Origin of the sequence: Acetobacterium bakii (assembly GCF_001263355.1) — a bacterium.
GTDB classification, from domain to species: domain Bacteria; phylum Bacillota; class Clostridia; order Eubacteriales; family Eubacteriaceae; genus Acetobacterium; species Acetobacterium bakii.
Genome location: NZ_LGYO01000021.1, coordinates 1 through 57,671, shown reverse-complemented (window position 1 = coordinate 57,671; position 57,671 = coordinate 1). Strand labels below are relative to the sequence as shown.

Sequence of the window (57,671 nt, the reverse complement as noted above, 5' to 3'; positions counted from 1 at the left end):
TCGTCCCAGCCACATTAAAAATTTAGGGATTATGTTTCTCAATACCCTGTCATCGATTAGAATTTGGGCTAGGGAGAAACCGGATTATGTGATTACCACAGGCACGTTGGTGGCTCTGCCCATGGCTTTTTTAGCAAAACTGTTTGGAAAAAAATTGATCTATATTGAGACTTTTGCACGGGTGTACGACGGGTCCAGAGCGGGAAAGCTCATGTATAAATTCGCGGATTTGTTCATTGTTCAGTGGGAGACTTTAAAAAGCATTTATCCCGATGCGGTGTATGGGGGGAGTATCTATTGATTTTCGTATGTGTGGGTTCACGAAAATTCCAGTTTAATCGGCTGATTGAAAAAATTGATGAGTTGGTGGGTGCAGGTTTCATAAAAGATGAGGTGTTTGCCCAAACGGCGGCAACCACCTACATCCCCAAGTATATTGAATCAAAACCCTATTTATCCAGCGATGAATTCAGGCTTTATCAGAGCCGCGCCGATCTGATTATAACCCATGGGGGGACCGGTGCCATGCTGGGAGCCTTAAAACTGGGAAAACAGGTGATTGCGGTGCCCCGTTTGTTTAAATACGGAGAGCACAGCGACGATCATCAAACCCAGGTGGCCGGGGTGCTGGAAAATCAGGGCTACCTGCGCTGCGTTTTGGATGTGGATGAATTGCTTGAAACAATCGAGCGCCTGGAAAAAAATCCGATTGAAAAAAAATACACGAATCCTTCACAGGTGGTTTCGATTATTGAGCAGTTTATTATGAAAGGGTCATAGCGTAAAAATTTCGGACGGTTTGTGAAAAATTAAAAGGAGATGTTAAGCATGAACAGTATTTCAAAAAACAGAATATTAGCGCCAATGAATTTATTATATAAAATTTCACCGCAGTTGAATTTGAAAATATTATTTAAAATAAAATTAGGGTATGCGTTAAATCTGGTCAATCCGGTTACGTATAATGAGAAGCTCCAATGGATTAAGCTGTATGAGAAAAACAAACTGATGCCGATCTGCTGCGATAAATATCTAGTCCGTAAATTTATTGAATCTGCCGGCTGCGGCGAGATATTAAATGAACTGTATTGGGAGGGCTTTGATCCTGCCGAAATTCCCTTTGATACCTTGCCGGATACCTTTGTGATCAAGGTAACCCATGGGTCTACCTTCAATATCATTTGCAAAAATAAGCAGGAACTCAACCGTGAAAAAACCGTGGCAACCTTGAACAGATGGCTCAAAGCCAAGTTTCTGCCCTGCTATGGGGAATGGTTTTACGGTGTTGAAAAACCACGGGTGGTGGTTGAGAAATACCTCATCGATACGAAATTAAATGCGTTGTATGATTATAAGATATTTTGTTTCCATGGTGAACCAAGGGTCATTGGGGTGAAAATAAAAAGAGCCGATGACACTATCTTTAACTTTTATGATCCTTGTTTCAATATCCTTCCGGATGCCAAAATGGTCTATAACAATGATGTGATGATGAGCAATGAAAAACCGGATAATTTTGAGGAAATGCTGGATTATGCAAGAATCCTGTCACAGAATTTTTTGCATGTTCGGGTTGATTTATATGATGTGAATGGGAAAGTGATTTTTGGTGAGTTGACTTTTACCCAGGGTGCGGGGCTTAGCAATATTCCGCGTTCATTTGATATGGAATTGGGAAGCTGGCTTAAATTACCGGATATGACCGAATTCATTAACCGATTGTAAATCATGAATACCCTGACTAAAAATCGCTTATTGGCACCAATGAATGTCTTATATAAAATCTCACCAAAATTGGAACTAAAACTTATGTATAAGATTAGAACAGGGTGTACCTTGAATCTGGATCATCCGGTGAAATATACCGAGAAAATACAGTGGATTAAATTGTACGGAAGAAATGAACTCATGCCTCTATGTTGTGACAAATACTCGGTCCGTGCATATGTCAGTTCCTGTGGCTGCGGGGAATTGCTGAACGAACTTTTGTGGGAAGGCTATAATCCTGGCGATATCCCCTTTGATGCCTTGCCGGACGCCTTTGTTATTAAGGTCAGCCACGGGTCCAGCTTTAATATTATCTGCGAAGATAAGGAAAAACTTAACCGGAATAAAACTGTGGCAACCCTGAATAAATGGCTTAAAACCAAGTTTTTACCTTGCTATGGCGAATGGTTTTATGGTATTGAAAAACCCCGGGTGGTTGTGGAAAAATACCTGATTGATCAACAGACCAATGCTTTGTTTGTTTATGGGTTCTATTGTTTTCATGGCGAGCCTAAAATTATTGGGGTGAAAGTACCAAAAAATAACGGGGCTTTGTTCAATGTCTATGATGTGAATTTCAACATCTTTCGGGATGTCACAATGAGCTATAAGAACGATTTGGAATCGGATATTCCAAAACCCAAACATTTGCCGGAAATGCTGGACTATGCAAGACGGCTATCTAAGTGCTTTATCCATGTCCGGGTCGATTTGTATTATGTGGATGAAAAAATAATTTTCGGAGAATTGACGTTTACCCAAAGTGCCGGGTTCAGTAAAATCCTGCCGCATTCCTTTAATGTGAAAATGGGAAGCTGGCTTTCAACAAAGGATATTGGTGGTGTTAAGACGATCAGAGAATAACTAGGGATTATTTGGAGGAAGGATGAGGATGGATAATTTAACTAAAAATTGGATATTGACACCCATGAACCTATTGTATCGCATTTCACCGAAACTAAATTTGAGAATATTGTACAAATTAAAAACAGGGCATAGCTTAAACCTGGATCAGCCGGTTTCATTTACCGAAAAACTGCAGTGGATCAAGTTATATGAGAAAAATGATCTCATGACAAAATGCTGTGATAAATTTTGGGTTCGTAACTATGTTGAGTCTCGCGGCTGTGGGGAAATATTAAATGAATTGTTATGGGAAGGATTTGATCCGGCAGACATTCCTTTTGATGATTTGCCCAACCAATTTGTCATCAAAATAACCCATGGTTCCGGCTTTAATATTATCTGTAAAAACAAAGAATGTCTGGATCGGGACAAAACCGTGGTTTTGTTAAACAAATGGCTGAAAACTAAATATCTGCCCTGCTATGGGGAATGGTTTTACGGGGTCGAAAAAGCCAGGATTGTTGTGGACAAATACTTGAAAAATGAAGAAACAGATGATTTATTTGATTATAAGTTCCTTTGTTTTCATGGTGAACCGAAGATTATTTGTATCGACTCCTGGAAAGATCCCAAAACAGGGGTTGACCTTTATGATATGGATTTTAATTATATACCAGATGGGAAAATGGGAGGGGGCACTGACTTGCCGGTACGTCTTTCGAAGCCGGAAAAGTTTGAGGAAATGCTCGAATATGCAAGAAAGCTGTCAAAGGATTTTATCCATGTCCGGGTTGATTTTTATTATGTCAACGGAAAAATTATCTTTGGTGAGTTGTCATTTACGGATAGTGCCGGTTTTTGTAAAATTACTCCACATACTTTGGATGTCAAAATGGGAAATTGGCTCACACTGCCGGGGAGGGAGTAATTCGAATCAGGGCATTAATTAAATTAACATATTTAACTCGAGGTATAAGACGATGGATAATATTACTAAGAATTGGATACTGACGCCCATGAATCTATTGTATCGCATTTCCCCGAAACTGGATTTGCGCATACTGTATAAATTAAAAACAGGGCATAAATTAAATCTGGATCAGCCGGTTTCATTCACGGAGAAACTCCAGTGGATCAAATTATATGAGAAAAATGAGCTCATGACAAAATGCTGTGATAAATATATGGTCCGGAATTATGTTCAGTCCTGTGATTGTGGAGAAATACTAAATACATTGTTATGGGAAGGATTTGATCCGGCGGATATTCCCTTTGATGATTTGCCTAACCAATTTGTTATCAAAACAACCCATGGTTCCAGTTTTAATATTATTTGTGAAAACAAATGGAAGCTCAACCGCAATAAAACCAGATTTTTACTGAAAAAGTGGTTAAAAAGCAAATATCTGCCCTGTTATGGGGAATGGTTTTATGGTGTTGAACCGCCCAGAATTATCATCGAAAAGCACTTGAAGAACAGAAACCGCAGTGCTTTATTTGATTATCGATTCTTTTGTTTTCATGGCGAACCAAAGCTTATTTATATTGATACCTGGAAGGATGACAAAACAAGGGTTAATCTGTACGATCCTAATTTTAATTTATTGGCCGATTCGATAGGAGAAGATGATCATGATTTTGAAAGCCAGGTATTCAAACCCGATAGATTGGATGAAATGCTGGAGTATTCCAGAAAACTATCGAAAAACTTTTTGCATGTCCGAGTTGATTTTTATTATGTGAACGGTAATATTATTTTTGGGGAACTGTCCTTTACGGAAAGTGCCGGATTTTGCAAAATCACACCACATGCTCTGGATATTAAAATGGGAAATTGGCTTACACTGCCAATCTAAAAAAGTAAAAATAAACGCGTTAATTAACCGGAGGTGTTGTCTGTGGACAATATTGTCAAAAGTAGGATATTGGCCCCAATGAATCTATTGTATAAAATTTCACCGAAGCTGAATTTAAAAATACTGTACAAATTAAAAACCGGTTACACCCTGAGTCTTGAAAATCCTGTGAAATTTACAGAGAAATTACAGTGGATAAAATTGTATGAGAGAAACACCTTAATGACACGATGCAGTGATAAATTCTTAGTCCGGGACTACATCAAATCCCATGGCTGCGGCGCATTGCTAAATGAATTGTACTGGGAAGGATTCGACCCTGAGGAGATTCCCTTTGATGAATTGCCGGATGCCTTTGTCATCAAGGCAACCCATGGTTCAGGTTTTAATATCATTTGCGAAAATAAACGGCTGCTTAATCGGGAAAAAACCATTGCATTACTGAAAAAGTGGTTGAATGCCAAGTTTTTGCTGTGTTATGGGGAATGGTATTACGGTGTTGAAAAGCCCCGAGTCATTGTTGAAAAGTACCTAAAGGATGAGGATCGGGATACCTTGTTTGAGTATATGTTCTTTTGCTTTCATGGGGAACCCCGCTTTATTCATGTCAAAAGGGCAGCGGATAAGGATGCTGCAAATGTCTATGATCTTGATTTTAATTTGATGCCCGATGTTAAAATGGGAGAGGAAGATGATCTTGGCGTAGAACTCCCGAAACCTGAAAATTTGGATGAAATGCTGGAGTGTGCCAGAAAATTATCCAAGGAATTTTTGCATGTCCGGGTTGATTTGTATGAGGTTAATGGAAAAGTGGTTTTTGGTGAATTGTCATTTACCAAAGGTGCCGGTTTTAATAGAATTGCCCCAGCTTCCTTTGATATTTTAATGGGAAGCTGGCTGGAATTGCCAATAAAAGTAGGTGAAAAGTGTTGGATCATAAAGAATTGAGAGTATTAAACATCACCACAACGTATTTCGAACTGGATGGGATTACCAATGTGATTATGAACTACTATCGGGGAATGGACAAATCGGACATGATCATTGATCTTGTGATACCCAATGATATAGGCAAGGCTCTGAGAATGGAACTGGAGTCATCTGGCAGCCGTATTTTTGAACTGAGAGGGAGAACGAAAAAGCCCTTTGCCTACATGAATGAATTATCACAAATTATTAAGGAGAACAACTATGACATTGTCCATGCCCACGGCAACAGCTGCACCCTGGCATTGGAAATGGTCGCCGCGCGAAGAGGCGGCGCAGGAGTGCGCATTCCCCATAGCCACAATACCCGAAATAAACATAAATTGGTGCATCAAATGCTTCGGGGTGTATTCGATGCCAATTACACAAATGCTTTCGCCTGTGGGCAAAAGGCTGGTGAATGGTTGTTTGGGAACAAACCTTTCGAAATTATCAATAATGGGATTGATATCAAAAAATATTCCTATGATATGGAAATACGCCGGCTTTATCGGAATAAATACAATTTAAACGGCAAAAAAGTAATCGGCCATATCGGTTACTTCAGTGAAGTTAAAAATCATGGTTATCTGATTGACATCTTTCATGCCCTCTATCAATTGGATCATACTTATCGGTTAATACTGATTGGGGATGGCGAACGCAGAGCTTTGATGGAGGAAAAGGTCCGGGATCTGGGGCTTGCTGATGCAGTTATTTTCACCGGAAAAACCCTTGCGGTGCCACAGCTGCTCCAGGCCATGGATATGATGGTCATGCCCTCTCTTTTTGAAGGCTTTCCGCTGACTTTGGTTGAGGCCCAGACCGCGTGTCTGCCCTGTTTTGCTTCCGATGCGGTGGCCCGGGAGTCGGCCATTACCGATTTGGTTCAATTCATTCCGTTGGAGAAAACCCCAGCGGAATGGGCAAATATTATTAAGGCCAGCCCTGTGATCAATCGGGCGGAACACAGTCAGGAAACCATCCCGAGAATCATCGATTCAGGCTATAGTATTGGGGATAATGCCAGGTATCTGAAAGAATTATACCAAACATTCATTATGAGTCATGAGAAGGTGGGGGCCACGGAATGAAAGTCGTTTTTATAACACGAAGCATGGAGGCCGGGGGTGCCGAGCGGGTCATTGCGCAATTGGTCAAGTATATGACCGAAAAAAAAACCGAGTGTGCGATTATTACTCTTAATAATGGACCGGCGGCCTATGAGCTCCCGGCGGCAACCGTCCTCCATGCGATTGGTAAAGTATCGCAAAATCGACGGTTGGATAAGATTTTAAAATATGGGGAGGTCCGGCGGCTGGTACAGGCGATCAAACCGGATATTGTGCTGGCCATGCCTGAGGAGATTGGGATCTTTGTGATCCCTGCATTGTGGGGAACGGGGATACCGGTGATTATATCCGAGCGCAACAACCCCAGGGTAATGCCCTGGCGGAAGGGCTCCCGATTGTTTCGCAGGCTGATGTATCCTTTTGCCACCGGTTTTGTTTTCCAGACCGACCAGGCCAGAGACTTTTTCCCGCTGCATATTCGTAACAAGAGTATTGTTTTGCCTAATCCGCTTGATTTGGGACGCCTTCCCAAACCCTTTTGCGGGGCGAAACGAAACGAAATTGTTGGGGTGGGAAGAATGAATAAACAAAAGAATTTCCCGTTGTTAATCCGGGCCTTTGCTTTATTTTATGAAAACCATCCGGATTATGTGTTGACCATTTACGGTGAGGGCGAATTACAGGAAGAACTGGAAAAGTTGGCCCGGGGCCTTTTACCCGAAGCGGCCGTCAGCTTTCCTGGGGTCACCTCGGAACTGCTGGAAAAGATTCGGGGGGCAGCAATGTTTGTGCTTAGCTCTGATTATGAGGGGATGCCCAATGTGGTCATTGAAGCCATGGCAATGGGGGTACCTGTTATTTCAACCGATTGTCCCAGCGGTGGGCCAGGGGCTTTGATTAAGGATGGCAGCAACGGATTGCTTGTTCCGGTGGGGGATGAAATCGCACTGAGTGCTGCTATGGCCAGACTTGCGGATTCCAAAGTGCTTCCCGAGGCTCTTGGCAAAAATGCGTCGAACATTGGGAAAGAACTGGATGTAAAGATTGTCGGAAAAAACTGGATGAGTTATCTAAATCAGCATTGTTTGGATTAGCGAATCAGCAGCATAATTGTATGGGGATGGTGAGAAAATGATAAACAGACAAAAAGTGTTACTTACATTGTATACGAAGTGGGTTTTTGCAGTTCTTGTGCTGAGCCAGCTATTTTTTGATTATACCATCATCAGTCAGGTTGCGATTGTATTGATGTGTATCATGACTGTTTTGGTGTGCATAACCGAGAAACGATTTTGCTTTAGTGTTTACTTTATTTTTGCCCTTTTATTTATAATTCAGAGCTATATCTTTTCTGTTTACGGAATATCCATTAATTCGGAAACCTCTTTAGCCATGACAAAAACCCTGGTCATCAATTTTATTATGGCGTTGGCCATTTACAATTATGTTGTGATTTATGACAACCTCGAAGAAAGCCTGGATGTTTTTGCGGCAATGTCAGTTATCTTGACGATTTTCATTATGATACTGTCATTTCAGAGTATTCTGAGCGTTAGGTTGGGCTCGAATGTGGGTTTTACTGTTTTAGGAAAACCGGTTAGCTTTAGTCCAAACAGTATTGCTTTAATCGCTGGTTTTGCCTATTTAATCTATCTTTATAAATATAACAATACCAAAAATCAGACAACTCTGGTGGCAATGTTCTGGTTGATTTTGGTGGTCCTGTTAACCGGTTCAAAAAAAGGGATTTTGTTAGTGGTGCTGGGAACTCCTCTGATGAACTTTTTATTGGGTTCTGACAAAAAATTTAAAAACATCATCATTTCACTAATCGTTGTATTTGGCCTGTATCAGATCATCATTAATGTCCCTATGTTTTACGACATTATGGGCCAGCGGGTGGAATCCCTGGTGGGTATGGTTATGGGGGGAGAAACAGGGGATGCCTCTTCAAATAGCAGAAGTTCCTACATTGAACTGGGCTGGGATTATTTTTTGCTAAGGCCCTGGACAGGATTCGGATTGGATAACTTTAGGTATTTACCCGATGCCTATCGAACGTATTCTCATAATAATTATATTGAACTCTTATTTTCAGGCGGTATTCCGGCCTTGTTTTTCTTTTATGGTTTTCGGGTTTACATGCTCATCAAGCTGTTTATTAACCGAAACCTTAATAAGATCAATGGATTTTTGTTTGTCAGTTTATTGATTATGATGGTAATGGAGTATGCTTTTGTATCCTATTTTGACAGAATATTTATTATTCTGTTTATATTAATACTAAGTGGCTATGAACTAAATAAAAAGCCAAATATTTCCACGGAAATCGACTATCCCCATGTAGTTAAAGAAATAATTTATTGAGGAAGTGAAACAATGACAGGGAAAAAAAAAATACCAAGGATTAAGGCAAGCTTTTTACACCTATGGCATCTGCCGGCGATTCAGTTTTTTGTACCGGATCGATTTTATCTGAAGCTCCAATACCGACACTACTTTGGGAAAGAGCTGAACTTGGATAATCCCGTAACATTTAACGAAAAACTCCAATGGCTTAAACTGTACGACCGAAAGCCTGAATACACTCAAATGGTTGATAAATATGAAGTGAAGAACTATATTAAGGAAACCATCGGCGCGGATTTTCTGATTCCTCTGCTGGGGGTATACAATAATTTTGATGACATTGATTTTGCTGTGTTGCCCGATCAATTTGTCTTAAAACCGAATCATACCTCAGGAAATGTGTATATCTGCCGGGATAAATCAACAATCGATTATCAGCAGCTCAAGAGTGATGTTGATGGGTGGTTGAAAAGACAGTATTTTTGGGTTCACCGGGAATGGCCCTATAAGAATGTGAAACCCCGGATAATCTGTGAGCAATTTATTTCAGAAAATGATACTGTACCGGATGACTATAAGGTGCTCTGTTTTAATGGAAAAGCAAAATTGATTGAAGTGCATAGTGACCGATTTGGAAATCATCACCAGGATTTTTATAATGGAAAATGGCATAAGATGAAAATATCTCAGGGTTTTAACACCTCTGATCAAAGGCTGGAGAAACCAAGAGCGTTTGATCAGATGATTGCGATGTCTGAAACCTTAGCTCGGGAAATGAATCATGTTCGCATTGACTGGTTTATTGTTCAGGATAAGCTCTATTTTGGGGAAATTACCTTTTTTGACGGGGCTGGGTTTGAACCCTTTGATGATGAGGAAAATGATATGCTCCTGGGAAATTTCATTAACCTGCCGATAAAAAACTGAAATGAGGCTGAGTAATTGTAAGTGGATTTGAATGACCTGATATGGTTAAAGAAAAAAATATTGAGGAGGTGACACAATGATAGAGAAACGAAAGATTCAACAGATTAAGGAAAGCATATCATATCTATGGCACCTGCCAATGGTTCAGGTTTTTGTCCCGGATCGATTATATTTGAAACTCCAATACCGAAACTATTTTGGGAAAGCGTTGAATTTGGATAATCCTGTAACATATAACGAAAAAATCCAATGGTTAAAACTGTACGACCGAAAGCCTGAATACACTCAAATGGTTGATAAGTATGAAGTGAAGAATTATATTAAGAAAACCATCGGCGCGGATTTTCTGATTCCTCTGCTGGGAGTATATAATAATTTTGATGACATTGATTTTGCTGTGTTGCCCGATCAATTTGTCTTAAAACCCAATCATACCTCAGGCGACGTGTATATTTGCCGTGATAAGTCAACAATCGATTATCAGCAGCTTAGGAAAGATGTTAATGGTTGGATGAAAAGGCGGTATTATTGGGTTCATCGGGAATGGCCCTATAAAAATGTGAAACCCCGAATAATCTGCGAAAAATTTATTTCGGAAGAGAATGAAGTACCGGATGACTATAAGGTTCTCTGTTTTAATGGCGTAGCAAAATTGATTGTGGTGCATATGGATCGATTTGGCAATCATCAAAAAGATTTCTATGATAAGGAATGGCATAAAACTGGGATAACCCAGTATTATGAACCCTCTAATTGGACTCATGAAAAACCACATAAATTTGATAAGATGATCGAATTGTCGGAAACGTTAGCCAGGGATATGAGCCATGTTCGCATTGACTGGTTTATTGTACAAGATAAGCTCTATTTTGGGGAAATTACATTTTATCAGGGGTCCGGATTAGAACCGTTTGAGAATGAAAATGATGATATGCTCCTGGGAAATTTCATTAAGCTGCCCTTAAAAACCTGAAAAACGAACTGAAAGCAAAGGATAATTCCAATGACCCAGACAAAGGGGGGACTGAAAATGGAAAACAGCAATTTCAACAATAAGGTTGCGAATGCTACAAAATGGTCATACATTACGGAAATAGCTGCAAAGTTAGTGAGTCCTGTTACCAATATTATTCTAGTCAGAATCCTTGTGCCGGAGGCCTTTGGTGTGGTCGCCACCATCACTATGATCATCAGTTTTGCGGATATGTTTACTGATGCAGGCTTTCAGAAATATCTGGTACAGCACGAATTCAATGATGAGGCTGAAAAGGTCAAAAATGTTAATGTGGCATTCTGGACAAACTTAATATTATCGTTTTTGCTGATGGGCTTAATCATATTATTTTCCGAACAGATCGCAACCCTGGTTGGAAGTCCGAATCTGGGCTTTGTGATTGCCATTTCCAGTGTTCAATTGCCGCTCACCGCTTTTTCAAGTATTCAAATGGCGCTGTACCACCGGGATTTTGACTTTAAGACCCTATTTATGGTGCGAATGGTAGGAATCGCCATTCCTTTTGTTATTACCATTCCACTGGCCTTGATGGGTTTAAGCTATTGGGCACTGATTATTGGATCAGTTATTATCCAGATTTCAAATGCCGTTATTTTAACTTTTAAGTCCAAGTGGAAGCCCGGATTTTTCTATGATCTTAAAATATTAAAAGAGATGCTGTCATTTAGCATCTGGTCGTTGCTTGAAGCCATCTCAATCTGGTTTACAATGTGGGTGGATGCTTTTATTATCGGTAGTGTTTTTAATCAGTATTATCTGGGTCTTTATAAGACTGCCATCATGATGGTGAATTCCTTTATGACACTGATTACCGGCGCTACCATACCCGTTTTGTACTCGGCTTTATCCCGATTGCAAAATGATCACAAAGAATTTATGAATATGTATTTTATTACCCAGAGAATGGTCTCGGTTTTTGTATTCCCTTTGGGTGTCGGTGTGTTTTTGTACAGTGATCTGGTGACGGCAGTACTTCTGGGAGATCAATGGAGTGAAGCAAGTAATGTTATCGGGGTATGGGCGCTTACCAGTGCCATCATGATTGTCTTCGGCTATTTCTGCAGTGAGGTATTCAGGGCCAAAGGGCGACCAAGGCTTTCATTTGTGGTTCAAATTATTCATTTGATCTTTTTGGTGCCGGTGTGTATCATCAGCGCCCAGTACGGTTTTTGGCCACTGGTATATGCCAGATCGTTGATTCGGTTTCAAGCCATTGTGGTGGATCTTATCATTATGAAATATGTCATCGCCATTCCGGTGTTGAAAACTTTCCGAAATGTCATTCCCACAGCAGTGGCATCAATCGCGATGGGATTCGTGGGATTTTTATTAAAGCAAGTGAGTTCCAGTTACTTATGGAGTTTTACCTCGATTTTTATCTGTATTGTTTTTTATTTTGGAATATTATGTCTGTATCCAACTATGCGCAGAGATTTATTTGGGGTGGTGCGCAAGCTGAATATTAACCGCTCATAGCTGGAATGCTATTGAAAAGGGAAGGGGAATTATGCTTAATCTGGCAGTTGCAGGAACAGGATATGTTGGGTTGGTGGCAGGGGTGTGTTTTGCGGAAGTGGGACATCAGGTAACCTGTGTGGACATTGATGAGGCGAAAATAAAGCTGATGAAATCCGGACGTTCGCCTATTTATGAAGAGGGTCTGGAAGCGCTTATGCAGAAAAATTATGAGGCCGGTCGACTGGAGTATACCACGGATTATAGGTTGGCTTATGAAAATGCGGATGCTATTTTTATTGGTGTGGGGACACCGGAACAAGGCAATGGTTCCGCCAATCTCAGTATTATCGCAACCGTGGCCCGCCAAATTGCTGAAAGTGTGCTTAAAGATTGTCTGGTGGTTGTTAAATCCACGGTGCCTATCGGCACTAATGATAAGGTGGAACAATTTATTAAAGATTTTCTGGTCCATGATGTTAAGATAGAGGTTGCCTCAAATCCAGAATTTTTAGCTCAGGGAACTGCGGTTAAAAACACCTTGGAGGCGCCGCGAATCATTATTGGAATTGAAAGTGCGAAGGCCGAGAAACTATTAATGGAGATTTATGAACCTTTTCATCTGCCGGTGGTGGCGGTTAGCCGCCGGAGTGCCGAAATGATCAAATACGCCAGCAATGACTTTCTGGCACTCAAAATATCTTATATGAACGATATTGCAAACCTCTGTGAACTGGTCGGGGCCGACGTTCAGGAGGTAGCTTTGGGGATGAGTTTTGATGACCGTATTGGAAACCGGTTTTTAGATGCCGGCATTGGTTATGGGGGTTCCTGTTTCCCCAAGGACACCAAAGCCCTGGATTATTTAGCCCGGGAAAATGGCTATGAGTTGCGGACGGTGAAAGCGGCCATTGATGTAAATAATGATCAAAAGACCATGCTCTATAAAAAAGCCTGTAAACGGCTGATTACCTTTCACCGGTTAAAGGTGGCAGTTCTGGGACTGAGTTTTAAACCCGGAACCGATGATCTTAGAGAAGCACCGTCGTTGTTGAATATTCCGTTGCTTTTAGAACAGGGCGCCGATATTTTCGCCTACGACCCGGTAGCACAAAATAACTTTAGCGCAAAATTTCCGGAAGGTATTAATGACAATGGCAGCATCACTTACGTGAACAGTATCGAGTTGGCACTTGAAAAGGCGAATGTTTGCTTTTTGTTTACAGAGTGGGATTCGATTAAAAGCATCAAACCCAACGTATATGCTGACCTTATGCGAACGCCTTTGGTATATGACGGACGTAATCTTTACGATCCGAAGGAAATGAAAAAAGAAGGGGTGGAATATTATTCCATCGGTAGAAAATAATTGTTTTTATTCATATTGTTTAGCAGGAAAGAAGAGGGGTAACCATGAGAAATGAAACGAGTACGGTTTATCTTATCACTGGGGCAGCAGGTTTCATTGGATATTTTTTAGCAAAAAAACTATTGGATCAGGAGTGTCAGGTCATCGGAATCGATAATATGAATGATTATTACGATGTGCGGTTAAAGGTTAGCCGTCTTGAACAGCTTGAGGCATTTGAGAAGTTTTCATTTATTAAAGGAGACATAGCTGACAAGACAATGGTTTATGAGGTCTTTCAACAGTTTCATCCTGACATTGTGATCAACCTGGCTGCCCAGGCCGGGGTACGGTATTCCATTGAAAATCCGGATGTGTATATCAAGAGCAACGTTGTTGGTTTTTTCAACATTCTGGAAGCCTGTCGCCATTATCCGGTTGAGCACCTGGTGTACGCATCCTCAAGTTCTGTTTACGGGTTAAACAGTAAGGTGCCCTTTGAAGAAACCGATGTTGTGGATTATCCCATTTCTCTTTATGGTGCCACTAAAAAAGCCAATGAGACAATGGCGTATACCTACAGTCATCTTTATAAGATTCCGGCAACCGGGCTTCGTTTTTTTACGGTCTATGGACCATTGGGCCGCCCTGATATGGCTTATTATCAATTTACCGAACGGTATTTTACCGGGGAAGCCATTGAAATATTCAACAACGGTGATTTTGAACATGATTTATATCGGGATTTCACCTATATTGATGATATTATTGAGGGAATTATCCGGTTGCTGCCTAAACCGCCAACCGGGGAAGTGCCCTACAATCTTTTTAATATCGGAAATAGTCGGCCGGTCAGGCTGATGGTTTTTATTGAGACATTGGAAAAATGTCTGAGTCGCTCAACCGGTCGAGAGGTTGTCTTTAAAAAGAAATTTGAACCTTTAAAACCCGGGGATGTATCGACTACCTATGCATCGACTGAGGCGTTGGAAAAGGCAGTGGGATTCAAACCAAAGATATCCATTGAACAAGGGTTGCAGAAATTTTCGGATTGGTTTGTAAGTTATAATAAACTGAATTGCAAGGAGGCGTCGAGGAAATGATGAACGCAAATAATGGTTTTATAGAGCACCGGTCAAGAACTGGTAAAGAAGAAATTGGCATTGGGGATATTGTTCACGCAATTGCTAAAAAATGGTGGCTGGTTCTTGTTTTTGGTCTGTTAATGGGAGCTGCGGCCTATTTTATTACCCGGATAACCTATGTTCCCCTGTACACCGCCAATGCCAGTATGGCACTTAATACCGAGCGGTCCTATGATGTGAGCATGGTAGATACTTACAGTCCGATTTTGATCAGTGACAATGTTTTGGAAAAGGTGGTTGCGGAAACAAAAAGAACCGTTGATCTTGAGATTTTGAGAGATTATATTGTTATTACGTCGCCCAAAAATTCCGGGATTATTAATATTGCGGTATCAGATTTAAATCCCCAGATTGCCATGGACACCGCTAATGCCATAGTTAAGATAGCTCCGGGTGTTATTGCTGAGACCATGAATCGGGGGACCTTTAACACTTTGGATTTTGCCAAAATGCCGGTGGTTCCGGATCCGCCGGAATATTTGAAAAATACGGCAATAGGAGCCATTCTGGGAATAATGATGGGGGTATTAATTGTCATTGGATTAAGAATTTTGTTTCCTAAAATCAGAGGGGCAAAGGAAATTAATGAAAACCTGCGGCTGAGTGTTCTGGGAGAAATCCCCAGAAATCGGGATTTGGAAGATCGCATGAAAACACAATTGATCACGGATCCTGAGGTTGGGGTGCCCTATGTTGAAGCATTCAAACGGCTGGGAATCCATGTGAAAAATATGAAAGTGAAAACAAATTTTAAAACCTTTTTATTGACCAGTGCTATGGAGGATGACGGAAAAACAACGGTTTCGGTTAATCTTTCATTGGTGCTGGCAAGTGCGGGAGCCACGGTGCTTTTTATGGAAGGGGATACTCCTAAATCCAAGGTGTTCAAGCGTCTGGCGATCAAACAAACATTTACAGATCTGAAAAAAGATGGGATTGTGCAGAAAGACCTCATTGCTAAAATACCGGGGATGGATTTGTATGTGATGCCGTTGAAGCCCGAGGAAAACAGAAGTGGTATCACTATCAATGAAAATGATATCAGTGAAATGATGCCGCTGTTGGAGAATGAGTTTGATTATGTAGTCATCGATTCACCGCCGGCTTTTATTCTCAGTGACGCAGCGATGTGGTCGAAATATGTGGATGGTGTTATGCTTGTAGTACGCCAGGAAGAAAGCGGCCTGGATATGCTCATTAAAACAACCAATATTCTGGAAGGCGTCGGCGCCAATATTGTCGGCTGCATCCTCAGCGACACCAAAAATTATCAGTCATCAAAAAAGTCGAACATCTTCAAGCGCTTTTCTTCCCGGAAAATTAAGGACAATCCCAGAGAAGTAATCAAAAAAGAGGCGTAAGCCTCTGGGGGATATTGATACTACCGTACCGACAAATGTTAATCAGTTGTGTGCTTCAACCACGAGAAATGCGCTCCGCTTTTTTCTCGTGGTTCGCAGGCAGTCGCCAACTACAAGCGAGCTTGTGATTGGCTCGTTGCCATCCGCAATTCGGACAGTCTAGCGACTGTTCGCCTTGATGCACACAACACGATGTAACAATTGTCTGTACTGCGTTAGTTTAAAAAAAAAGAGGCTTGAGAGCCTCTTTTTTTGTGCTACTGGATCTGGTCGACGACACCTTGCATTAGGGTGTTGCTGAAGCCGGCGGGGCAGTAGAGGGAATAGGTGAAGTCGGTGGTGGACCAGGTGGCCAGGCCGGCTTCGCCGGGATTGTATTGGTAGAGGACCGGGATTCCGTTGGCGTTGGGAACGGTGCGGGTTTCGGCAAATTTGTCGTAGACGCCGCTGATGTCAGTGGTGGTCAGCCTGGCTTTACGGGCGGTATAGCCGACGCTGCTCAGGGTGAAATCCGCCTGGGCGGTGGTATCGGCAATGGTGTAAAGTTTGAGGTTGCTGATATTATTTGGCAGGCTATCGAAGGTGAAACCCAAAGCGGTTTGAATCTCGGCCAGGGATGATCGTTCAACCATGGGGTTTTTCATTTCGGTGGAATTTCCACAACCGGACAAGCCGATTGCGGCCAGCAGTACCAGAACAAACAACAACATTTTTTTCGATTTCATAATACACCTCTCATCTTTAAAATAGTAGATAATTGCATTAGTATTGTGAGCATTGCTGTAGCGTGTCGACAAACCACTTTGCGGACATTTATTTATCGTCGTGTGCTGCAATTCGTACAGTCTATCGACTGTTCGCCTTGATGCACACAACATGATAAAATAAAAATCCGCAAAGATGTTTGTCACATTACGTTAATGTTATATGGGGCAATCTTCTTCGCTGGGGAGATGGGTGAAGTGGCTTTTGCCGCTGGCGTAATCGGTGACGCATTGGCCGTGGCCCAGGAGTTTGTATTTGTAGCTCAGCAGTCCGTCCAGTCCCACAGGTCCTCGGGCGTGGAGCTTGGCGGTGCTGATGCCGACTTCGGCGCCGAAGCCGAAACGGAAGCCGTCGCTGAAACGGGTGGAGCAGTTCCAGAAAACTCCGGCGGAATCCACCAGGGTCATAAAGGTTTTGGCTGCTGCTTCGGTAGTCGAAAGGATGACGTCGGTGTGGCCGGAACCATAGGTGTTGATGTGGTCAATGGCGGCGGCTAATGAGGGAACGATGCGAATGGCAAGAATATAATCCAGGTATTCGGTTTTCCAATCCTCATCGGTAGCGGTTTCCGCGGAAATGATGTTGCGCACTGCAGCATCGCCTTTAATCCGCACCTCTTTGTTATCAAGGGCAGCCTTTAGGAGGGGGAGCAGGGTTGCGGCAGCCTGTTCGTTGACCAGCAGGGTTTCCAGGGTATTGCAGGCAGCGACATATTGGGTTTTGGAATCCACGATGATATCAACGGCTTGCTTGAGATCGGCATCTTCATGGACGTAGACATGGCAGATGCCATCGGCATGGCCCATAACCGGAATGTTTGAGTTATTCATAATGTATTTGACAAAGTCGTTGGAGCCTCTGGGGATGATTAAATCGATGTACTGATCCAGGGCCAGCATGGCAGTGACGTCTTCACGGGTTTCCAGGTTTTGGATCCAGCCTTCGGGAATGCCGGCAGTTCTGGTGGCATCCTGGATGGTTTTGCAGAGAATGCGGTTGGTTTCCAGGGCTTCCCGGCCGCCTTTTAAAAGAACACTGTTGCCGCTTTTCAGGCAGAGGGTGGAAATCTGAATAAAGGCATCGGGACGGGATTCGAAAATAACGCCGATGACACCGATGGGACAGGTGACCTTGTAAAGATCCAGGCCTTCATCCAATTGGGTGGCCATTTTGGTGGCGCCCAGAGGATTGTCGAGTTCGATGAGGCTGTGAATGCCCTGAATTACGTCGTTGATTTTATCAGCATCAAAGGTTAGGCGTTTGAGCAGCGGTGCGCCAAGATTTTCGGCCTGACTTCTGGCCATATCGGCATTGTTGGCGGCAATGATGGCAGCAGTGTTTTCCTTTAGTCCTTTGGCAATGGCCAAGAGTCCGGCATTGCGGGTTTCGCCATCGGTGGCGGCCAAAGGAATGCTGGCATCCCTGGCGATTCTTCCTCGTTCTTCCATTTGCATGGGCGGGTCCTCCTTGATTTTTGTTTTTGGGTGATTGCAAAATTGTGGTGAGCTTCGCTGTCTGTTTCTATGAAACAATTTTTCCGTTTTACGGCGGACATTTCTCTGAACAGTTCGCCTAGAACGCTACAACAATTGTTTATAGAAAAAGACAACCAAGCAATGTAGTTTGTTTTCTGAAGAAGTAATTGACTATTTGTGTAAAAAAGTATGATGAGCTTTGATGCATGTTTATATAATCAATTTCGTAACGTCGAGGCGGACATCTCGGAGAGTGTCCGACGTAGAGTGTAGAAATTGCTTTATATAAACCTGTAGTAAAGCACAGGATGTAGTACTTGACAAATAGTTTATTTCTCCAGAAGATTTTCTCGGATTTTTTCGAAATCTTCGGTGGTGAGGTCGGTTTCGCTGAGCAGGTATTCTTCGACAGTGCCAAAGTTTTCTTTTATATAGAGGATAGAAATCTGAAGCCAGGCGGGTTTCACGCCATAGAATTCCCAAAGATGATGGTTCTCAACCCCGAGTTCTTCGGACATGATGTTGCCTAAAAGAAGGTAGCTCTCATCAAAGGTCAGGTTCGTCAGGGTGTAGTCGGAAATAATGGTTTCCTCAGCAACCCCCAGAAGGCTCAGAATTAGGTAAGTCATAAATCCGGTGCGGTCTTTTCCGTTGGTGCAATGATAAAGAATAGGAAATTCAGAGGGCTCGGTTAAAACCTTGAGAACCTCGGCAAAGCATTGGGCCCGGTCTTCGGTTTGAATTTTGTAAATGGCCCGCATGAAGGTGTCCACGGATCCAGGTTGGGTAAAATCCATTTCGCTGATGCCCTGATTAAAGGAATCAAAAATTGGGATGAGGTGATACTCGGTGGACTCCGGTAGCCGATCTACCTGTTGATCGGCCTTTCTTTTATTTCGAAAGTCAAAGGCATGCTTTAAATCGAGATCTTCAAAATAGGCAACATCTTTGTCGGACAGATGGGCCAGCTCTTCGCTACGGATGACTTTGCGCCATTTGACTTTACGCCCTTCATGACCGGTGTATCCACCAATGTCACGGATATTAATGGAATTTTCCAGTTGGATGAGGCGTTTTGCCAATTGGGTTTCATCACAAAAGATAAGGTTTTCCTCGTCTTTAAAATTGTAAAGTGGTGTGCCGGTTGGGGATATGGGTCCAGTTGGGTTTTTAATCGTGGTTTCGGCGATGCCTTTGGCATAGGCTTCCTCAAAATTTTTCCGGTAACGTCGTTTTCGTCCAAGAATAAAAGCTGGGATACCTGCGGCAACGCCAATGATCAGTGCTATTCCTAATTTTTTTTTCATCAATAATTTCCTTTCATCAACGTTTTTTCAGTAATTGTTATGGTATTATTATAACATATTATTAAGAAAAAAAGTCTTTAAAAATGGTCGAGGTGAAAAATGAATCATGATATAAATTCGCTGGGAATTTACTGTCATATTCCCTTTTGTGTGAAAAAATGCGATTACTGTGATTTCCCTTCGTTTGGAAACGCCTGTGATGCCGATATTAAACGCTATTTCAAAGCGCTGCAGAAAGAAATCGAAGGATTTTCAAAGCGCAATAGGGACAGTTCCATTCCGGTGGTGGACACCATTTATTTTGGTGGCGGAACGCCGTCGGCGGTGAATCCGGAATATGTCCGACAAACCCTGGGGCTTCTCCGGGAAGTCTTTTCGGTTTCAGCAATGGTTGAACAAACCATCGAAATCAACCCCGGAACCTTAACCCCTGAAAAAGCCTTGTTGTATAAGGCCATGGGGTTTAATCGAGTGAGTATGGGTTTACAGGCCTGGCAGGATTCTTTACTGAAAAGCCTGGGCCGAATTCACCGGCAGCAGGATTTTATTGACAGCATGGGATATCTAAAGAAAGCTGGTTTTGAAAACATCAGTGTGGATGTGATGTACGGTCTTCCCGGCCAACAGGTCAAAGATGTTATTGAAACAATGGCAGCACTGATGGATTTTGCGCCACCCCATTTGTCCTGTTACAGTTTGATTCTTGAGGAGGGAACCCCGCTGACCCGTCGGGAAGCCCGTGGTGAAATCACGCTGCCATCTGAGGATCAGGAGCGCTTGATGCACTGGACCGTGGATAGCTATTTAAGATCAAAGGGGTATGATCACTACGAGATATCCAGCTATGCCAAACCCGGTTATGAAAGCCGCCATAATCTTAAATACTGGGAGTTGGTGCCTTACTTGGGATTCGGGCTGGGGGCCCATGGTTTTTATCATGGGGCCCGCTATGGGAATGCCACGGATCTTGATGAGTACTGTTCTTTGGTGGAGCAAAACCAGAATCCCGGGGAAGCTGAGCCGGCTTTAACAAAGGAGCAGATCATGGCGGACTGGATGCTGCTGGGGCTGCGAAAACTAGGGGGCATTGATGACCGGATTTTTCAGAAGCGGTTTGAAAAAAGTTTTTTTAGAGTTTATGAAAAGACCATTGAGGGGTTAATTAAGGCAGAATTACTGGTTCGTGAGGAGTCGGTACTCCGACTGACAGATCATGGCCAGGATTTCGGAAATCAGGTGTTTATGGCGTTTTTATGAACCTTAAGAAAACTTTAAAACTCGGAGTGACTATTATAGAAACCTGTTGACAAAGTAGGGACAGGGTGGTATATTTAATTCAGATGTTAGCACTCGATTATCGTGAGTGCTAATAACGAGGTGGAACATGGAACTCAATGCTCGAAAAAAGAAAATATTAGAGGTGATCATCCGTGATTACATCAGCACAGCGGAGCCTGTGGGCTCACGAACCCTTTCAAAAAGATGCAACCTGGGTATCAGCCCGGCGACCATCCGAAATGAAATGGCAGACCTGGAGGATTTAGGTTTCTTAGTGCAGCCGCATACGTCTTCAGGTCGTATTCCGACTCAACAGGCCTATCGGTATTATGTGGATGAGATAATGGAAGTTAAAAAGCTTGAAAAGATAATCCGTACGGATATTCATCGGGGCTTTTTAAATTATACCAGCGAAATGGGAAACACAATGGACCATACCGCCAAGGTTTTATCCCAACTCACTAATTACACAGCTGTGGTTTTGGCACCACGCGTCACAAATTTTAATTGTAAGCATATTCAAATTGTTTCATTAATTAAAAACAGGGTACTAATGATAGTAGTTACCCAAGAAGGCATGGCCAAAAACATTGAAATTACACTAGGTCAGCAGGTCGACTCCATGCTGGCATTGAAACTCACCAATGTGCTTAACAGTTTTCTTAAAAATACTTTTTTAAGGGATATGAGTTCAGAGTTCATTGACCAGATCCAGGAATTAACTGCTGAAGAAACCCATTTGATTCATGAGATTCTTCCTCATTTAAAGAAGGCTTTACTTGAGGATGCATCCGAAATTCATTCCATGGGCCTCACCAATCTTTTTAATTATCCGGAGTTTAGTGATATTGAAAAGATTAAGCGTTTGGTTAATATCGTTCAGGAAAAACAGGTGCTTTCAGACATATTGACAACCAAGGATGGCAATCGCGTGATTCATATAAAAATTGGGAGTGAGAACGACAATGAAAGCTTAAAGGATTTTAGTATTATTACCTCCACCTATGAGTTGGATGGAGAAACGATGGGCGCCTTTGGGGTGATTGGACCCACCCGGATGAATTATGACAATGTATCATCGGTCCTGAATTATATACGCAATGAGTTGAATTTACATATCTCAAATTTATTAATGAAGTAGGTGATTATATGACAAAAAGAAAAAAGAACGATCCCGAAATTTTAGAAGATGACGTTTTGGTGGAAACACCTGTTGCGGAAACTCCTGTAGAGGAAACCACCGAAGCGACCGAAGCCGATGCATCCATTGATGACGAAAACGGCGAGGATTCTCCCGATAAAATTTTAAAGGAGATAGTGAAGGAGGATGAACAAATTTTAAATCGATTAATACGACTTCAGGCAGATTTCGAAAACTTTAAAAAACGAACACAGAAAGAAAAATCCGATATTTATCAGTTTGCATCAGAAAATCTGGCAACAAAGCTGCTTCCGGTCATTGATAATCTGGAACGGGCAGAGGCGTCCATTGAAGGTGCCGATGTTACAGCAGAAAGCTTTTTAAATGGTATTCAAATGGTGTTTAAACAACTCAAAGAGGTTCTTAAAGAAGAAGGCCTTGAAGAAATTGTTTGTGAAGGCGCATTTGATCCCAATTATCACCATGGTGTTGCAGTGGGCGAAGATGACGAAAAAGACGATCAGGACATTATGGAAGTTTTTCAAAAGGGCTACAGCTTTAAGGGTAAGGTCATACGACCCGCCATGGTTAAGGTTTGTAATAAATAAATAATTCAACAAAACAATAAATAAATTTCAGGAGGAAATAGATATGGGAAAAGAAAAAATTATCGGAATTGACTTAGGAACAACCAATTCATGTGTCGCAGTATTAGAAGGCGGTGAAGCTGTTGTAATTCCAAACGCAGAAGGAAATAGAACCACACCATCCGTTGTTGCATTTGCAAAAGACGGCGAACGACTGGTTGGCCAGGTTGCCAAACGACAGGCCGTTACCAATTCAGACCGTACCATTGCTTCCATTAAGAGAGACATGGGTACCGATCGTAAAGTTGTGATTGATGACAAAACTTATACTCCCCAGGAAATCTCAGCCATGATCCTGCAAAAACTGAAAGCGGATGCCGAAGCTTATTTGGGCGAACCGGTTAATAAAGCAGTTATTACGGTTCCCGCATATTTCAGTGATGCTCAACGTCAGGCAACCAAAGATGCCGGACGTATTGCCGGTTTGGAAGTTTTAAGAATTATCAATGAACCAACAGCCGCAGCACTGGCTTACGGACTTGATAAATCAGGAAATCAGAAGATTATGGTTTATGACCTTGGTGGCGGAACCTTTGATGTGTCCGTTCTTGAATTAGGCGATGGTGTCTTTGAAGTTAAGGCAACCAACGGAAACAATCACCTTGGCGGTGATGATTTTGACCAGAAAGTCATTGACTGGATGGCAGCTGAATTTAAGAAAACCCATGGTTTTGATCTTAAAAATGATAAAATGGCGCTTCAGAGACTGAAAGAAGCCGCTGAAAAAGCGAAAATTGAATTATCTACCGTTATTAAAACAGATATTAATTTACCTTTCATCACTGCTACAGCCGAAGGACCACAGCATTTGGAATTATCTTTAACCCGGGCAAAATTTGACGAGTTAACCCAGGATCTTGTAAAAAGCACTGTCGGTCCTGTTGAAAAGGCCATGAAGGATGCTGGAATCGGTAAACATGAAATGGACAAGGTTATTCTTGTTGGTGGGTCTACCAGAACTCCTGCTGTTCAGGAAACTGTTAAAAATCTTACCGGTGAAGATGCTTATAAGGGCATTAACCCGGATGAATGCGTGGCCATCGGTGCTGCTATCCAGGCAGGTGTATTAGCCGGTGAAGTTCATGATGTATTGCTCCTTGATGTGACACCATTGTCACTGGGGATTGAAACCTTAGGTGGCGTATTTACTCGATTAATCGATCGTAATACCACGATCCCGACCAAGAAAAGCCAGACATTCTCAACCGCAGCCGATAACCAAACCGCTGTTGACATCCATGTTTTACAGGGTGAACGTGAAATGTCCAAGGATAATAAAACATTGGGTCGTTTCCAATTAACCGGAATTCCTTCCGCACGACGTGGCATTCCCCAAATCGAAGTAACCTTCGATATTGATGCCAACGGTATTGTGAATGTTTCCGCCAAAGATATGGGAACAGGAACCACCCAAAACGTTGTCATTAAATCAACCACTAACATGAGTGATGACGAAATTGATGCAGCTGTCCGTGAAGCCGAACAACACGCTGAAGAAGATAAAAAATTCAAAGCGCTGATCGAAGCAAAAAATGTTGCGGATTCAACCATTTACCAAACCGAACAATCCTTAAAGGAAATGGAAGGCAAGGTATCTGATGAAGATAAGGCCAAAGTTGAAGATGCTATCGCTAAGTTAAAAACTGCCAGTGAAGGCGAAGATGCTGAGGTTATTACCAAGGCAACCGAAACATTAAATGAAGCTTTCTACCCATTAGCTCAAAAATTGTACGAAGAAGCCGCTGCACAGAAAACGCCTGAAGAGCAAGAAGCTGCTGCCGAAGGTGAAGAAGATGTGGTGGATGCAGAATACGAAGAAGTAAAAGAATAGTCTTGGTGAAAATCAAGCATACAAGTGGCAGCTGAGGCTGCCACTATTTTTGTTTGAAAGGTTGAATTTCAATTGTGAAAAAAAACCTTTCACTCATGGGGTATAAAGGGTATAATTAATAGTTGTTTATAACTACAGAAGGATTCAAAAGAGGTGAGATAATTTATGAGTGAAAAAAGAGATTACTATGAGGTGCTTGGTGTTAATAAAAACGCCAGTGCAGATGAAATAAAAAAAGCCTATCGAAAAAGGGCAATGGAATTTCATCCGGATAAGAATCCGGGAAATGATGCGGCTGAAGAAAAGTTCAAGGAAGCCAATGAAGCCTATGAGATTTTGAGCGATGCGGATAAAAAAGCTGCATATGACCAATATGGTCATGCCGGGGTCAATAACAATGCCGGTGGTGGTGGAGCTGGTGGTTATGGCGGCTTTGGCGGCGGTGGTTTTAGCGGCGGCGGCGGATTTGAGGATATCTTTGGGGATATTTTCAGTGCCTTTGGCGGTGGCGGCGGCTTTGGTGGCGGTGGCCGATCTCGGGCCCGATCAAACCGTGGTTCGGATATGAAAATCAGTTTAAATTTGAGCTTTCATGAGGCCGTTTTTGGTGTTGAAAAGAAGATTAAGATTAAGCGTAAAGAGGAATGCTCGGTTTGTCACGGATCCGGAGCTCAAAAGGGCTCGGATGTTAAAACCTGTGATCAATGCGGTGGTGCCGGCCAGGTTTATGTCAGACAGCAAACGCCATTTGGTACTATTCAGCAGGTTCAGGAATGCGATAAATGTCATGGTGAAGGCAAGGTCATTGATAAACCATGTCCACAGTGTCATGGTTCAGGTGTCGAGGCTAAAGAACGCACCATTAGCATTAAAATTCCAGCCGGTGTGGATAATGGCTCTGTGTTACCACTCCGAGGACAAGGCAACGCTGGGCCGAATCACGGACCAAGCGGTGATCTCTTTGTATATATCAGCGTCAAGGAAGATCTCATCTTTAAACGTAGTGGCGATGATGTGCATTATGAATTGCCCATCACTTATGCTCAGGCAGCTATGGGTGATAACATTGTGGTTCCTACCATTGATACTAAGATTAAGCTGAAAATTCCTGAGGGAACTCAGAATGGCAAGGTCTTCCGATTAAAAGGTAAGGGGATTCCCAATGTCAATGGCCATGGCCGCGGGGATCAGTTTATTACCGTTAAAGTCGAAGTTCCGCGTAAGTTAACCCGTGAACAACGACGTATTTTAGAGGAATATGCTGAAGCCACCGGTATGGATGCCCATCCCGAAGCAAAACGTTTTTGGGCCCGGATTCATGCCGAAGAAAAAGAAAAAGGTCCCAAAAAAGAATCATAAGAACTGAGATTCCGCCCCTACGGGATTAAACTTGCGTTTGCATAAATCATATGTTCTTTTTCGGTTCGTAGGGGCGATTATTAATCGCCCGCAACGTCGAGGTTTATGCATGCGTATTGGTAATCACCGTGACGTTGCGGGCGGGTACTACCCTCCCCTACGGTAGAGCAGGACGGACTAGTAAAAAAAAGAATGCCGGAACAATCCGGCATTCTTTTTTTGCTTAAAGAGAAATCCAGCCAATCAATGACGTTTTGTATTGACAAAGAAAGAAACGAGGTCTATAATAAAATTAGCAATTCATATAGACTTAATATGAATTAACTTTAAAGAAAGAACTGAGGTAATTACATGTCAAAAATAGCAAAAAGCTTAACGGATTTAATTGGCAATACTCCTTTATTGGAATTATCAAATTATGAAAAAAGTTTAAATCTTGGGGCAACGATTTTAGCTAAGCTTGAATATTTTAATCCTCTGTCATCGGTGAAGGACCGGATTGGATTTGCCATGATCGATGCCGGTGAAAAATCCGGAAAGATTAAAGAAGGAACCGTGATTATTGAACCTACCAGTGGAAACACCGGGGTCGGATTGGCTTTTGTTGCAGCGGTCAAAGGGTATCGTCTGGTTTTAACCATGCCGGAAACCATGAGTATGGAACGAAGAAACCTGCTTTCGGCATTGGGTGCAGAACTTGTATTAACTCCAGGTGCAGAGGGCATGAAAGGCTCGATTGCCAGAGCTAACGAGCTGGTTAAAGAAATTCCCAATGCATATATGCCGCAGCAATTCGAAAACCCGGCTAATCCAGAGATTCATCGAACCACAACCGCCATTGAAATTTGGAATGACACCGACGGTGAAGTGGATATGTTTGTTGCCGGGATTGGCACCGGCGGAACCATTACCGGTGTTGGGGAAGCACTTAAAGAGAAAAACCCCGGAGTGAAAATCGTCGCTGTCGAACCCACGGACTCTCCGGTGCTGTCCGGGGGCAAACCGGGACCGCATAAGATTCAGGGGATTGGCGCAGGCTTTATTCCCGGGGTGTTAAACACCCAGGTTTATGATGAAATTATTCAAGTCAGTAATGACGATGCCTTTAGCACTTCTAGAATTGTGGCTAAAAAAGAGGGGCTTTTGGTGGGGATTTCTTCAGGGGCGGCGATTTTTGCGGCCACGGAGCTTGCCAAACGGCCGGAAAATAAGGGAAAAAAAATTGTTGTGCTTTTGCCGGATAGTGGGGAGCGCTATCTTTCCACGGCGCTATATAACTAATGAAAATTTCTACAAAGGGCCGATATGCCCTGCGCCTGATGCTTGACCTGGCACTAAACAATACCGGGGAATACATTCCCATTAAACGGATTGCCGAACGCCAGGAGATTTCAGAAAAATATTTAGAACAGATTATCACCCAGATTTCCCGGGCCGGATACGTCAGAAGTGTCCGTGGGTCCCAGGGTGGGTATCAATTGACCAGACAACCTGAAGAATATACCGTTGGTATGATCCTGCGGCTGATGGAAGGGGAGCTTTCTCCGGTGGCTTGTTTGGATGAACCAGGGAGTTGCAAGCGCGGCGATCGCTGTGTGACGGTTGAGATTTGGCAGGATCTTAAGGAAGCCATTGAAAATGTGGTGGATAATGTAACTCTGGCGGATTTGGTCAAGCGCTATCACGAAAAGGGCAGCTGTGAGTATGTGATCTAGACAGGTGATAAAATCGTCCCGGGGACAATGGTAAATCGTTGTCGGCTGCATGATCGGACAGGCTACGCCTGTGCGCCATGATGCCGACAACTGATGTTACGATTGTCCCCGGGACTTACTTTTAAGTTTGAGTAAAAATCGTCCTGGGGACAATGGTAAATCGTTGTCGGCTGCATGATCGGACAGACTACGTCTGTGCGCCATGATGCCGACAACTGATGTTACGATTGTCCCCAGGACTTACTTTTTGATTTGAGTGAAAAATCGTCCTGAGGGCAATAGTAAATAAATGTCCGCGCCGAGGTTTGACGACGCACAAAAAAAAGAGGCTTGCGCCTCGGGATTTATAGAGATAGTTTTAGTAAAAACTGGGTATACTCACTGATGTTAGTGTAGTTTTTGTGGTTTAAGAGGAGTTCCTCGGCGATGTTCATGCCCAGCAGTGAGGGGATGGCGCGGGCGTCTTCGGGTAGCCGGGAGATGTCGTAGCAGAGGCCTCTGGTGGCTAAACGTGAGGTCATATTAATGCCGGTATAGGATAGTGCGTCCTGGAGCTGGTTGATCAGGTAGGCATCGACATCCAGGATTTTAAGGCTGTAACTTTCGTCCTGGTATTCTTTCACCAATTGGTGAAAGACTTTCTGGAAGGTTGTGTATAATCCGATGATGGTGTCACAGAGATAGGCCTGAAAATCCGACTTTTGCTGTAGGGTTTTGGTGGTGTCGCCGAACCAGGAAATAAAGTTCAGGCTGAAGCTTGCGGTGATGCGGCCAAAATCCTGGGCCAGGGGACCGAAGCCGGCAAACTCGCCGTCAATGATCCGGATATCGGTTTGGCTGACCATGATGTTTGAGCTATGGAGATCCGTATGGATGAGGCATTCTTTATTTTCCAAAAAGTTTGTCTGGAGACGTTTGACTTCAGCTTGAATCAGGGGGTTTTCAATCAGCTCTTTTCTTTTGGTCGCGGTGGCCGGGGCCATGTTGCGATTCCAGGAAACGGCGATGTTATCTTCAAATACCGGTCCGGAAAGGGCAGTGTATTCGGGGTTGGTAAAAAAACGTTCGACTTCCGATTTTTTGTAACGGGTGAGGTGAAGATTGGAGGAAAAGAAAAGATTGCGGGCGAAAAATGTCCCGAGTTTTTCATGAAGCTGGGGATGCTTGACCATGCGGCACAGATCAAACCGCAGTAGGCTGAGGACCATTAAATCCTCCATCACAATGATGCGGTTGGTTTCGTCAAAAACATAAATTTCCGGACAGATCCCGGGGTAAACCGAGTTCCAGAAAATCAGCGAGGCGATTTCGGAACGCATGCGTCCAAGATCCAGGGTCCAATCTCCTTCGCCAACGTTATTGTTTTTTTCTTCTTCAATGCGAAAACGCGGAAATGAAAGCATTTGCTTCAGGATAATGGATTTTCCGGAGCCGTCATAGGCGTGATAAATCAAATTGACAAAACCTTCGATGCTTTCTTTTTCGGCATGCAAATCCACCACCGTGAGATTGGCGTTCTTTGGGAAAATATTTTTTTCCTTAAGATATCCTGCGACCCCTTTGGGGGTCAGGTTTCCATAGCTGTCATTTATCATAGCGCACTTCCTTATTTTAAATTAGGATTCCGAATCGGATCCATGTAGTGGTGGATGGCTTCTTCCAGAGCTTCGATGCCTGCTCCGGTTTCGGAACTGACTTCATAAATGTTTTTAGGCTTAATCCCGGCATAGGCTAAAAAGTTCCGGCTTCTTTTAATGTTGCAGTCTTGATGGTCGATCTTTGTAATCACGCCGATGGCGGGAATATTAAAGGTATGAATAAAATTAGGCGGAATAGAGTTTTGGCTATCAACACAGGAAACCACCATAATCAGCAAACCCGCATCACAGGCGATGTTAATGGCTTGTCTTGAAAAGAAGGGAAGCTCAATGAATTCCCCGGGGGTATCAATAAAATCGTCGAAGTAACTGACCATTTGGGTTTTTGAATATTTCATTTCTTCATTGGAGAGCCGCTGTTTCAAGGTGGTTTTTCCGCTGCTGATTTTTCCGATAAGGGCGACTCTTTTTTTATTGTTGGCCATCTTTAGGAGTAGGTGATTTTAGGAATATCGAAGCCTAAAACTTGCTGCAGGCAATTCAGAATTTCGGATACTGCGGCTTTGACATCACTGACACGTCCGGTAATGACCAGGGAACCGCTAAAGCGGTCTAAAAAACCGATTTCAACTGGTGCCGCTTTGGTTGCAGCATCGGCGGCAATAATAGCGGCTTCGCTGGGAGTAATGGTGAGGATGCCGATGGCATCGCTGGCTTCATCATCCAGGCCTAGTTTTATATAGATATCATTTTTAGGTTTTGCGATAATGTGCGCCAATGTTACCTGTTTGCCGGGAACATATTCTTGTATGGAACGGCTTTTATTTTCAGTTGCCATGGTGGTCACCTTTTCCTTTTAAAATTTAATTTACAGTTAAATTTATTATAGCATTAAATGGAAAGCGGTTATATCACTTAACCATATTTTACAGAAACCAGGCAAAAAATTTCTCTGTATAACAATCAGGGCGATCAGCATAAATATTTTAAAAATCTGAAATTCACTGTTTATTTTATAAGAAAGATAGGGTACAATGGTAAATCGTAAAAGAAAAACGAGTATTTAGTGAGATAATCAAAATACAAATAACAGGAGGTACGGAATGCTTTGGAAAGAAGTTCAAATCACAACAACTTTAGAGGCTGAGGAAGCAGTGGTCAATGCTTTTTATGAAAGTGGAGCGCAGGGGGTGGCAATTCAATCCCTTCAGGATGTGCTCTTGATTCAACAAGATCCAAAAGTTAATTTTGTCGATGCGTCTCTTCTGGAAATTGATCCGGATGCTTCCATTATAACAGGGTATTTTAGTGAGCTTTCCAACACCGATGAAGCTTTGCATTTACTGATTACCCGGGTAAAAGCATTGCCAACCTTTGGCATTGATCCCGGCGATTGTGAAATGATGATTACCGAAATTGAAGAGGATGACTGGGCGAACTCATGGAAGAAGTTTTACAAACCCACCAAAGTGGGAAAGGCCATGGTCATCAAGCCTACCTGGGAAGAATACGAGGCTACAGAAGGGGAAGTAGTTATTAATATTGATCCCGGGATGGCATTCGGTACCGGGACCCATGAAACGACTCAGCTCTGCGCCATTAAACTTGAGGAATATATTAAGCCCGGGGATGTGGTCCTGGACATCGGCTGCGGCACCGGGGTTTTATCTTTGATTGCCGGAAAGCTCAAGGCTAAAAAAGTGGTGGCTGTGGATTTTGACACGCTGGCAGTTAAGATTGCCAAAGAAAATACCGAGCTGAACAATCTGGGTGATATGGTGGAAATCCGGGAGGGAAACCTTCTGGATGTCATTGATGAGGTCGCGGATGTGATTGTCGCCAATATTTTGGCTGAAGCCATTGTCGAGTTGTCATCCATTATTAAGCCCTATCTCAAGGAAAATGGCATTTTTATTTCTTCAGGGATCATTATCGAACGCTTGACGGATGTGTTGGTAGCCCTTGAGAAAGAAAACTTCAAACTGCTCTTCGTTCAGCAAATGGGCGAATGGGTTGGCGTGGTTGCTCAGAAGAGAGCTTAGCATGCATCGGTTTTTTGTAACGGAAGATCAAATCACAGGCACTGGTATTACCATTACCGGCGAGGATTTTAAGCATATTACCAAGGTTTTAAGGCTCGGCAAAGGTGAAACTATCGAGGTTTGCGACGCCGGGGGAACGGATTATCTGGTCGTTCTGGAAGCACCTATGACGAATACCATTACCGGAACCATTACCGAAGCCTACCCCTCCAGGGGGGAAACACCGCTGATGAGCGTCACCTTATTCCAGGGTTTGCCCAAGGGATCGAAAATGGAAGTGATCATTCAAAAGAATGTGGAGCTGGGCGTGGATGTGGTTATTCCGTTTAGCTCCCGGCGGTCCATTGCTCAGATTAAAGATAAGCAGGATAAGAAAATTGAGCGCTGGCAGCGGATTGCCTACGAGGCGGCGAAACAGTCGAAACGGGGCATCATTCCGGTGATTGGTGAACTGATGGATTTAAATAGTATTCTTAAAGAATCCGGTGCTTTTGATTTATTGCTGCTGGCCTATGAGGATGAGAAAAAACTGTCCCTGAAAGATGTGCTGACGGATTTTGGTCGGGAACGTGACACGCCGCTGAAAATTGGGGTGATTATTGGACCGGAAGGCGGCTTTGATCCTCAGGAGGTCGAAGTCTGCCAGTTGGCCGGGGTGAAAAGTGTGACCCTGGGTAATCGGATTTTACGCACGGAAACCGCCGGCATGGTAGTTTTAAGCCAGTTGAATTTCTGGAGAGAAGGAATATGATGCTTGATGTAAATTTTCATAAAAAAAAGGTTGCCTTTATGACTTTGGGGTGTAAGGTGAATACCTATGACAGTGAAGCTATGATGGAAATTTTTGAAGCTGCGGGTTACGAGGTTGTGGCTTTTTCCGAGGTTGCTGATGTATATGTAATCAATACCTGTACCATTACCAATCTGGGCGATCAAAAATCCAGGAAAATGATGCGCAAGGCCAAACGCCTGAATTCTGACGGGATTATCTGCGCGGTGGGATGTTATGTCCAGGCGTCACCTGATGAAGTTGAAAAAATCCAGGAAGTTGACTTAATGATCGGTACCAAAAACAGACATGAAATTCTCAATTATCTCGATGCTCACTTGAAAGATCATAAAAAGCGGGATTTTGTATCGGATATTATGGATGAGAAAATTTTCGAGCCGATGGTGATTTCAGAGGTCAAACGAAAGACCAGGGCTTTTATTAAAATCCAGGAGGGCTGCAATCAATTTTGCACCTATTGCATTGTGCCTTATGCCCGGGGGCCGATTCGGAGCCGCCCTATGTCTGACGTAGTCGCTGAGGTTGTTCGGGTTGTGAACAGCGGCTACCGGGAAGTGATTCTCACGGGCATTCATATTGCATCCTATGGCGTGGATCAGGGCGATTCAGATCTCATTGATTTAATGGAGGAACTGGATAAAATTCCCGGGCTTGAGCGGATTCGCCTGGGATCAATGGAACCTAAATTTGTCACTGAAGATCGATTAAAGCGTTTATTTTTAATTAAAAGCTTTTGTCCGCATTTCCATCTTTCTCTTCAAAGCGGCAGCGATACGGTGCTTAAAAGGATGGCACGGCATTATACCACGGCTGAATACCTCGGGATTGTTAAAAAAATCCGCGCATATTTCCCCCTGGCGGCACTTACCACCGATGTGATGGTGGGTTTTCCCGGGGAAACCGTTGATGAATTCAACCAGACTTTTGCTTTTATTCAGGCAGTGGCGTTTTACCAAATCCATGTTTTTAAATACTCGAAACGACGGGGCACTAAAGCGGCTGACTTTCCTAACCAGGTGGATGACGATACGAAGACAAAACGTGGTCATATTTTATCAGAATTATCCCAGAGCCTGGAAGTTGCCTTTTTGAAAAAGAACCATGGCCAAAAAGCCCGAGTCCTTTTTGAAGCCTATACCAAAGGGGATTCCCATCAGGGTCACACCGAAAACTATATTCCGGTGATGTTTACCAGCGAAGAAAAAATTGATGGTAGAATTATGGAACTTAGGGTATTATATACTCAACGGTATGCAAACAAATTGACTGGAAATATTCTATAGGGGTTTAAAATCACAGTGATCCGTTCTGTTTGTTTAGATAAAATCATTTTTCCGCTTAACGTTTAACACTCTACATTTTAAAGGAGGAAATTATGTCCCAGGATTGTATCTTTTGTAAAATAGTCAGGAAAGAAATTCCCACAGAATTCATTTATGAAGATGACTTGGTTGTAGCTTTTAATGATATTAACCCTCAAGCACCGGTCCACGTTATTATTATTCCCAAAGAACACTACGAATCAATTCTATCTGTTTCTGCCGGAGATGACATTATCGGACACATCCATTTGGTTGCCAATCGGATTGTTTTAAAGCTGGGTATTGCCAAGACCGGATTTCGTCTGGTGAACAATACCGGACGGGATGGAAATCAGACCGTTCCTCATTTACATTACCATTTATTAGGGGGAAGAGAATTATTATGGCCTCCAGGTTGAAAAATAATTGACAGCGACCAAAATTTTACATATAATATAAGTTGACTCATACCATGTCGGTAAATAGTTCCAGAAATCACGAACGGATTAGAGGGGGGGGTTAAAAATGTCAGAAGTAAAAATCAAAGAAAATGAAACACTCGAGAGTGCATTGCGCAGATTTAAAAGAAAAACAGCAATGGCGGGTGTAATGTCTGAAATTCGAAAAAGAGAGCATTACGAAAAGCCAAGCGTAAAGCGTAAAAGAAAATCGGAAGCAGCAAGAAAAAGAAAGATGAAAAAAAGATAGGATGTGACTATTTGGCATTAAAGGATCAACTACAGGCTGATTTAAAGACTGCAATGAAAAACAAGGAAAAAATTCGGAAATCGACCATCACGATGATTCGGGCTGCTGTTTTACAAGTAGAGAAGGATCAAAAGGTTGAGTTGGGTGATGAAGATATCATTGAAATTATTGCAAAACAGCTTAAGCAACGTCGGGATAGCCTGACGGAGTTTGAGAAAGCTCAAAGAGACGATTTAATCCAGCAGGCTCTCACAGAAATTGAAGTAATTGAGAGTTATCTTCCTACACAATTGACCGTAGATCAAATCAGGGTTATTGTAACTGAAACGATTCAAGAAACTGGTGCAGTTAACGCCAAAGACATGGGCAAAATTATGAGTGTCCTGATGCCGAAGGTTAAAGGTCGTGCAGATGGAAAACTTGTTAATCAAGTTGTCAGGGAAAGCCTGATATCATAAAACAAACGCAAGGAGGATTGTCTCAGGACAGTCTTCTTTTTTTTAGGCATAATTTCCCGGCAATAGAATTCATAGGGATAAAAAGAGCAGGATCAATGCTATATGATTATTTAAGATTATGGTGATATAATTCAAAGCAACGAATAGAACTGGAGGGACTCAATGGAAAACAACATCAATCCTGAGTTTGGTTTAACCCAGACACAGGTAGAAGAAAGGGTAGCTGAAGGCAACGTCAATAGTCAACCACAATCTAAAACAAAGACCATTAGTGCGATTGTCAGGGATAACACGCTGACGCTGTTTAATATCCTTAATATTGTTTTGGCGTTGATGGTTATTTTTGTTGAATCCTATCGAAACCTTTTTTTTATAAATATTGTTATTATTAACACCATTATTGGGATTGTCCAGGAAATCAAAGCAAAGAAGACTGTTGATCGGCTTTCTCTGATTTCTCAACCTCATGCCATTGTTTTGCGGGATGGTAATCGACAGAAAATAAATTTCGAGGAAATTGTTCGGGATGATGTGTTGGTTTTAACAACCGGAAGTCAAATCCCGACAGACTCAAAGGTACTAAAAGGCGAAATGGAAGTTAATGAATCTCTGCTCACCGGAGAATCAGAGCCCCTTGTTAAGCAAGAAGGGGCGGCACTGCTGTCGGGAAGCTTTGTGGTTTCTGGGGAAGCTTTTGTTCAAGTGACCCAGGTCGGCATGGATAATTATGCCACGAAACTCGCAGAGGAAGCCCGGTTTATTAAAAAACCAAATTCCGAAATTATGCGGGCCTTAAATTTTATTCTAAAGGTTGTTGGTATTGCTATTGTTCCCATTGGGATTTTGCTTTTGTACCGGCAAATTGTTGTTCAGGGACTGACGGTGGAAGCGGGAGTAGTTGCCACCGTTGGGGCTTTGGTGGGGATGATTCCCGAAGGCTTGGTGCTATTGACAAGTGTGGCTTTGGCGGCCGGGGTTATCCGTCTGGGTCGTCACAACACCCTGGTTCAGGAGCTTTATTGTATTGAAACCCTGGCCCGGGTGGATATGCTGTGTCTCGACAAAACCGGTACGATTACCGAAGGCAATATGGAAGTATTATCACTTGAAATTCTTGACAATGAAAAAACACCGGTTCCCGGATTACGTGCCCTGGTTTATAATCTCAAAGACGACAATGCCACGTTTAAGGCCTTAATCGATTATTTTAAGGGGGAGCCCCCAAAATGGGACTGTGATAAGATTGTACCGTTTTCCTCGGCCAGAAAGTGGAGTGGGGCCAATTTTGGGGAACACGGAACCTATGTGATCGGTGCTCCCGAAAATATCCTGGGCAGTCGCTACTACAGCATTCGGGAAAAGGTGGAAAATTATGCCAGTCAGGGAAACCGGGTATTAATGGTAGGTTATGCGGATGCCCCGTTCAGAGGGGATTACGAATTACCGGATAATATCCAAACCATTGCGCTGCTTCCCATTGGTGATAAGATTCGCCATGAAGCGAAAAAGACCCTGGAATATTTTCGCAATCAGGGTGTGGACATCAAGGTTGTTTCCGGTGATAATCCGGTGACGGTATCCCAGGTGGCTAAACGAGCCGGTCTTTGGGATTCAGATAATTACATTGATGCGTCAATCCTGACCACTGACGAGGAAGTGGCAAATGCAGCTCTGAATTATTCTGTTTTTGGCCGAGTTACCCCAAACCAGAAAAAAGTCCTGATTAAAGCCCTTCAAGCAAAGGGCCATACCGTGGCGATGACCGGTGATGGGGTTAATGACGTGTTGGCGCTGCGGGAAGCTGATTGCAGTATTGCCATGGCAGAAGGAAGCGACGCAGCCCGTCAGGTTTCTCAGCTGGTTTTATTGGATTCGGATTTTGCCAGTCTTACCCAGGTTCTTATGGAAGGCCGCCGGGTGATTAATAACATCAGGCGGGTGGCTTCGCTTTTTCTGGTAAAAACTATTTTTTCATTTATTCTGGCCATAATTGTAATTATTGCCAATGAAGCCTATCCGTTTGTGCCCATCCAGCTTACATTAATCAGTGTCCTGACTATTGGTATACCCGCCTTTTTTCTGGCATTGGAACCCAATAAAAATAGGGTTTCCGGAGATTTTCTGGATTATATTCTAAAGAAGTCTGTACCCGGGGCGCTGACGATTGTGGTTAACATTGTACTGATTCTGAGCCTGGGTAATTTGGGGTCGCTGAACAGCCAGGAAATTTCAACGCTTTCAGTTTTGATCACCGGTTCAACCGGACTAATTATTCTTTTTAGAGTATGTCAGCCAATGGACAGTAAACGTTGGGGATTATTTTTTGCTATGACTGCCGGCTTTCTTTTTTCGGTGCTGTTTTTAGAAAGCTTTTTCTTTCTTTTACCAATAAGTACATTCACCGGCGTGATGTTTGCTATTTTGCTTGTAATTCTTCTGGATATTTATCCGTTAATGAAATTTTTTATTTGGGCAGTGAGTAAATTTGAGATAAGATATCTTGACTGGAAAAAGAGTAAAAAATAGAGCAAAAGATTTCGAGACTGATTATCGGTTTTTCTATGACCTAAATAATCAGTCTCGAAAAAGACTGCTATTGGGATAGTTCCAGGCGTCAGCCAGGGTTTATTCCAGAAAAAACAGGCGATTCTGTCATGTGTGAAAAAAAACGATCCATATTGAAAAAAAGTCTTGCTTTTATGTTTAGATCTGTGCTAAAATAATCAAGTCGCAACGGGGAAGTAACTTAGAAGCAACTTACGGAAATAGCACATCGTAAAAAAGTTTAAAAACCGCTTGACATAAACAACCAGATGTTATATAATAAATCACGTTGTATCGAGGTGTAGCGCAGTTTGGTAGCGCACATGGTTTGGGACCATGGGGCCGGAGGTTCGAATCCTCTCACCTCGACCATTTTTTTAAAAAGCAATTTATAGTAATTTTGGGGCCTTTAGCTCAGTTGGTTAGAGCAACCGGCTCATAACCGGTAGGTCCGGGGTTCGAGCCCCTGAAGGCCCACCATATTTTTTTGGCTCGAATTTAACATAGAACACTCAGGATGCCCAAATAGCTCAGTCGGTAGAGCAGAGGACTGAAAATCCTCGTGTCGGTGGTTCAATTCCGCCTTTGGGCACCACTAAAGAATGCAACAGCGAAAGCTGTTTTTTTTATGCCTTTTTTGCTTTTTTTGTATTCGTCAGTTTATCGTCACAAAAAAAACACATAATAAAGATATACTGTCTGCACAGATACACGAAAGGCAGAAATAATGAAAAGAAGAAAATTCAGATTAAAAAAGAAATTTAGAAATGCCGTGATTGGCATGGTAGTGATTTTTGTGACCGTCATGGGGGTGGCATGTGTAAACGCCGCGTCAAATCCATTGGGGTTATTTAATAGTGATACAGAAAAAGAAGAGGTAGAAGGAGCCGATAAAAATAGGGAAATCATTGTGCGCAGCGGAGAGGAAGATGTTAATGATGCGATGATGGCGCCCATTATTGAATATTTTGAAGTGAGCTTTAACGCGTTGGCAGATTTAAAGTCCACAGACATTACCGGTTTATTTGCAGACAGTACCGATGAAAACGCGCAGATCAACCAAGGTGCACTGGATTATCTGATTGGTTTGAGATTAAGCCAAAGCAATGATCTGCACATCAATAATTACTTATGTGGTTTATCCATTACGGATGTAAGCAATGACGACGGATTAATTGAGGTAACATTGGAAGAGGATCATACATTGAATTTTGCATTTACCAAAGAGGTGGATTCTTCAAGCAGTGGGATTGAGCACAGCTTTTTTCTGGAAGAAACCTCTGCTGGTTATGTTATTGTCGCGCATACAAAGGAAGAAGACATTTTTTTATTAATCGAAGAGGCGGCGGACTACTATGGCTATTCCCCGTCCATGATCAGTGAGCTCTTATCCGAAGCAGCTCCGATGGTTATGGAACTTGCCGGCGAGAAAGAAACATTTAATGAGATCGAAGCGGATCTGGTGGCATCTTTTGCGGATAACCCATATATTGCTGCGGATGCGGTTGACTATGCCATGACCTGGGTTGATTCGGTGGACGTCATTCGCAATGAGGACGAATTTGGGGTTTATGATGGCTATGGGGGTAATTGCAACAATTATATTTCGCAGTGTTTAAATGCCGGCGGAATACCAATGGATTATTTGGGAGATTATGACACTCAATGGAAATGGTATGGTGATACGGTTAATGAGGATGAGGATGCTTATGGCCGGAGTCCGTCCTGGGCCGGGGTTGAGGAATTTTATACCTATGCCAGCGAAAACACCGGTTACGGACTTGAAGCAGTGGTTGGCGACAATGTATACAGCGGCACTGTCGGGGATATTCTTCAGTATGCGAATAATGGGGAGTGGGTCCATTCGGTGATTATTACCCAGGTGGTAAAGGATGACCAGGAAAATGTACTCGATTATCTCATTAATTCCAATACCACTGACCGAATTAATTATCCGGCCAGTGCTTATGGATATGCAGAATTACGGTTAATAAAAATTATGGGTTGGAATGAAGAATAATTATTGGGTTAATTCCAACCGTTTTTGTTCACTTAACAAATAAAGAACCAGTTGTTCCGCCGTTCGGCCTGAGGTATTGATATGGCGGCGTTCCCACATAATGGCCCGGGACTCAAGTTCGGTTGAATCCATGGTTAATCCGGCTGATTTGGCCAATTCATGGACAATTGACAGGTATTCCTGTTGATTGGGAGTGGAAAAAGTGAGCATTAACCCAAACCGGCTGCTCAGAGAGAGCTTTTCTTCTAAAACTTCCCGGGCATTGACGGCGTCTTCTCGCTCGCTGAAACGTTCCTCAACCAAATGACGCCGGTTTGAGGTGGCATATACCCGAACATTAACGGGATTTCGTTCAAGGGAACCTTCGAGAACACCTTTTAGAATTTTATAATCCTGATCCTTGGTTTCAAAGGTAAGGTCATCAATAAAAAGAATAAAGGCATAGGGACGATGTCCGATTTTTTTAAATAAAAGAGGGATCAGTGAAAGCTGGTCTCTTTTTATTTCGATGATTTTTAAGCGGGTATTTTCAAAGGAATGAAGCAGCGCCCGAACCATCGAGGATTTTCCGGTGCCCATGCTGCCCTGAAGCAAAACATTAAGGCCCTGGTTATAATCGATTAATGCCTGGGTATTATTAATGATTTCCGTTTTTTGAAGTTGATACCCAACCAAATCATCCATAGTTTGGGTATTTGTTTTAGTAATGGGAATAAGCCGGCTCTCTTTATTAATCCTAAAGGAAGCATTGCCTAAAAAAATGCCCAAACCATTTTCATGAATTAATTGGGCCAGAATACTGAGAAATTCATCCGGATCATTATTATGGATTGCTGCTGCCAACGGTGTAACCTGGGCGCCTAATGACGAAACTTCTTTTAAAAAGATATTCTCGGTATCCAGTGAATAGTTGTCCAAAAAGTCGTCCCACTGAAAGTTTATCATTTGCAACAAAATTGTAACATCATGTAACATGCTGCTATGAAAGTGATGAGCCTCGGTCAACGATTGGGATTCACATAAGAGAGTGAGTGCATTTTCATCACTAAAAATGTTTTTAAGCAACAAAAACTCCCAGAGTGATTTCCCCACAGGGTGTTTCGGCAGGGGCTGATCGGGTTCCATAAAGCGTTCAATGACCATTGATTTCAGGTGGTAATAGGATTCAATTAGCTCTGAAGATGGCTTATTACCAACGGATTTCTCGGATTCCATTAAAACATTGATAAAGCTTTTGATTAAAGGAGTGTTGTTTATTTCCTGAAAAAAAACAAGCTTTAACGGGGTGGTACTGGAAAAATGTGTGATTGTAAGTCGATTCATTTGTCACCGTCCTGTAAGTAATTGGTTCTATAAAAGTATAACATAGGATTGAACTTTCTTAGAAAAAAACAATAAAAAACTTGTAAAAATAAAATTGATATGGTATTATTTTTGTAAATAAATTGTAACAAGGAGGAGTGACATGGATCGAATCCAAGTATATTTTGATAAAATTAAAGAGGGGCTGAAAAGGTCCCGATTTAATGAAGAAACAGGAAAAGGTGATCATCCCACTGGGAAAAATCATAAGTCGTTTAAAATGCGAAGCTCTGCGATAATCGTTGGTGCATTTTTCGTTTTGGCAGGAGCAGGGGTCGTGGATGCCCAAACAAGAGCTTATCAAATTACATATAAAGGAAGCCATATTGGCTATGTGACAGACCCTGAGGTTTTTAAAGAAGCTTTAAGCTGTGTTGATCAAGACAAAGAAGATAATAAGGTTGTTGCGGATGAAAGCGATTATGAAATACGCCCCGGAAGAGCCGCTAGGCGCATGAGTGTTGACGAAGTTGCTGAGGTTATTGAAAAAACAGAGGTTGCGAATCAGAAGAATAAATCGGAAGATGAAAACAATCAGGCTTTAACCATTGCAACAAAAGTTACTCAGGTAACAAAGGAAGCATTGGCAGTGGAAGAAACGACTGTAGTTGAGGCTGCAGAGGTTGTCGGAGAAACACCAATAGATAAGGTAGCACCGGTTGTTGCAGAAACTCCTATTGCTGAAGCGGCACCAATAGTGGAAGACACACCGGTTATTGAAACAGTGCCGGTAGTTGAAGAAACACTGCTTGCTGAAGCTGTACCGGTAGTTGAAGAAACACCGATTGTTGAAACGGCGCCGGTTACTGAAGAACCAGCGGTTGTTGAAGCGGCACCGGTTATTGAAGAAACCCCGGTAGTTGAAGCAGCACCGGTTATTGAAGAAACACCGGTAGTTGAAGCAGCACCGATAGTTGAAACAGTACCGGCAGACGAGGCAGTTCCGATAGCGGAAATAGCTGCGGCTGTTGAAGAAGTGGCAGTAGTGGAAGAAACCCCGATTGTCACCGAAGTAGCATCGGAAGTAGAAATGCCTTCAGTGGAAGTAGCTCTTCCGGAAGTTGTTTTAGAACTACCACCGGTTGCAGAAACACCGGTCGCTCAATTTCAATTACCGGCCAGTGGTTGTGTTGGTGAAATCCTGCGAACTTACAGCAGTGGATATTACAGTAATCATTCCAATGGTGCAGCCGTGGATATTTTAAACAGTGCCGGAACCCCGGTTTATGCTGCGGCATCAGGAACGGTAACCATGGCAGGTGTATACGGCGGTTACGGAAACTGTGTCGTCATTGATCACGGTAATGGACTATCAACCCTTTATGGGCATTTTAGCAGTCTTAATGTTATTGCGGGCCAGACAGTGAATCAGGGCGAGCAGATTGGATGTATGGGTTCTACAGGCTCGTCAACCGCAAATCATGTTCACTTCGAAATCAGAGTGGAAGGTGTTGCACAACCCATTCAAAATTATATCAATGTCAATACCGGAGATCAGGTATAAATTTCTGAGGTTGTCGATAAACCCGTCCTGGGGACAATGGTAAATCGTTGTCGGCTGCATGATCGGACAGGCAAGCCTGTTCGCCATGATGCCGACAACTGATGTTACGATTATCCCCAGGACTTACTTTTGCTTTATGAACAGTAAGGTTGTCGATAAACCCGTCCTGGGGACAATGGTAAATCGTTGTCGGCTGCATGATCGGACAGGCAAGCCTGTTCGTCATGATGCCGACAACTGATGTTACGATTGTCTCCGGGACTTACTTTTTGCTTTGCGAACAGTCCAGGTGTCTCTTATGAGGCATTTTTTTTATGAAATCTTTAAAAAATTCTTGCTGTGAAATAATAAATATGGTAGTATTGTTGTAAACATAATGTAACGAATAATAACAAGAGGTAAATAAATGGACGTAAATGTAAAGCTGGAACGGGAAAAACGAAAAAATAGGCGACGACGAAAAAGAATACGAACCACAGCGGCGGCGATTACTTTTTTACTGATTTTAACTACTATCGGTGCGGTACACGCTCAATCACAGGGGTATGAAGTGTTTTATGAAGGCGAAAGTCTGGGTTATGTTCGAACGACGGATGTTTTTAACGCTGCGGTTGAACGGATTGAAGATAATCTGGGTGAGAGTTATAATAATGACGAGATTGTTCTTGGTGGCGGATTTGAACTTGTCCCTGCCCGGGTTGAAAATCCGATGGATTTTGAAACCTGGATCGCGGTTTTAAATAAAAAGGGCATTGCGCTATATGCTAATGGGGCGATGATTATCATCGGGGATCAGGAAATGGGCGCGGTTGCATCGACCCAGGAAGCCTTGCGTCTGGTTGAAACCTATGAAAAGCTCTATCCTAATGGAAATCCCATTCGGTATGTTGAAACAAAGCTTCCATTGTCGGAAACAAAAGACTTTGGAACCATCCTAACCAGTATAAAAGGAATGAAAAAATAATGAAAACGAATCAAACCCAGAAAGCCATGGATATGGCAGTCAAATATTTATCGTTTAAGGCCCGAACTGAAAATGAAATGGTGGTTTACCTTAAGAAAAAGAACATGGATGATGCAACCATTGATCATGTAATGGCAAAGCTTAAAGAATATCGCTATTTGGACGATCAGGCTTATTTTAAAAATTATATCGAATATAATCGTCAGGTCACCCATTATGGGACCCGACGCATACACCAGGACTTGGGTCGACGGGGCATCAGCGATGAACTGCTTTTGAACCTTGAAGATCTTTTCCCCAGGGAAGAGGAGTATGTTTGTGCCGAAGCCGTGGCCCAAAAAGGTCTTAAGACTCTTAAGGGGCAAACCGTTCAGCAGAAACGCAAGAAACTCTATGATCGCATGAGTCGGATGGGATTTCCCTCGGATATGATTTTAGAGATCACCCGCAACCTGGAACTGGAAGAAGCACCAGTCGAATTATCCAAGGATGAGATGGCCATTGAAGAGCAAAAACAAATGGATAAGCTCAACCGGGATTATGAGAAATATTTAAGAACTCATAAAAATAAGGGTTATAAAGGAAAAGACCTGGAGTATCGGATATCCAAAAGCCTGATGGGTCGGGGCTATCCCTATGAAGTCATAAAGAATAAATTGGCGGAAATGCGGGAAGAATAGATTAAAAAAACGTTTGATAATTAACCCATGTGAGGTGATTATCAAACGTTTTTTTTGTTTTGGTGGGGGTGATTCGCCAGGGACAGGGGTGTGTTTAAGCATACGTTTAATTGTTGCCTAAACGTTGCGGGCGGGTAATACCCGCCCCTTGTAGAGCCGGACAGAATATTGGGCTACAAGGGGCGATTATTAATCGCCCGTGACCCCGGGTCATAAATCAACGTTACGGGTAAACACCCAACGCATTTGAATCGCCCAGAGGGTTTATTTTTGGATTAAAGGCCTAAACGTTTAATCAGGTAGGGGATGGCGCGTTCGAAACAGACGCCGTATCTTTTTTCCTGGTCCAGTTCCACGGTTTTGAGAATGCATTCATGGGCGTAATCAACAGCAATCTGGGCCGCTTCCGCAAGGGGAAAATCGCTTAGCAAGGCGGATAACAGGGTGCTGCCAAAAATATCCCCGGTGCCATGGAAAAACCCCTGGATGTGATCATTAAAAACATAGTGAATTTCTCCAGTCTTTGAATCATAGGTTGCGGCCCCGAGCTGGTTTGCTTCGAAGGAAATGCCGGTGAGCACAACTTTTGGGGATCCCAGCTTCGACAGTCGTTTTAAAAGGCCTTCAATATAGTCTCTATCGTAGCCTTCGGCAATGTAGGGCTCGTCCAGCAGAAAGGCCGCCTCGGTGAGGTTGGGAACGATGATGTCGGCTTTGGCGCAGAGCTTGGTCATGCCCCTGGCCATCTCCGGGGAATAAACCGAGTACAGTTCGCCGTTGTCCGCCATAACCGGATCCACCAGGATGAGATTATCCTTGGTGCGAAAGGTATCAAACAGTTCGGCGACTAAATCGATTTGTTCGAATGATCCTAAAAAACCGCTGTATATGGCATCAAAGCTGTGGTTAAGGGACTGCCAGTGGTCTGAAATCGGACGGATATCGTCGGTTAAATCACGATAAGTGAAGTTTTCAAAACCGCCGGTATGGGTTGATAAAACCGCGGTTGGCAAAACACTGGTATCGAAACCGGCGGCTGAAATTATGGGTAAAGCAACTGTTAATGAGCATCGGCCCACACAGGAAATATCATGAATGGCAACCACTCGTTTTTGTTTTTGCATATTAATGTCTCCTTGATTTTTATATCTATTTATTATATGATAAAACTGAACCTATTGAAAGCATCAGTTTTCAATAGTATATCAGGGTCAGAAAAGGAGCGCAGATGATTACCATCCATTTTAAAAATCAGGGCCAATCCCTTTACGAAGAAATATATGAATTTATAAAGAATGAAATACGGTCGGGACATTTGAAGTTTAATGAAAAACTGCCTTCCAAAAGGAGTCTGGCCGCAAATTTGTCGGTGAGTGTGAATACCGTCGATTCGGCCTATGGACAACTGGTTGCCGAGGGTTATCTGGAAGCCGTTCCCAAGAAGGGTTTTTTTGTCTGTGAGATTGATCCTTATCTCCACGGGGACGAGCTTCACCCGGTGGACATTGAATCTCTGCAAGTCAACGAGGATGAAAAAATTAAAATTGATTTTTCCCCGAATGCCATTGACAGCAATCTTTTTCCCTACGATATTTTTAGAAAAATATTTAAGTCCACCTTTAATGAATATGATCCGAACCTTTTAAAAAGACCGGATATCCAGGGGGATCTGGGGCTGAGAAAAGCCCTGGTTAAGCTTTTATACCATTCACGGGGGGTGACCTGTTCGGAAGATCAGATCGTGATTGGGGCGGGTACGGATAATCTGCTCCAGATCCTGGGGTTGATCTGGGGCCGGGACAAGCGCTTCGTTTTTGAAAATCCGGTTTATCTGAAGGCTTATACCATTGTGGAAAACATGGGAAATCAGGTTATTCCGGTGGACATCGATAAAAAAGGGATCCGCATCGAACCCATGGAAGCACTGTCGAACATTGCCATTTATGTGACGCCGTCTCACCAGTTTCCGTTGGGCATGAGCATGCCCATTGATCGCCGGATCAAGCTGCTTAATTTTTCAAACCAGGGGGAAGGGGCTTATATCATCGAAGATGATTATGACAGTGAGTTTCGCTACAACGAAAAACCGCTGCCATCGCTGCAAAGCATTGACAAAAATGGGAAGGTGATTTACATGGGGACTTTTTCAAAATCAATTGCCCCATCCATGAGAATCAGTTATATGGTGCTGCCGAAACCCCTGCTGAAGCTGTATCTGGAAATATCTGACGAGATCAGCTCCCCGGTATCCAGTCTTGAACAGAAGATGATTGCCGAGTTTATAGTCAGTGGGTCGTTTGAAAAACACATCAATAAAATGCGCAAAGTCTATAAGGAAAAAAGAATGTTTTTGATGGATGCCCTTAATCAATTGGAAGATAAGGTGAGAGTTACCGGTGAAAATGCCGGACATCACCTGTTGGTTCAATTGAAAACAGGCATGTCCGAAGCATTGATGTGTGCCAGTGCCCTGGCATTAGGGGTTAAGGTTTATCCCATTTCACCCTATTTTATCAATACGGTTCCTAAAAAATACACCAGTATGGTACTGTTGGGATACGGTTCACTCTCCAATGATGAAATCGATGAGGGAATTGCTTTGCTGAAAAAGGCCTGGGGACTGTAGAGATCATCTCTTAACCGCTTTTGTTTTTAATTGGTTAAAGTTATGGTATAATAATTTATTAGCATAGAAATAGTCAGTGCCAGCACTGAATGTTATATCGAAAATATAGAATAAGAGGTTACAATGAATATAAAACCAGAGATACTTGCACCTGCCGGAACCATGGAATCCATTATTGCCGCCATTAACGGAGGGGCAGATGCGGTTTATTTTGGGGGGAAATCCTTTAATGCCCGTCGCAATGCCGGGAATATGACAAAAGAAGAAATAACCGCAGCGGTGGCCATGTGCCATAGCCACAATGTGAAGGTTTATGTTACCCTGAACATTCTCATCAAAAACAGTGAAATGCCGGAACTGGTCGACACCCTGAATTTCTTAAAAGGACTTAATGTGGATGGCTTGATCGTCCAGGATATGGGCGTTATTTATTTAATTCGCAAATATTTTCCAGAGTTCAAGCTGCAAACCAGTACCCAGGCCTCGGTTTATGGACTGGAAGGGGTGTTGTTTTTTGAAAACATGGGCTTTTCAAGGGTCGTATTGCCCCGTGAAATGCCGTTAACTGAAGTCGCCCGGATCAAAAAACAAACAGCAGTTGAACTGAAAATATTCTGTCATGGCGCCTTGTGTTACGCCTATTCCGGTCAGTGTCTGCTCAGCAGCATGATTGGCGGACGCAGCGGCAACCGTGGACTGTGTGCCCAGCCATGCCGAAAAACCTATGAGCTTTTAGATGATGCCGGAAATTTTTACGGTTCCGGTTATCTGTTAAGCCCCAAGGATTTAAATACTCTGGATGACGTGGAAGCCATTGTGGCATCCGGGGTGGACTCCTTAAAAATTGAAGGCCGGATGAAAACACCGGAATATGTTTATGGGATTACCCGGGCTTATCGTGAAAAGGTCGATTTGGCCTGCGGCGAAGCGGTGACTGAAACCATTGATAAACAGGCGGTGATGCAGCTGTTTAACCGGGATTTTTCACGGGGACATCTGTTTGATGAAGCGAATATTTTAAATACTAAGATTGGCAAAAACAAAGGCACGTTGATCGGCAAGGTTATCGCCATGCCGGAGTCCGGCTATGTGGGCAAACATCGCGAATACAAACATCTGCCGATTGCTCTGAATGAAGGCGCCAGTCTGTCATTGGGAGACGGTTTATCCTTTGGCGCAGATGCCGCCATTGGCACCAAGGTCGATGCGATTTTTACCCTGGATGGCAAACGGCTGGAAAAAGGCCCGGTTGGAAAACAGGTGACCATTCCCTGTCGTCACGGGATTCGACCGGGTACTCTGGTGTATAAAAATTCCGATAAAGTATTACTGGATCGGTTAAAAGACGAAGGCTCAAAATCGGTGGCCTTGCCGGACCTGGCTGTTGATTATCAGGTTACCATCAAGGCGCTGAAACCGGTGGAAATTACGGCGGCTGCCCAGGGCATTGAAGCCCGTTATGTTTCGGACTTTATTCCCGAGGCACCGCTGAAAAACCCCTTGGATGAAGCTATGGTTAAAGAACAGCTGGCTCGCTTAGGGGGCACTGATTTTGTTCTCGGCGAAATTCACATCGATTTGGACCCGGACCTGTTTTTAACCCGGGGGCAGATAAACTCCCTGCGTAAAGCGGTGATTCAGGGTCTGGAAGAAAAGCTGGCAGCCAAAGACAAGAGCGATCCGGTCGCACCGACGATGGTGCCGCTGGCCAAAGAATTACAAGGAGACCGGAAGGCGCAAATTGATAAAAAGCGGTTATCTGTTGAATTCACCGAAATGCCGACTACCGAATTTCTAGCGGAATTAAAGGATCTGGGAGTGGACGAGGTGGTGCTGCCATTAAATGTCCTGCATCCTCTTGAAATGCCGGCCTTTGCCAAGAGTCTCGGTTTTCAGGTACTGCTGGCCACCCCGAAAATTATCGATGAGGCGGCCGCCGCGAAGATTCGCGCCCTGATGGATGAGGGGATCTTTCATGCAAAAGCCATTAATGGGCTGCTGATTGGCAACTATGAAGCTTTGAATATTTTACAATATCAGGATATTGTGCTGGAAGCGGATCAGTCCTTTAACATCTTTAATACCTTAGCCACCAAGGCTTTACAGCAATGGGGAGCAACCTCCGGAGTTTTATCACCGGAGCTCGATGGTGAGGAGCTCAAGCTATTGTCGGAAAATTCGGCCATTAAAGCGGTACTGCCGGTTTACGGTGCCCAGGAATTAATGGTCAGTAAAAAATGTATTTTCAACTGCCAGGACTGCCCCGAGAAAAAAGAAGGCAGTACCGGGCTCTGTCATAAAAAGATGAGTGCCAATTTAGTGGATGAGCGACGCCAGTCCTTTCCGGTGCGACGGGATGCCCAGGGCATCATTCATATTTATAATGGTGATACCCTGTTTTTACGGGAAGAGCTTTTAACCATGCCGGGAATCGAAACCTGGCGGATTTACCATCGCAACGAAAGTCTGGATTTGATAAAAACCGTGATTGGCTTTTACAGTCAGGAAATTTACAAAGAAAATTGGGGTCTTCCCGAGGGGCTTGGCACCGACGGAACGACCCGGGGAAGTTTTAAACGAGGAGTGAACTAATACATGGATCAACGAAGTCTGAAGGTCTTGGAATATCATAAAATTTTAAAAAGTTTGCGGGAGCGCTGTGTGACCCAGGGTGGCAAGGAAATGGCCGGGGAGCTGGTGCCGCTGGAAACAAAATCATCGGTGAATCGGGCCCTTGATTTTACGGATGAAAGTCTGGGGATGATTCTGCGCAACGGCCGGCCGCCCTTATCCGAGGTACCGAACACCAGCGATTATGTGAAGCGGGCGTCAATCGGATCGATGCTTTCCATGAAGGAACTGCTTTCGGTGGGAACGCTGTTGCGGATTACCCGGGATATGCTGAACTATTTTCATGCCGATACCCAAAAGAACGAATTGAATTTACTCAAAGAGCTTTTTTTGGTGCTGCGAACCTGTGAGGAACTGGAAAAGGAAATCACCCGTAAGATTATCGGACCCGAAGAAATGGCGGATAATGCGTCCCGGGATCTTTCCCGGATTCGCCGGGAAATGCAGTTTAAAAATAACCGCATCAGTGAAAAACTCAATCATATGATCAGCTCGATTTCTTTTGATAAGTATCTCCAGGAGAAAATTGTGACCATCCGCAACAGCCGTTATGTCATTCCGGTGAAACAGGAGTATCGCAGCCAGGTGCCGGGAATTGTGCTGGATAAATCCGCCAGTGGGGCAACCCTGTTCATTGAGCCCATGGCGGTGGTTGAACTGAACAATGACATCAAGATTCTGGTGGCTGAAGAGGAACAGGAGATTGTCCGCATCCTCAAGGATTTATCCCAGAAGGTGGCGGATAACCGTGATGATATCATCGGGAATTACGATATTCTGGTGGAACTGGATTTTCAGTTTGCCAAGGGAAAATACGGCCTGGATATTAATGGGGTGAAAACCAATATCAGTGATGACGGCGGTATTCGTCTGTTACGGGCGAAGCATCCGCTTATTCCCGCTGATCAGGTGGTAGCCTCGGATATTATTTTTGACGAGGGCATTGACACCATGGTCATTACTGGCCCGAATACCGGTGGAAAGACAGTTTCCCTTAAAACCATGGGGCTTTTAAACCTGATGATTCAGTCGGGGATTTTTGTGCCGGTTCGGGAAGGCAGTCAAACCCGGATTTTCACCAATATCTTTGCGGATATTGGCGATGAGCAAAGCATTGAACAGAGTCTCAGTACCTTTTCCTCCCATATGACCAATATTGTAGAAATTATGCGGTCGGCTGATGAAAACAGTCTGGTGTTATTTGATGAACTGGGTGCCGGTACGGATCCCACCGAAGGGGCGGCGCTGGCTATTTCCATTCTCGGTGCCCTGCATAAACGCAGGGTCACCAGTGTCTCCACCACCCATTACAGCGAGCTTAAGGAATTTGCCCTGGTAACCCCTGGGGTGGTCAATGCCAGTGTGGAATTCGATGTAAGCACCCTGCGGCCCACCTATCGTCTGCTCATCGGGGTGCCGGGAAAATCCAATGCCTTTGAAATTGCCAAACGACTGGGTTTAGGGGATGACATCATTGAAAACTCCCGGGAACTGATTAAAAATGAGGTTATTCGCTTTGAGGAAACCCTGATTAAAATTGATGAAAAACGCCGCCGCACCGAGGCCGAGCATGATGCCATCATCCGGCTTAAACAGCAGACCGAGGCCATGAAGCTGGATATGGACAAGGAACGGGAACGTTTTGTTCTGGAAAAGGAAGCCCTGATTCGCAAGGCGCAGGAAGAGGCCTTGGATATTGTTCAGACAACCCGTGAGGAAACCGAGGAAATCTACAAGGAAATCCGCACCATCCAGGAAACCCTGACCAGCGGCATCAAGGACAATAAAGAACTTGAGGCCATTCGCAAGCGAATTAAGGATAAAGAAAAAAATATTTACAATTTCGGGAATATTCCCAAGGATTACAAACATCATGCCCTGGATATTGATGAATTGAGCATTGGTATGAAGGTTTATGTCAACAGCCTGCGCCGTGAAGGGGTGGTGCTGCAGATCTTAACCCATGAAAACAAAGCCATGGTGCAATCGGACATGATTAAGCTGAAAGTGGATGTGGGAGATCTCACCCCGTCCACAGCCCTGGCGAAACCCGAGGAAACCAAGATTACCTTTAAGAAAATCGACCGCCACGTGATGAACACCAAATTGGATCTGCGCGGCAAAAACGGCGAGGAATCTTTGTTCCTGGTCGAAAAAATGCTCGGGGATGCCATGCTTTCCGGAAACAAACAGATTATGATCGTCCACGGCAAAGGCACCGGCAAGCTCCGCCAGATCATTCATGAATACCTTAAGGGCAATCCCCTGATCGAGGATTTCCGACTGGGCGCCATGAACGAAGGCGGCTCCGGCGTAACCATCGTCAATTTATAAAATTAAGAAAATTTTGGAGGAACAATGATATTATCGGATAAGACCATTTATAAATATTTGGAAAGCGGGGAACTGGTCATTGACCCAATGGAAAAAGGCCAGGTGCAGCCGGCATCGGTGGATATCCGATTGGGTTCGAGCTTTTTGAAGCTGGACGAAAACAGTTTTGAGGCCATGACCCTGACAGATGAAATTAAGTATATTTCAATAGAGGCTAATGAAATCATCATTCCATCGAATTCCTTTTTATTGGCCACCACCATGGAATACATCAAGCTGCCCTGTAACCTTACTGCCTTTGTGGAAGGTCGCAGCTCGATTGGCCGGATGGGCTTATTTATTCAGAATGCGGGATGGGTAGATCCTGGCTTTGAAGGGGAAATTACCCTTGAATTGTACAATGCCAATCGTCTGCCCATTAAGCTTGAAACCGGTCGACGGATTTGTCAATTGGTATTTGCTCAAATGGACTGCGAAGCACTGAATCCCTACCAGGGGAAGTATCAGGGCCAGCGGTCGGCTGTAGGCAGCCGTATTTTCCTGGATGAAGAAATATAAACAGGTGCATTGAAAAATTTAGCATCAGTGAGTGAAGGAATTAAATGAAAGAAATTTATTTAGATAACGCAGCCACGACCAAAGTGGATCCCCGGGTAGTTGCAAAAATGGTGGATGCCTTTACCAACAATTATGGCAATCCCTCGTCTTTGCATCGTTTGGGAATCCAGGCGGAGCTGGCTGTTAAAGAGGTCCGGGAAAGCATTGCAGCAACCTTGAATTGCGAAAGCCAGGAGATTTATTTTACTTCCGGCGGTACCGAAGGCAATAACATGATTATTCAGGGAATTGTTGAAAATAAACAGCGAAAGCGGATGCGGATCATTACCACCGGTATTGAACATCCCTCGGTCCTCGATGTTTTTACGTTTTACGAAAGTCATCAGGTCGATGTAGTGGTACTGGGTGTTGATGCCCAGGGACACATCGATTTAGACGAGCTTAAAGCCGCAATGGATGCGGATACCATCCTGGTCAGCGTCATGGGAGTCAACAATGAGTTGGGGACCATCCAGGATCTGAAGGCTATTGGCAAGATTATCAAAGACGCCAATCCCAAGTGTATTTTTCACACCGATTATGTCCAGGGCTACATGAAAATCCCATTGGATATTGGGGCCTGTCAGTTGGACGCGTTAACCTTGTGCGGACATAAATTTTTTGGCCCCAAAGGTGTCGGGGCGGTGTATATTAAAAAAGGCACAGCCATTAAACCGCTGCTGCGCGGCGGCGGTCAGGAAAAAAATATGCGGTCCGGCACCGAGAATGTTCCCGGAATTATTGGGCTGGGTGAGGCCATTGCGCTGCGCCGGAACACCTATATTGATGACATTGAAGTCATTATGGGCCTAAGGGATCGTTTTATTAATGAACTGGCATCAGTGGTTGAGGATTTCAAGGTCAATGGTGATCCCAACGGGAGTCCCTATATCCTCAATCTTTCCTTTAGCCGTATTCGGGGCGAGGTATTGCTCCATAGTTTGGAATATCAGGGCATTTATGTGTCCACAGGTTCGGCCTGTTCTTCGCATAAAAAGGAAAAACAGTATGTGCTCAAGGCCATTGGATTATTGGGCGATTATAAAGAAGGTACCATTCGGATTAGTTTTTCAAAGGACGTTACCCCAGAAGATGTGGATGACGCAGTGGTTGCCATTGCCAATGCAGTGGCCAGCCTACGACTTTTAGTGAAAGCCCGGGGCCGAAAATAATTTACAGGAGAAAACATAGATGGAACATGTTATTTTAGTACGATACGGTGAGATTGCTCTGAAGGGGTTGAATCGAAATTACTTTATCGACTTACTTGCAAAGAATATTAGAAATACCCTTGGCTGTGTGCCATCCGCCAAGGTGAAAAAGATTCAGGGACGGATTATTGTTAACCTGGAAGAGTCGGATGTGGAGCTGGGCATGAGTCGAATCCAAAAGGTTTTTGGGATTGTATCGGTCAGCCATGCGGTTGTGATTGCCAGTGATATTGATGTTATTGAAGAAAATGCCATTCAGCGGGTTCGTGAGGCTAAGGATATTAAAACCTTTAAAATCACCGCCAAACGGGGGGATAAAACATTCCCCATTAAATCTCCGGATTTATGCGCCCGTTTGGGTGAAAAAATCCTTGCGGCGGTTGATGGCATCACCGTGGATCTGCATCATCCGGATTTAAATCTCTGGATTGAGGTGCGCGAACAAACCTATATGTATCATGAATTCCTGCCCTGCAACGGCGGTCTGCCGGTGGGCTGCAGCGGCAAGGGTGCGCTGCTTCTTTCCGGCGGCATTGACAGCCCGGTGGCCGGCTATATGATGGCCAAACGGGGAGTGGAAGTTATCGCCGTTTATTTCCACAGCTTCCCGTTCACCAGCGACCGCGCCAAACAAAAGGTGGTGGATCTGGCCAAAATAATGAGCCAGTACTGCGGAAAAATCAAGCTGTATGTAGTGCCTTTCACCGAGGTGCAAACCAAGATTGTGGAATTGTGTCCGGATAAGCAGACCACCATTATCATGCGCCGTTATATGATGCGGATTGCCGAAACCATTGCTAAAAACGAAGGGGCTAAAGCTCTGATCACCGGGGAAAGCCTGGGTCAGGTGGCCAGCCAGACCATGGAAGGTCTGGGCGCCACCAATGCGGTAGCGGAACTGCCGGTTTTCAGGCCTTTGATTGGTTTTGATAAATCGGAAATTGTAAAAATTGCCCAGGATATCGGCACCTTTGAAACGTCGATTTTACCCTACGAGGATTGCTGTACTATTTTTGTGCCCAAACATCCGGAAACCAAGCCGAAGATTTCAGAAATGAAACGATCCGAAGAGGTTATATCCGAAATGATGGTAGGGATGATGGCCACGGCGGTGGAAAATGCCGAGGTTATTAAGCTGTAACGAAACACAAGGTCAAGCAAAAACCAGGCGCGATTATTGCCTGGTTTTTGTGGTATAATGGAGTTATTAAATAGTTAAAGATAGAGGAAAAAATAATGGCAGATAACAGTAAAAGTGGCATTCGCCAAACTTATATTAATGAACTCGACGATTTAGTCGGGTATGAAATGGAAAATCAGTTGCTTCTGGATGAACATGTCCTGGAAATTCTAAAACGTCTGACGCTGGCGATCCAGCGGGAAATACTGATTGCAACTAATGATAAAAACCGGGTCCAGTGGGTGACTATCGGCGATGCGTCGACGGTGGCCATCGGCGACAAGGACATGCTGTATCATGAAAAATGTCTGAATAAGTACCGGGTGATCCATACCCATCCCGGGGGAAATCCCAATTTATCCGAAGAAGATTTTTCAGCGGCAAAAAATCAGGGGCTGCAATGTATGGTGACCGTTGGGGTGGCAGAAGGTATGGCTACAAGCTTCGGTATTGGGGTGCCGGTGATTGAAGAGGAAACCATGGTCTACGGCCAGGCTTTGTTTAAAAATCTGAAAGAGCTCAACGCCTTTCCGCTGGAGTATTACATCCTTCAGGCCAATCGCTTTATTAAAAATGACCCCAATACCATTTTCGATGTTGAGGATACCGAAGAACGGGCGCTGTTGCTGGGCATCGAACTTCAGGTGAATCAGGGTGTAGACTTGGCGGACTCGATGGAAGAATTGGCCCAGCTGGTTAAAACCGCCGGGGGCAAGGTGATGGAACGGGTTACCCAGGCCCGGGGTCAGATCGATTCCACCTTTTATGTGGGAAAAGGCAAGATTCAGGAGCTGACCAAGCTGATCCAGAACAAGGATGTGAATCTGATTGTGGCCAATGATGAGCTGAATTCCAAGCAGATTGCCAATATTGAAGCGGTGACCGGCACTAAAACCGTTGATCGGACCACTATTATTCTGGATATTTTTGCCCGGCAGTCAAAAACCCGGGAAGGGAAGCTCCAGGTCGAGCTGGCCCAGCAAAAATACCGGATGAGTCACCTTAAGGGGCTGGGAATTGTCATGTCCCGGACCGGTGGGGGGATCGGGACCCGGGGGCCGGGTGAGAAAAAGCTGGAAACGGACCGCCGGCTGATCCGAAAACAGATCGAAGATCTTGAAGCCCGCAATGAACGGATCAATAAAAGCAATACCCTAAATGCCCTGCAGCGGCAGAAAAACAATATCCAGACCGTGAGTCTCATCGGCTACACCAACTCTGGGAAAAGTACCCTGTTCAATGTGCTGACCCAAAGCGAAGCGGTAACTAAAGATGGGCTTTTTGTAACTCTTGATTCAACCCTGCGGAAAATCGGGCCGGAACAGGGCGACTATCTGGTGTCGGATACGGTCGGATTTATTGAAAAGCTTCCTCATGATCTGATTAAGGCCTTTAAAACAACCCTTAAAGAAGTGGAAACCGCAGATGTACTGTTGCATGTGGTGGATGTGTCAAACCATAACTATGAGGCCCAGATTGATGTGGTCAATCAGGTGCTTGCGGATATTGGGGTTGGACATAAAATAGTAATTATGGTTTATAATAAAATTGATAAGCTGCCGGAGAATCAACGCGAGGAGCTGATCGCCAAGAATCAGTCCGCGGTTGAGGAACACAGTCTTTATATTTCGGCCAAGGAAGGTCTTCAGATTGATCTTTTGCTGGAAGTCATCCAAAAGGTCCTACGGGGCGAAAAACGGCAGATTAAGCTGTTAATCCCTTATGATGACAACAAGGCGCTGGCGGCTCTCCATGAGAAAAAAGTCGTGCTGGGGATTGAGTATGAAGGAGACGGAAATCTGGTGACCATCGAGATTACCGATGAGTTCCCCATACATTTGTTTGAAAAATACGTGGTTTAGGCCGTGGATGATTATAAAACTGTCCTAATTGCCAATGAAACAGAAAGTGAAGTTAAAAAATCCCGTTTTATCGGCATGGTATTTCATGTGGAAGATGAAACGGCGGTGGAAGGTATTTTAACTGAGGTTCGCAAAAAGCATTACAAAGCCACCCATGTTTGCTGGGCTTATGTGCTCAATGCTTCGCCGAAACGTCAAAAGGCCAGTGATGACGGCGAGCCCTCGGGTACCGCCGGAAAACCAATTCTTGATGTCATCAACCACCGGGAACTGAGGGATGTTCTGGTGGTGGTGATTCGTTATTTTGGCGGGGTGAAGTTGGGAACCGGCGGTCTGATCCGGGCTTACGGCGGCGCCGCCGGCGATGTGCTCAATCAGAGCCGGATCATTAAGAAACAATTTTCAGATCAATTAGAAATTATGGTCAGTTATTCCGGTTACGGCAATCTGATGAGTGGTTTATCCGAAAAAGAGATCATGGCGGTCCACGAAGATTTTGGCGAAAATGTCACTCTGTCCTTTTTCATCCCGGTGGCTGAAACCCCGGCATTTTTAGCCTGGGTTTTAGATCAAACCAATGCCAACAGCGAAGTGACCATGGGCGAACAGGCCTACGTTGATGTGGCAGAATCGTTAGATAAATAACAAACGAGCGAAACCCTTTACAAAAGCCACAAAGTTGGTTATAATTGCGTTAGTAAAAATTAATACTGAGTTTTAAGTTAGTGTGGATACAATAATGTATTTTAATTTAAGACAGAGAATAAAAATATCGGAAGGCTTTCTTTCGGTATTTTTTCTTGTGTTATTTACGATAAATCTAAAATTTTGTGGCTTTTTAAAGGTTGATTGGTTATAATAACAGAGTTTTCGTATCTTCGCGACAATCAATTGAGAAAGGAACACTATATGATAAAAAGCAACCGTGTACGGTTTTTGATAAAACTTATTTTTATAGCTTATCTGGTATGTTTATTTATGGTCACACTTCTGCCGGATGCAAGTAACATTACCTATGAAACAACTTTTAACCTCAGTCCCATTACTAGCATTGATGACTTTGCCTATGATATTATGCATAATGGTATTATTAACTGGGAATTTCTGGCAACGAAACCGACTGATTTCGTGGAACTTTTTACGTATACCTTCACCGATTCCTTTAAAAATTTGATTGGGAATATCATCATTTTTATTCCCCTGGGGCTTTTATATCCTTTATGTCGGAAAAAGAAAATTGGCTTTGTTGAGGCGCTGATTGTGATCCTCGGTTCGACGGTAGCCATCGAGCTGATCCAGTTTTTATTTTTGACCAGCCGCCGGGCGGATGTGGATGATATTATCCTGAATTTCATCGGCGGACTGATCGGATTTCTGATTTACAAGTGGTTAAAATAATGCAATATAAGTAATTACGAAACTATCGTGAGCTTCGCTGCCAGCTTACACGAAACAATTTCTACACTGCACGGCGGACAGTCTGTCGACTGTTCGCCTGCACGTTACTAAATTGTTTGTGAAAACTGACATCAAAGCAAGTAACGATCGTGTTTTAAATTACCTGCAATAGTCGGGTTAATAGATATATGGAGATTATGGGAAAAGGTGTCATAAAAAGAATATCGAAAAAATA

Annotated in this window: 53 protein-coding genes and 3 tRNA genes (1 of these 56 running past the window's edge); 46 read left to right on the top strand and 10 right to left on the bottom strand. The window is 43.6% G+C overall.

What is annotated here, in order from left to right:
- The 16 genes from pssD to AKG39_RS08805 form a co-directional block, all read left to right on the top strand.
- A protein-coding gene (gene pssD, locus AKG39_RS08880; RefSeq protein WP_050740033.1) for a PssD/Cps14F family polysaccharide biosynthesis glycosyltransferase crosses the window boundary here: on the top strand, window positions 1–301 show its 3' portion. Its footprint begins 185 nt before the window's first position; only the last 301 of its 486 coding nucleotides appear in the window; its start codon lies off the left edge, out of view; the stop codon is at window positions 299–301.
- Entirely contained in the window at window positions 298–780 is a 483-nt protein-coding gene (pssE, locus tag AKG39_RS08875) for a PssE/Cps14G family polysaccharide biosynthesis glycosyltransferase (protein ID WP_050740032.1), read from the top strand. The genes pssD and pssE overlap by 4 nt, the downstream gene beginning before the upstream one ends.
- A 48-nt stretch (window positions 781–828) precedes the next feature.
- A complete protein-coding gene (locus AKG39_RS08870) occupies window positions 829–1,725 on the top strand; it encodes an ATP-grasp fold amidoligase family protein (protein ID WP_050740031.1) in 897 nt (298 codons plus the stop codon).
- An 84-nt stretch (window positions 1,726–1,809) separates the two neighbouring features.
- Window positions 1,810–2,631 (top strand): ATP-grasp fold amidoligase family protein, encoded by an 822-nt coding sequence (locus AKG39_RS08865; protein ID WP_242852583.1) that lies wholly within the window; start codon window positions 1,810–1,812, stop codon window positions 2,629–2,631.
- Window positions 2,632–2,659: 28 nt separating this feature from the next.
- Window positions 2,660–3,541, top strand: a complete 882-nt coding sequence (locus AKG39_RS08860; protein ID WP_050740029.1) for an ATP-grasp fold amidoligase family protein — start codon at window positions 2,660–2,662, stop codon at window positions 3,539–3,541.
- Window positions 3,542–3,593: 52 nt separating this feature from the next.
- A complete protein-coding gene (locus tag AKG39_RS08855) occupies window positions 3,594–4,469 on the top strand; it encodes an ATP-grasp fold amidoligase family protein (RefSeq protein ID WP_050740028.1) in 876 nt (291 codons plus the stop codon).
- A gap of 78 nt (window positions 4,470–4,547) precedes the next feature.
- A complete protein-coding gene (locus AKG39_RS08850; RefSeq protein WP_242852582.1) occupies window positions 4,548–5,417 on the top strand; it encodes an ATP-grasp fold amidoligase family protein in 870 nt (289 codons plus the stop codon).
- Complete coding sequence (locus tag AKG39_RS08845; protein ID WP_050740026.1) at window positions 5,399–6,529, top strand: glycosyltransferase family 1 protein; 1,131 nt, start codon at window positions 5,399–5,401, stop codon at window positions 6,527–6,529. The genes AKG39_RS08850 and AKG39_RS08845 overlap by 19 nt, the downstream gene beginning before the upstream one ends.
- Window positions 6,526–7,602: a glycosyltransferase gene (locus AKG39_RS08840; protein ID WP_050740025.1), complete on the top strand. Its 1,077-nt coding sequence runs from the start codon at window positions 6,526–6,528 to the stop codon at window positions 7,600–7,602. The genes AKG39_RS08845 and AKG39_RS08840 overlap by 4 nt, the downstream gene beginning before the upstream one ends.
- A 37-nt stretch (window positions 7,603–7,639) precedes the next feature.
- Window positions 7,640–8,875 carry an O-antigen ligase family protein gene (locus AKG39_RS08835; RefSeq protein ID WP_050740024.1) on the top strand — a complete coding sequence of 412 codons (1,236 nt, stop codon included), beginning with the start codon at window positions 7,640–7,642 and terminating at the stop codon, window positions 8,873–8,875.
- A gap of 12 nt (window positions 8,876–8,887) precedes the next feature.
- The gene (locus AKG39_RS08830; RefSeq protein ID WP_083439478.1) at window positions 8,888–9,784 is read left to right on the top strand and encodes an ATP-grasp fold amidoligase family protein; all 897 of its coding nucleotides are present in this window, start codon (window positions 8,888–8,890) and stop codon (window positions 9,782–9,784) included.
- A gap of 76 nt (window positions 9,785–9,860) precedes the next feature.
- Window positions 9,861–10,757, top strand: a complete 897-nt coding sequence (locus AKG39_RS08825) for an ATP-grasp fold amidoligase family protein (protein ID WP_050740023.1) — start codon at window positions 9,861–9,863, stop codon at window positions 10,755–10,757.
- 57 nt (window positions 10,758–10,814) lie between these two features.
- On the top strand, window positions 10,815–12,275 hold the full coding sequence (locus AKG39_RS08820) for a lipopolysaccharide biosynthesis protein (protein ID WP_050740038.1): 1,461 nt from the start codon (window positions 10,815–10,817) through the stop codon (window positions 12,273–12,275).
- 31 nt (window positions 12,276–12,306) lie between these two features.
- Window positions 12,307–13,623: a UDP-glucose dehydrogenase family protein gene (locus AKG39_RS08815; protein ID WP_050740022.1), complete on the top strand. Its 1,317-nt coding sequence runs from the start codon at window positions 12,307–12,309 to the stop codon at window positions 13,621–13,623.
- A gap of 44 nt (window positions 13,624–13,667) precedes the next feature.
- A complete protein-coding gene (locus tag AKG39_RS08810) occupies window positions 13,668–14,705 on the top strand; it encodes an SDR family NAD(P)-dependent oxidoreductase (protein WP_050740021.1) in 1,038 nt (345 codons plus the stop codon).
- On the top strand, window positions 14,702–16,108 hold the full coding sequence (locus AKG39_RS08805) for a tyrosine-protein kinase domain-containing protein (protein WP_050740020.1): 1,407 nt from the start codon (window positions 14,702–14,704) through the stop codon (window positions 16,106–16,108). The genes AKG39_RS08810 and AKG39_RS08805 overlap by 4 nt, the downstream gene beginning before the upstream one ends.
- 257 nt (window positions 16,109–16,365) lie before the next feature.
- Here the strand turns inward: AKG39_RS08805 and AKG39_RS08800 are convergent, their stop codons facing one another.
- The 3 genes from AKG39_RS08800 to AKG39_RS08790 form a co-directional block, all read right to left on the bottom strand.
- Window positions 16,366–16,905: a hypothetical protein gene (locus AKG39_RS08800; RefSeq protein WP_126981223.1), complete on the bottom strand. Its 540-nt coding sequence runs from the start codon at window positions 16,903–16,905 to the stop codon at window positions 16,366–16,368.
- A gap of 126 nt (window positions 16,906–17,031) precedes the next feature.
- On the bottom strand, window positions 17,032–18,327 hold the full coding sequence (locus tag AKG39_RS08795) for a glutamate-5-semialdehyde dehydrogenase (RefSeq protein ID WP_050740018.1): 1,296 nt from the start codon (window positions 18,325–18,327) through the stop codon (window positions 17,032–17,034).
- A gap of 350 nt (window positions 18,328–18,677) precedes the next feature.
- Entirely contained in the window at window positions 18,678–19,655 is a 978-nt protein-coding gene (locus tag AKG39_RS08790) for a tyrosine-protein phosphatase (RefSeq protein ID WP_050740017.1), read from the bottom strand.
- A gap of 99 nt (window positions 19,656–19,754) precedes the next feature.
- On the opposite strand from AKG39_RS08790, the gene hemW reads away from it, so the two are divergent.
- The 7 genes from hemW (at window position 19,755) to AKG39_RS08755 (ending at window position 27,626) form a co-directional block, all read left to right on the top strand.
- Entirely contained in the window at window positions 19,755–20,912 is a 1,158-nt protein-coding gene (gene hemW / locus AKG39_RS08785; RefSeq protein WP_050740016.1) for a radical SAM family heme chaperone HemW, read from the top strand.
- 127 nt (window positions 20,913–21,039) lie between these two features.
- The gene (gene hrcA, locus AKG39_RS08780) at window positions 21,040–22,074 is read left to right on the top strand and encodes a heat-inducible transcriptional repressor HrcA (protein WP_050740015.1); all 1,035 of its coding nucleotides are present in this window, start codon (window positions 21,040–21,042) and stop codon (window positions 22,072–22,074) included.
- Between the two features lie 8 nt (window positions 22,075–22,082).
- Window positions 22,083–22,682: a nucleotide exchange factor GrpE gene (grpE, locus tag AKG39_RS08775; RefSeq protein ID WP_050740014.1), complete on the top strand. Its 600-nt coding sequence runs from the start codon at window positions 22,083–22,085 to the stop codon at window positions 22,680–22,682.
- 43 nt (window positions 22,683–22,725) lie between these two features.
- The gene (gene dnaK, locus AKG39_RS08770; protein ID WP_050740013.1) at window positions 22,726–24,552 is read left to right on the top strand and encodes a molecular chaperone DnaK; all 1,827 of its coding nucleotides are present in this window, start codon (window positions 22,726–22,728) and stop codon (window positions 24,550–24,552) included.
- A gap of 165 nt (window positions 24,553–24,717) precedes the next feature.
- On the top strand, window positions 24,718–25,911 hold the full coding sequence (dnaJ, locus tag AKG39_RS08765; RefSeq protein ID WP_050740012.1) for a molecular chaperone DnaJ: 1,194 nt from the start codon (window positions 24,718–24,720) through the stop codon (window positions 25,909–25,911).
- A gap of 351 nt (window positions 25,912–26,262) precedes the next feature.
- Complete coding sequence (gene cysK, locus AKG39_RS08760; protein WP_050740011.1) at window positions 26,263–27,192, top strand: cysteine synthase A; 930 nt, start codon at window positions 26,263–26,265, stop codon at window positions 27,190–27,192.
- On the top strand, window positions 27,192–27,626 hold the full coding sequence (locus tag AKG39_RS08755; protein ID WP_050740010.1) for an RrF2 family transcriptional regulator: 435 nt from the start codon (window positions 27,192–27,194) through the stop codon (window positions 27,624–27,626). Before cysK ends, AKG39_RS08755 begins: the two co-directional genes overlap by 1 nt.
- A gap of 62 nt (window positions 27,627–27,688) precedes the next feature.
- Here the strand turns inward: AKG39_RS08755 and AKG39_RS20020 are convergent, their stop codons facing one another.
- From AKG39_RS20020 to AKG39_RS08740, 4 genes are all read right to left on the bottom strand, one after another.
- Window positions 27,689–27,841, bottom strand: a complete 153-nt coding sequence (locus AKG39_RS20020) for a hypothetical protein (protein ID WP_160316162.1) — start codon at window positions 27,839–27,841, stop codon at window positions 27,689–27,691.
- A 129-nt stretch (window positions 27,842–27,970) separates the two neighbouring features.
- Window positions 27,971–29,221, bottom strand: coding sequence for a phosphotransferase (locus AKG39_RS08750; protein ID WP_050740009.1), 1,251 nt, complete (start codon window positions 29,219–29,221; stop codon window positions 27,971–27,973).
- 11 nt (window positions 29,222–29,232) lie between these two features.
- Window positions 29,233–29,709 carry a EutP/PduV family microcompartment system protein gene (locus tag AKG39_RS08745; protein ID WP_050740008.1) on the bottom strand — a complete coding sequence of 159 codons (477 nt, stop codon included), beginning with the start codon at window positions 29,707–29,709 and terminating at the stop codon, window positions 29,233–29,235.
- A 2-nt stretch (window positions 29,710–29,711) separates the two neighbouring features.
- Complete coding sequence (locus AKG39_RS08740) at window positions 29,712–30,062, bottom strand: BMC domain-containing protein (RefSeq protein ID WP_050740007.1); 351 nt, start codon at window positions 30,060–30,062, stop codon at window positions 29,712–29,714.
- A gap of 265 nt (window positions 30,063–30,327) precedes the next feature.
- On the opposite strand from AKG39_RS08740, the gene prmA reads away from it, so the two are divergent.
- The 11 genes from prmA to AKG39_RS08685 all read left to right on the top strand — a co-directional run bounded on the left by prmA (window position 30,328) and on the right by AKG39_RS08685 (window position 39,087).
- Entirely contained in the window at window positions 30,328–31,266 is a 939-nt protein-coding gene (prmA, locus tag AKG39_RS08735) for a 50S ribosomal protein L11 methyltransferase (RefSeq protein WP_050740006.1), read from the top strand.
- A gap of 1 nt (window position 31,267) precedes the next feature.
- Complete coding sequence (locus AKG39_RS08730) at window positions 31,268–32,017, top strand: RsmE family RNA methyltransferase (protein WP_050740005.1); 750 nt, start codon at window positions 31,268–31,270, stop codon at window positions 32,015–32,017.
- A complete protein-coding gene (mtaB, locus tag AKG39_RS08725; RefSeq protein ID WP_050740004.1) occupies window positions 32,014–33,339 on the top strand; it encodes a tRNA (N(6)-L-threonylcarbamoyladenosine(37)-C(2))-methylthiotransferase MtaB in 1,326 nt (441 codons plus the stop codon). Before AKG39_RS08730 ends, mtaB begins: the two co-directional genes overlap by 4 nt.
- Window positions 33,340–33,431: 92 nt before the next feature.
- Window positions 33,432–33,776, top strand: coding sequence for a histidine triad nucleotide-binding protein (locus tag AKG39_RS08720; protein WP_050740003.1), 345 nt, complete (start codon window positions 33,432–33,434; stop codon window positions 33,774–33,776).
- A gap of 106 nt (window positions 33,777–33,882) precedes the next feature.
- The gene (gene rpsU / locus AKG39_RS08715; RefSeq protein ID WP_013379247.1) at window positions 33,883–34,065 is read left to right on the top strand and encodes a 30S ribosomal protein S21; all 183 of its coding nucleotides are present in this window, start codon (window positions 33,883–33,885) and stop codon (window positions 34,063–34,065) included.
- Window positions 34,066–34,076: 11 nt separating this feature from the next.
- On the top strand, window positions 34,077–34,523 hold the full coding sequence (locus AKG39_RS08710) for a GatB/YqeY domain-containing protein (RefSeq protein WP_050740002.1): 447 nt from the start codon (window positions 34,077–34,079) through the stop codon (window positions 34,521–34,523).
- A 162-nt stretch (window positions 34,524–34,685) separates the two neighbouring features.
- Entirely contained in the window at window positions 34,686–37,049 is a 2,364-nt protein-coding gene (locus AKG39_RS08705) for a cation-translocating P-type ATPase (protein WP_050740001.1), read from the top strand.
- Between the two features lie 313 nt (window positions 37,050–37,362).
- Window positions 37,363–37,439: transfer RNA gene (locus tag AKG39_RS08700), tRNA-Pro, on the top strand.
- Between the two features lie 31 nt (window positions 37,440–37,470).
- Window positions 37,471–37,547, top strand: a tRNA-Ile gene (locus AKG39_RS08695).
- Window positions 37,548–37,586: 39 nt separating this feature from the next.
- Window positions 37,587–37,662 (top strand) — tRNA-Phe (locus AKG39_RS08690).
- Window positions 37,663–37,794: 132 nt separating this feature from the next.
- Window positions 37,795–39,087 carry an amidase domain-containing protein gene (locus AKG39_RS08685; RefSeq protein ID WP_050740000.1) on the top strand — a complete coding sequence of 431 codons (1,293 nt, stop codon included), beginning with the start codon at window positions 37,795–37,797 and terminating at the stop codon, window positions 39,085–39,087.
- Here the strand turns inward: AKG39_RS08685 and AKG39_RS08680 are convergent, their stop codons facing one another.
- Window positions 39,088–40,410, bottom strand: a complete 1,323-nt coding sequence (locus tag AKG39_RS08680; protein ID WP_050739999.1) for an ATP-binding protein — start codon at window positions 40,408–40,410, stop codon at window positions 39,088–39,090.
- A gap of 142 nt (window positions 40,411–40,552) precedes the next feature.
- Between AKG39_RS08680 and AKG39_RS08675 the strand changes: the two genes are divergently transcribed.
- Window positions 40,553–41,953 (top strand): M23 family metallopeptidase, encoded by a 1,401-nt coding sequence (locus AKG39_RS08675; protein ID WP_050739998.1) that lies wholly within the window; start codon window positions 40,553–40,555, stop codon window positions 41,951–41,953.
- On the opposite strand, the gene AKG39_RS19745 is transcribed toward AKG39_RS08675, so the two are convergent.
- Window positions 41,931–42,179, bottom strand: a complete 249-nt coding sequence (locus AKG39_RS19745) for a hypothetical protein (protein ID WP_126981222.1) — start codon at window positions 42,177–42,179, stop codon at window positions 41,931–41,933. The genes AKG39_RS08675 and AKG39_RS19745 overlap by 23 nt on opposite strands.
- A gap of 180 nt (window positions 42,180–42,359) precedes the next feature.
- On the opposite strand from AKG39_RS19745, the gene AKG39_RS08670 reads away from it, so the two are divergent.
- Both AKG39_RS08670 and AKG39_RS08665 read left to right on the top strand, forming a co-directional pair.
- The gene (locus AKG39_RS08670) at window positions 42,360–42,917 is read left to right on the top strand and encodes a hypothetical protein (RefSeq protein ID WP_050739997.1); all 558 of its coding nucleotides are present in this window, start codon (window positions 42,360–42,362) and stop codon (window positions 42,915–42,917) included.
- Window positions 42,917–43,597, top strand: a complete 681-nt coding sequence (locus AKG39_RS08665) for a regulatory protein RecX (protein ID WP_050739996.1) — start codon at window positions 42,917–42,919, stop codon at window positions 43,595–43,597. Before AKG39_RS08670 ends, AKG39_RS08665 begins: the two co-directional genes overlap by 1 nt.
- Before the next feature lie 275 nt (window positions 43,598–43,872).
- Here the strand turns inward: AKG39_RS08665 and AKG39_RS08660 are convergent, their stop codons facing one another.
- Window positions 43,873–44,721 carry a pyridoxamine kinase gene (locus AKG39_RS08660; protein WP_050739995.1) on the bottom strand — a complete coding sequence of 283 codons (849 nt, stop codon included), beginning with the start codon at window positions 44,719–44,721 and terminating at the stop codon, window positions 43,873–43,875.
- Between the two features lie 104 nt (window positions 44,722–44,825).
- On the opposite strand from AKG39_RS08660, the gene pdxR reads away from it, so the two are divergent.
- The 9 genes from pdxR to AKG39_RS08615 all read left to right on the top strand — a co-directional run bounded on the left by pdxR (window position 44,826) and on the right by AKG39_RS08615 (window position 57,436).
- Complete coding sequence (gene pdxR / locus AKG39_RS08655) at window positions 44,826–46,223, top strand: MocR-like pyridoxine biosynthesis transcription factor PdxR (RefSeq protein WP_050739994.1); 1,398 nt, start codon at window positions 44,826–44,828, stop codon at window positions 46,221–46,223.
- Between the two features lie 123 nt (window positions 46,224–46,346).
- On the top strand, window positions 46,347–48,815 hold the full coding sequence (locus AKG39_RS08650) for a U32 family peptidase (RefSeq protein ID WP_050739993.1): 2,469 nt from the start codon (window positions 46,347–46,349) through the stop codon (window positions 48,813–48,815).
- A gap of 3 nt (window positions 48,816–48,818) precedes the next feature.
- The gene (locus tag AKG39_RS08645) at window positions 48,819–51,188 is read left to right on the top strand and encodes an endonuclease MutS2 (protein ID WP_050739992.1); all 2,370 of its coding nucleotides are present in this window, start codon (window positions 48,819–48,821) and stop codon (window positions 51,186–51,188) included.
- Window positions 51,189–51,212: 24 nt separating this feature from the next.
- Window positions 51,213–51,746, top strand: a complete 534-nt coding sequence (dcd, locus tag AKG39_RS08640; RefSeq protein ID WP_050739991.1) for a dCTP deaminase — start codon at window positions 51,213–51,215, stop codon at window positions 51,744–51,746.
- Window positions 51,747–51,790: 44 nt separating this feature from the next.
- Window positions 51,791–52,957 (top strand): cysteine desulfurase family protein, encoded by a 1,167-nt coding sequence (locus AKG39_RS08635; RefSeq protein WP_050739990.1) that lies wholly within the window; start codon window positions 51,791–51,793, stop codon window positions 52,955–52,957.
- 19 nt (window positions 52,958–52,976) lie between these two features.
- Window positions 52,977–54,137, top strand: a complete 1,161-nt coding sequence (thiI, locus tag AKG39_RS08630; RefSeq protein WP_050739989.1) for a tRNA uracil 4-sulfurtransferase ThiI — start codon at window positions 52,977–52,979, stop codon at window positions 54,135–54,137.
- 95 nt (window positions 54,138–54,232) lie between these two features.
- Entirely contained in the window at window positions 54,233–56,038 is a 1,806-nt protein-coding gene (gene hflX / locus AKG39_RS08625; protein WP_050739988.1) for a GTPase HflX, read from the top strand.
- 3 nt (window positions 56,039–56,041) lie between these two features.
- Complete coding sequence (locus AKG39_RS08620; protein ID WP_050739987.1) at window positions 56,042–56,683, top strand: YigZ family protein; 642 nt, start codon at window positions 56,042–56,044, stop codon at window positions 56,681–56,683.
- A 291-nt stretch (window positions 56,684–56,974) separates the two neighbouring features.
- Window positions 56,975–57,436, top strand: a complete 462-nt coding sequence (locus AKG39_RS08615) for a VanZ family protein (RefSeq protein WP_242852581.1) — start codon at window positions 56,975–56,977, stop codon at window positions 57,434–57,436.
- The last annotated feature ends 235 nt before the right edge of the window (window positions 57,437–57,671 follow it).

Bases quoted from the DNA above. Each gene is read 5' to 3' on its own strand.
- AKG39_RS08705 (WP_050740001.1), top strand. From the start codon at position 34,686: ATGGAAAACAACATCAATCCTGAGTTTGGTTTAACCCAGACACAGGTA.
- AKG39_RS08790 (WP_050740017.1), bottom strand. From the start codon at position 19,655: ATGAAAAAAAAATTAGGAATAGCACTGATCATTGGCGTTGCCGCAGGT.
- AKG39_RS08815 (WP_050740022.1), top strand. From the start codon at position 12,307: ATGCTTAATCTGGCAGTTGCAGGAACAGGATATGTTGGGTTGGTGGCA.
- AKG39_RS08850 (WP_242852582.1), top strand. From the start codon at position 4,548: ATGAATCTATTGTATAAAATTTCACCGAAGCTGAATTTAAAAATACTG.
- grpE (WP_050740014.1), top strand. From the start codon at position 22,083: ATGACAAAAAGAAAAAAGAACGATCCCGAAATTTTAGAAGATGACGTT.
- thiI (WP_050739989.1), top strand. From the start codon at position 52,977: ATGGAACATGTTATTTTAGTACGATACGGTGAGATTGCTCTGAAGGGG.
- AKG39_RS08830 (WP_083439478.1), top strand. From the start codon at position 8,888: ATGACAGGGAAAAAAAAAATACCAAGGATTAAGGCAAGCTTTTTACAC.
- prmA (WP_050740006.1), top strand. From the start codon at position 30,328: ATGCTTTGGAAAGAAGTTCAAATCACAACAACTTTAGAGGCTGAGGAA.
- cysK (WP_050740011.1), top strand. From the start codon at position 26,263: ATGTCAAAAATAGCAAAAAGCTTAACGGATTTAATTGGCAATACTCCT.
- dnaK (WP_050740013.1), top strand. From the start codon at position 22,726: ATGGGAAAAGAAAAAATTATCGGAATTGACTTAGGAACAACCAATTCA.
- hflX (WP_050739988.1), top strand. From the start codon at position 54,233: ATGGCAGATAACAGTAAAAGTGGCATTCGCCAAACTTATATTAATGAA.
- AKG39_RS08645 (WP_050739992.1), top strand. From the start codon at position 48,819: ATGGATCAACGAAGTCTGAAGGTCTTGGAATATCATAAAATTTTAAAA.
- AKG39_RS08820 (WP_050740038.1), top strand. From the start codon at position 10,815: ATGGAAAACAGCAATTTCAACAATAAGGTTGCGAATGCTACAAAATGG.
- hrcA (WP_050740015.1), top strand. From the start codon at position 21,040: ATGGAACTCAATGCTCGAAAAAAGAAAATATTAGAGGTGATCATCCGT.
- AKG39_RS08675 (WP_050739998.1), top strand. From the start codon at position 40,553: ATGGATCGAATCCAAGTATATTTTGATAAAATTAAAGAGGGGCTGAAA.
- AKG39_RS08750 (WP_050740009.1), bottom strand. From the start codon at position 29,221: ATGATAAATGACAGCTATGGAAACCTGACCCCCAAAGGGGTCGCAGGA.
- AKG39_RS08870 (WP_050740031.1), top strand. From the start codon at position 829: ATGAACAGTATTTCAAAAAACAGAATATTAGCGCCAATGAATTTATTA.
- AKG39_RS08650 (WP_050739993.1), top strand. From the start codon at position 46,347: ATGAATATAAAACCAGAGATACTTGCACCTGCCGGAACCATGGAATCC.
- AKG39_RS08755 (WP_050740010.1), top strand. From the start codon at position 27,192: ATGAAAATTTCTACAAAGGGCCGATATGCCCTGCGCCTGATGCTTGAC.
- AKG39_RS08865 (WP_242852583.1), top strand. From the start codon at position 1,810: ATGTATAAGATTAGAACAGGGTGTACCTTGAATCTGGATCATCCGGTG.
- AKG39_RS08720 (WP_050740003.1), top strand. From the start codon at position 33,432: ATGTCCCAGGATTGTATCTTTTGTAAAATAGTCAGGAAAGAAATTCCC.
- AKG39_RS08635 (WP_050739990.1), top strand. From the start codon at position 51,791: ATGAAAGAAATTTATTTAGATAACGCAGCCACGACCAAAGTGGATCCC.
- AKG39_RS08860 (WP_050740029.1), top strand. From the start codon at position 2,660: ATGGATAATTTAACTAAAAATTGGATATTGACACCCATGAACCTATTG.
- AKG39_RS19745 (WP_126981222.1), bottom strand. From the start codon at position 42,179: ATGACGAACAGGCTTGCCTGTCCGATCATGCAGCCGACAACGATTTAC.
- AKG39_RS08835 (WP_050740024.1), top strand. From the start codon at position 7,640: ATGATAAACAGACAAAAAGTGTTACTTACATTGTATACGAAGTGGGTT.
- pdxR (WP_050739994.1), top strand. From the start codon at position 44,826: ATGATTACCATCCATTTTAAAAATCAGGGCCAATCCCTTTACGAAGAA.
- dcd (WP_050739991.1), top strand. From the start codon at position 51,213: ATGATATTATCGGATAAGACCATTTATAAATATTTGGAAAGCGGGGAA.
- AKG39_RS08665 (WP_050739996.1), top strand. From the start codon at position 42,917: ATGAAAACGAATCAAACCCAGAAAGCCATGGATATGGCAGTCAAATAT.
- AKG39_RS08670 (WP_050739997.1), top strand. From the start codon at position 42,360: ATGGACGTAAATGTAAAGCTGGAACGGGAAAAACGAAAAAATAGGCGA.
- AKG39_RS08680 (WP_050739999.1), bottom strand. From the start codon at position 40,410: ATGAATCGACTTACAATCACACATTTTTCCAGTACCACCCCGTTAAAG.
- dnaJ (WP_050740012.1), top strand. From the start codon at position 24,718: ATGAGTGAAAAAAGAGATTACTATGAGGTGCTTGGTGTTAATAAAAAC.
- AKG39_RS08805 (WP_050740020.1), top strand. From the start codon at position 14,702: ATGATGAACGCAAATAATGGTTTTATAGAGCACCGGTCAAGAACTGGT.
- AKG39_RS08795 (WP_050740018.1), bottom strand. From the start codon at position 18,327: ATGCAAATGGAAGAACGAGGAAGAATCGCCAGGGATGCCAGCATTCCT.
- AKG39_RS08660 (WP_050739995.1), bottom strand. From the start codon at position 44,721: ATGCAAAAACAAAAACGAGTGGTTGCCATTCATGATATTTCCTGTGTG.
- AKG39_RS08730 (WP_050740005.1), top strand. From the start codon at position 31,268: ATGCATCGGTTTTTTGTAACGGAAGATCAAATCACAGGCACTGGTATT.
- rpsU (WP_013379247.1), top strand. From the start codon at position 33,883: ATGTCAGAAGTAAAAATCAAAGAAAATGAAACACTCGAGAGTGCATTG.
- AKG39_RS08825 (WP_050740023.1), top strand. From the start codon at position 9,861: ATGATAGAGAAACGAAAGATTCAACAGATTAAGGAAAGCATATCATAT.
- hemW (WP_050740016.1), top strand. From the start codon at position 19,755: ATGAATCATGATATAAATTCGCTGGGAATTTACTGTCATATTCCCTTT.
- AKG39_RS08740 (WP_050740007.1), bottom strand. From the start codon at position 30,062: ATGGCAACTGAAAATAAAAGCCGTTCCATACAAGAATATGTTCCCGGC.
- AKG39_RS08855 (WP_050740028.1), top strand. From the start codon at position 3,594: ATGGATAATATTACTAAGAATTGGATACTGACGCCCATGAATCTATTG.
- mtaB (WP_050740004.1), top strand. From the start codon at position 32,014: ATGATGCTTGATGTAAATTTTCATAAAAAAAAGGTTGCCTTTATGACT.
- AKG39_RS08810 (WP_050740021.1), top strand. From the start codon at position 13,668: ATGAGAAATGAAACGAGTACGGTTTATCTTATCACTGGGGCAGCAGGT.
- AKG39_RS08840 (WP_050740025.1), top strand. From the start codon at position 6,526: ATGAAAGTCGTTTTTATAACACGAAGCATGGAGGCCGGGGGTGCCGAG.
- AKG39_RS08745 (WP_050740008.1), bottom strand. From the start codon at position 29,709: ATGGCCAACAATAAAAAAAGAGTCGCCCTTATCGGAAAAATCAGCAGC.
- AKG39_RS08685 (WP_050740000.1), top strand. From the start codon at position 37,795: ATGAAAAGAAGAAAATTCAGATTAAAAAAGAAATTTAGAAATGCCGTG.